This is a genomic window from Bradyrhizobium sp. SZCCHNR1002, assembly GCF_032381435.1.
GTDB lineage: Bacteria > Pseudomonadota > Alphaproteobacteria > Rhizobiales > Xanthobacteraceae > Bradyrhizobium > Bradyrhizobium aeschynomenes.
On record NZ_JAUHIS010000008.1, the window covers coordinates 57385 to 113835 of the forward strand.

The window sequence follows — 56451 nt, forward strand, 5'->3', positions numbered from 1 at the left end:
AGGCAAAGCTCCCCGCAAACCCAGCATGTCGCGACACCCCACTCTCGTCTTGCCAGATCGGCCGGGAAGCTGGACGGGTCCCGGGCCGACTGCGCGCCATGCCGTCAAACCATTGATTAAAATTGTAGCCTTTGGCCCCGAGCGCCGCAACCCGCGGTCCGGCGGTGTCGCGAGCCCCTGGCCCGTTTGGTCAACAAGTCCTAAACAACAGACCCCCTTGGCGGGGCCGAAATACGGCCAAACGGCTGGAAAGACTCACAAAACCGCGAGCGGCCAAGGCCGTGCGCAGGCCCGTTCAGCCCAGCTTGCGGCCGATCTCGATGAACTTCTGCCGCCGCTGCTTGCGGATGGCGTCGGCATCGAGCCCCTTCAGCTCGTCGAAGGCCTGGGCGATGGCCTCGCCGGTCGCCGCGATCATCGCGGCGGGATCGCGGTGAGCGCCGCCGACGGGCTCCTTGAGGATGGTGTCGACCACGCCGAAGCGGAGCATGTCCTGCGCCGTGATCTTCATGCTGTTGGCGGCTTCCTGGGCCTTGGTGCCGTCGCGCCAGAGGATCGAGGAGGCGGCTTCCGGCGAGATCACGCTGTAGATCGCGTGCTCCAGCATCAGGACCTTGTTGGCGGTGGTCAGCGCGATGGCGCCGCCCGACATGCCCTCGCCGGTGATGATGGCGACGTTCGGCACGCCCAGCGCCAGGCAGGCATCGGTGGAGCGCGCGATGGCCTCGGCCTGACCGCGCTCCTCGGCGCCGATGCCGGGATAGGCGCCGGCGGAATCGACCAGCGACAGCACGGGGATGCCGAAGCGCTCGGCCATCTCCATCAGCCGGACCGCCTTGCGGTAGCCTTCGGGGCGGGCCATGCCGAAATTGTGCTTGAGGCGGGACTCGGTGGTGGCGCCCTTTTCCTGGCCCATCACGCAGATCGGCTCGCCGCGGAAGCGGCCGAAGCCGCCGAGCAGCGCGGCGTCCTCGCCGAACTTGCGGTCGCCGGCGAGCGGCGTGAATTCGGTGATCAGCCCGCCCACGAAATCGGTGAAGTGCGGCCGCTGCGGATGACGCGCGACCATTGTCTTCTGCCACGGCGTCAGATTGGCATACAGCTCGGCCAGCGCCTGGCCGGCCTTCTCCTCGATCCGGCCGACCTCCTCGCCGATGTCGGTGCCGGAGGCGGCCATCGCCCGGAGTTCGTCGACCTTGGAATCGAGCTCGGCAACGGGCTTTTCGAAATCGAGGTAGCTGCGCATGGGATCCGGCATGGAAGAGCTGAAGGAAGAGCGCTGGGAAACGAAATCGGTTCGGCCTTCGGACCTGAAGATGAAGGACTTCAGGAGCTTAAGGGTCGATCGGTGCGCCGCTTCCAGGCGTCGTGCCGGGAGAACGGGCAGGATGGCGCTCTTTCGGGGCAGACGGGCCCGAAGTCAAGCGGGCGGCGCGTCACGCCCAAGGATTTGGTATCGGATTTGGTTTCGCGAAAGTGTGAGGCGGAGTCAGGTCTCGGCGAGGGGGTGCAGGTCGCGCACCAGGCTCTTGAGCCGCTCCTCGACCACATGGGTGTAGATCTGGGTGGTCGAGATGTCGGTGTGGCCGAGCAGGGTCTGGACGATGCGCAGGTCGGCGCCGTTGTGCAGCAGGTGGCTGGCGAAGGCGTGGCGCAGCACGTGCGGCGACACCAGCCGGGCGGTCAGGCCGCTCGCCACCGCGAGCTCCTTGAGGTCGCGGGCGAAGTGCTGGCGGGTCAGATGACCGCTCTCGCCGAACGACGGAAACAGCCATTTGCCGAACGCGGCGCTGGCCTTCTTCTCCGGCTTCTGCTTGTCCAGCATCGCCAGATAATCGGCCATCGCCTGGCGCGAGGCCTGGTTCAGCGGCACCAGCCGCTCCTTGTTGCCCTTGCCGCGGACCACGATCATGCGGGCGTCGTTGCGCGCCGCCGTGCGCGGCAGTGCCACCAGCTCGGAGACGCGCAGGCCGGTGGCGTAGAGCACCTCGAGCAGGCAATACAGCCGCAGAGCCCGCAGCCGCTGCGACGGCGAGGCGTCGGCGACCTCGGACAGCTCCTTGGCGCGGGTCAGCATGCGGTCAACGTCGCCGATCGACAGCACCTTGGGCAAGGAGCGGCCCCGCTTCGGGCCGGACAGGATGGCGGCGGGATCGTCGCTGCGGATGCGCTCGCTCAGCAGGAAGCGAAACAAATGCCGCATCGCCGACAGCCGCCGCGCCACGCTGGAGGATTTGAAGCCCCTGGTGTCGAGATCGGCGAGATAGTCGCGCAGCGCCTGGGTGTCGGCCGCAGCGAAGCTGTTGGCCTTGCGGGTGAGAAACTCGGAGAGATCGGTGAGGTCGCGGCGATAGGCGTCCAGCGTGTTCTGGCCAGCGCCCTGTTCCGCGGCCATCATGTCGAGGAACAGGCTCATCAGCCTGGCATCCGAGGCCTTGACCTTCATGTCGTGAAATCCGCTGCGTCCGGGGCGATCGAATCACTACGAGTTAGTCGCGCCGGCACGTCGAGCGGTGACTGCAAATCTGGCCGATATCGCGGCGCCGGGCCGCCTCAGAGAAGCGTAAAAATCTTAATCAATGCCCTGTGGCTTTTCGGTTGGCCGCAGCCTCCTCGCTCACTTCTTCTGGAACTTGTCCGGCGGGATCGACACCGTCATCTCGCGTGGCTTCGGAGTGACGAAGTTCGCCAGCGCGTAGATCGCGCCATAGACCACGGCGACGATCACGGCGATCACGGTCAGGAAGCGGAACAGGCTGGGCATCAGGCTCGCGCGGGCCACCGGAATGGAACGGTTTCATCCAACATGTTCGCACCCGGCTGGCAAGCCCGGCGGGGCGGGCCGGTCGTCCGATCGCCAGTTGTTTTGCTCCGTCATTCCGGGGCGGCGCGCGCAGCGCGGCGAGCCCGGAATCCATACCCACAGGACGATGTCGTGGACCGAGATGCCCAGTCCCAGCCTGCCTCACACAGCTCCTGTGGGTATGGGTTCCGGGCTCGCGCTTCGCGCGCCCCGGAACGACGTCCGGGGGTGGGCTCGAGCGGAACAGGATGCCTTTGAAAGCAGCAGGGGCTGGGTTAGAAGCGGAGAGATGACCGACACGACCCAACCAGCACCTGGCCAAGCCGCTCCGGAGGCCGCGATTCTCGCGGGCCTCGGCAAGCGGCTGATCGTGCTGGTCGGCATGATGGGGGTCGGCAAGTCGACCGTGGGGCGGCGGCTCGCCGCGCGATTGCGATTGCCCTTCGTCGATGCGGACACCGAAATCGAGACCGCCGCCGGCATGACCATACCGGAAATCTTCGAATCGCGCGGCGAGGACTATTTCCGCAATGGCGAGGCGCGGGTGATCGCCCGCCTGCTCGAAAACGGGCCCGGTGTGCTGGCGACCGGCGGTGGCGCCTTCATGCGCGAGGAGACGCGGCGCCGCATTCAGGAGAAGGCCGTCTCGGTGTGGCTGAAGGCCGATGCCGACGTGATCATGCGGCGCGTCCGCCGGCGGGCGGACCGGCCGCTGCTGCAGACAGCCGATCCCGAAGGCACGGTCGCGCGCCTGCTCGTCGAGCGCGAGCCGGTCTATCAGCTTGCTGACCTGACGATCTGCTCGCGCGATGTGCCGCATGATCGCGTCGTCGAGGACTGCATGGAGGCGCTACAGGCGTTCTTCTCGCCACCGGAGACCGAGGCGGGGCCAGCCAGACCCCAATCCGACCCAGTTCAACCCGATCCTCCGCAGGCGATGGGCGCGCTCCGATGACGGCACCTCTCAAACACTCCGATCCGATCATCGTCGACGTCGCACTCGGCGAGCGCGCCTATGACATCGTCATCGGCCGCGGCGTGCTGGCCTCGCTCGGCCAGCGCATCGCTTCGTTGCGGCCGGGCGTGCGCACGGCCATCGTCACGGATCGCACCGTTGCCGCGCACTGGCTGAAGCCGACCGAGGCGATCCTGGCGGAGGCGGGCATCCCGTCGTCACCCATCGTGGTCGAGGAGGGCGAGGGCTCCAAGACCTATGCCGGCCTTGAAAAGGTCAGCGAGGCGCTGATCGCCGCCAAGATCGAGCGCAATGACCTCGTCATCGCGCTCGGCGGCGGCGTGGTCGGCGACCTCGCCGGCTTCGCGGCCGCCATCCTGCGGCGCGGCGTCGATTTCGTGCAGGTGCCGACCTCGCTGCTGGCGCAGGTGGATTCCTCCGTCGGCGGCAAGACGGGGATCAACTCGCCGCAGGGCAAGAACCTGCTCGGCGCCTTCCACCAGCCGGTGCTGGTGATTGCGGATACCGCCGTGCTCGACACGCTGTCGCCGCGCCAGTTCCGGGCCGGCTATGCCGAGGTCGCCAAATATGGCCTGCTCGGCGACGCCAGCTTCTTCGCCTGGCTGGAGGCCAACCATGCCGACATCGTGAAGGGCGGCGCGGCGCGCGAGCATGCGGTCGCAACCTCCTGCCGCGCCAAGGCGGCGGTCGTCGCCCGCGACGAGCGCGAGACCGGCGACCGCGCGCTGCTCAATCTCGGCCATACCTTCGGCCATGCGCTGGAGGCGATCACCGGCTTCTCCGACCGCTTGTTCCACGGCGAGGGCGTGTCGGTCGGCATGGTCTTGGCGGCGCAGTTCTCGGCGGAGCTCGGCATGCTGCCGCCCGACGACGTCACGAGGATCGAGCGTCACCTTGCCGCGGTCGGCCTGCCGACCCATCTGCAGGATATCGCCGGCTTCGCCCAGGAGGGCGTCGGCGACGCCGACCGGCTTTTGGCCTTGATGGCGCAGGACAAGAAGGTCAAGCGCGGCAAGCTCACCTTCATTCTGATGGAGGCGATCGGCAGCGCGGTCATCGCCAAGGACGTCGATCCCGTGCGGGTGCGCGACTTTCTGCAGGCCAAATTGCAGAGCCGCAGTTGATCCCAGGCTTTACGCCGCGTTGAGCAGCGCAGGCGCATCATCGGCGGCCTCCCTCGAGAGCGACATCGGCGTCATGGACTGGTTCACCCTCACCATCGTCATCCTCCTCCTGGCTGCCTCAGCCTTCTTTGCGCTCAGCGAGACCGCGCTGACTGGCGCCTCCCGCGCCTCGATGCTGCGGCTGTCGAAGCAGGGCAATCGCGATGCCGACGTGGTGTCGAGCCTGTTCGACATGCGCGAGCGCCTGATCGGCGCGCTCCTGCTCGGCAACAACATCGCCAATATCGGCGCTTCGGCCCTGGCGACCGGGATCTTCACCGCCTGGTTCGGCGAGGTCGGCGTGCTCTACGCGACCGGCGTGATGACCGCGCTGGTCGTGATCTTCGCCGAGGTGCTGCCGAAGACGATTGCCATCAACGCGCCGGATCGCGTGTCGCTGGCGGTGGCGCGGCCGATGCGCGGCACGGTCATCGTGCTCGGTCCGGTGCTTGCCGTCATCGAGGCGATCGTGCGTGTCCTGATGCGGCTGATCGGCTTCAAGGTCGGCGCCAATCAGCCGATCCTGTCGCCGACCGAGCGCCTGCGCGGCGCCGTCGATCTCTTGCATCACGAAGGCAAGGTCGAGAAGCAGGACCGCGACATGCTCGGCGGCCTGCTCGACCTGCGCGAATTGCAGGTGTCCGACGTGATGGTTCACCGCACCGAGATGGTGATGGTGAACGCGGATCTGCCGCAGGAGGAGCTGGTGCGCGAGGTGCTCGCCACCGAGTACACACGCATTCCGCTGTGGCGCGGCACGCCGGAGAACATCATCGGCGTGCTGCATGCGAAGGATCTGCTGCGTGCGATCCGCTCGGCCGAAGGCGATGTGTCGCACATCGATGTCGCCTCGCTGGCGCTGCCGCCGTGGTTCGTTCCGGAGATGCGCTCGGTGTCGGAACAGCTCAAGGCGTTCCGCCGCCGCAAGACGCACTTTGCACTGGTGGTCGACGAGTATGGCGAGGTCGAAGGCATCGTCACGCTGGAGGATATTCTCGAGGAGATCGTCGGCGACATCTCCGATGAGCAGGACGTGCAGGTCGCCGGCGTGCGCGTGCAGCCGGACGGATCGGTCGTCGTCGATGGCTCGGTGCCGATCCGCGATCTCAATCGCGCGATGGACTGGACGTTGCCCGATGAGGAGGCAACGACCGTCGCCGGCCTCGTGATCCACGAGGCCCGTTCGATCCCGGAGCGTGGCCAGAGCTTTACGTTCCACGGCTTCCGCTTTCGCGTGCTGCGCCGGGAGCGCAATCGCATCACCGCGCTGCGCATCGTGCCGGTGCCGCGCGGCGAAACCGAGGAGACACGGCCGCGCCGTGCGGGCACGGCGTTCTAATCCGGGATCAGATCAGGCTTCGCCCGGCGCCTTCGCATGCAGCGCCAGCGCGTGCACTGATCCTGCAAGTTCCGCCGCCAATGCGGCGTTGATCAGGCGGTGGCGATCGACGCGGCTCTTGCCGGCGAAGGCCTGCGACACAATATACACGCGGAAATGGGTCTCGCCGCTGGGGCGGTGTCCCATGTGGCCAGCATGCAGATGTGATTCGTCCTGCACGTCGAGGCTTTCGGGCGAGAAAGCTTCGCGCAACTTTTCAATGATAGCATCCTGGGTCCGCATGGTCTTTGCAAATACGCATCAAATTATTTTTCGTCAATCGGCCGGCCCCGCCTGAGGTATTCGTAATGTCAAGACTTGAAGCTTTTCGCGGAGCGTAGTCAAAGTCCGCCATGCCGATCGATTCAAACAAATTCTTCGACTCCATCCGCATCAAGCCCAAAAAGGCGGCTTCGCGGCAGCCGGTGCGCGAGGAGGCTCAGCCGTGCCAGTGGCCGGACTGCACGAACCGCGGCTCGCACCGCGCGCCCAAGGGGCGCGAGAACCAGCGCGAGTATTGGCACTTCTGTCTCGACCATGTGCGCGAGTACAACCAGTCCTATAATTTCTTTTCCGGCATGAATGCCGATGCGGTCGCGCGTTATCAGAAGGATGCGCTGACCGGACATCGCCCGACCTGGAAGATGGGCGCCAATACCGCGGGCAAGCGTGGCACGGGCAATGCCGAGAGCGATCTCGGCGATGCGTCGGATCCGTTCAGCGTGTTCGCGGAGATCAACGGCCGCGCCGGCTGGCGCCCCGGCCCGCAGTCCGCACCGAAGGCGGAGACGCGCAAGGTCTTCAATGCCGAGCGCAAGGCGCTTCAAGTAATGGGTCTCGGTGCGGACGCCACGCTGGACGACGTCAAGGCCAAGTACAAGGCGCTGGTGAAGCAGCATCACCCCGACGCCAATGGCGGCGACCGCTCCACCGAGGATCGCCTGATCGAGATCATCAAGGCCTATAACTATCTGAAGACGGTCGTGAAGGGCTGACGCGCGGCAGCCAGGCTGCCGCGCGCGTGGCCCGGGGTCAGGGCTTCGGCCCGATATAGGCCGAGCTCGGCCGGATCAGTCGTCCCGTCCGCTGCTGCTCGCGGGCATGCGCGGTCCAGCCGGCGGCCCGCGCCACCGCGAAGATCGGCGTGAACGCCTGGCGTGGAATCTTCAGCGCATCGAGCAGGATGGCGGTGAAGAACTCGACATTGGTGTCGAGCACGCGCTCCGGATTCTTCCGCCGCAGCGCTTGGCGGATGTAGGCCTCCACCTCGCTCGCGAACGGCAGATCCGCCCCGCTGCCCGCCAGCCGCTCGATCGCGCCCTTCAGGACGTCGGCCCTGGGATCGCGCACCCGATAGATGCGGTGGCCGAACCCCATCAGCCGCTCGCCGCGCAATAGCGCCGCATCGACCCAGAGCTTGATGTTCTCCCGCGTGCCGATCGCATTCAGCATCTCCAGCACCGGCTCCGGCGCACCGCCGTGCAGCGGGCCGGTCAGCGCGCAATAGCCGGCGGTGATGGACGCGAACAGATCGGCCTGGGTCGAGGCGACGACCCGTGCGGCGAAGGTCGAGGCGTTCATGCCGTGGTCGCTGACCGTGACCAGATAGGTGTCGAGCGCGGCCACCTCGCCATCGGCTGGCGTGTCGCCGCGGACCATGCGGAGGGTGTCGGCGGCATGGCCGAGATCCGGGCTGGGCGGGATCGGCCGCGCCCCCCGGGCGCGCTGCACCAGGGCGCCGGCGATGACCGGACAGGCGCCGACGAGGGTGGCCTCGTCGGCGAGACCAGCCTCGGGACGCAGCGCGGCGACGGCGGCGCGAAAGCCATCGATGATCGACAGGCCGGCGGTGGCGGCGAGCAGCTCGGGCAGGCGGGCGAAGGCGCGCTGGCGGGCCAGGCCGAGGCTGGCGCGGACGTCGGCTTCGCTGACGCTGCGCTTCGTCCCGGCGCTCCAAAGCCGGGCCGTGACGCCCTCGAAGCCGCCGGCGGCGGCGAGGTCGGCCACCCGGTGGCCTGCGATGATCAGCTCGCCCTGCTGGCCGTCGACATGGCTGAGCACGGTCTCGGCGGCGGCGACGCCATCGAGACCGACGGGGGATTTCGAGAGCTGGATGGTCATGGCGCGATCTCCTGCGTGATTGGTCACGCCTATAGGATTCGCCCCGTCGACAGATTGATCAATCTTGATTAAGCTGATCAATATGAAAAAAGACAGCAGCCTTTACCTATCGGCCCGCGAGGCCTCTGCCGAGCTGGCGATCTCGCCGGCGACGCTCTACGCCTATGTCAGCCGTGGCCTGGTGCGTTCGGAGCCGTCGCCGAACTCCCGCAGCAACCGCTATCGCGCCGAGGACATCCGAGCGCTGAAGGAGCGGCGGGCGCCGGCGCCCGAGCCGCGCGCGTTCCGCAGCTTCGATGCCGATCTGCCGGTGTTCGATTCGGCGGTGTCGACGATCACCGAGGCTGGTCCGATTTATCGGGGCGTCAATTGCGTCGAGCTCGCCGAGCGCGATTCGCTGGAGCACGCTGCGACTCTGCTGTGGGACGTCACCGCGATCGATCCCTTCGCTGCCGACAATCTTCCGGCGGTGTCGGAGGAGATGAAGATCATCGCCGAGGCCGCCCGCCGCGCGGCCCCGATCGACCGTTCCATCTCCGTCCTCGCACTGGCAACCAATGCCGATCCCTCGGCCTTCAACCGCTCGCCGGATGGTCGCGCCCTGATCGGCGCCCGCATCGTTCGCCTCGTCGTCGCGACCATGCTGAACGCGCCGCCCTCGGCAGAGCCTCTCCACATCCAGGTCGCCAAGGCCTGGGCGCCCGAGCACAAGCATGCTGCGGATCTCATCCGCCGCACCCTGGTGCTGCTGGCCGACCACGAGCTGAACGCGTCGACCTTCACCGTGCGCTGTGCGGCGTCGACCGGCCTCAGTCTCTACGACGCGGTCATCGCAGGCCTCGCTGCCCTGAAAGGCCCGCAACACGGCGGCGCCGGCGTGCTGGCGTCGCAACTGGTGAAGACCCTGATCGACCGCGATGTCGCGCCGCTGATCCGCGAGCGCGTCGCGCTCGGCGAGCGCTTCGCCGGCTTCGGGCACGGTGTCTACAAGCGCGGTGACCCGCGCGCGATCTCGCTGCTGGAGGCGCTGACGCGGGCCGGCGCGCCGCGCAAATTCACCCGCGAGGTGCCCGAGCGGATCGCGGAAGCGACCGGCGAGTTCGTCAACATCGATTATGCGCTGGCCGTGCTGGTGCACAGCCTGCGGCTGCCTCCGGGCAGCGAGCTGGCGCTGTTCGCGATGGCCCGCTGTGTCGGCTGGATCGCGCATGCCTGCGAGCAGCTGCAGTTCGGCCGCCTGATCCGGCCAAGGGCGCGCTATACCGGACCGATCCCTGGCCGTGGCGCCACCCTGACCACGCTTTAGCGGACGCAGCCGGGGCCTATTCGGCCGTGCCCGCTGCGAGCCGGGTTTCGCGTCGCTTCCGCAGCATTCGCAGCCCAAGCCAGACCACGAGCGTGCCCGCCACCGCCGCAAGGATCCACGTCGACTTGGCGACGTGACTGTGATGGGGGATACCGCCGTAGCGGTGCAGCAGCTGCACGGCGAAGACGCCCGGCAGAACATGGGCGCAGGCCCACAGCACGATGGCTGGAATGTTCACGGCGTAAAAGCGGGCTGGCGGAATATCCAGGGCGCCGGCCGTGATGGGGACGACGGCGCGGATCGGCGCCACGAACCGGGCAAAGAAGATCGCGAGCGTGCCGAAGCGATGGAAGAACGCCTCGCTCTGCGCCACCAGGCGGGGATAGTTCGAGAACGGCCACGTCGTCAGGATCTCGCGCTGCCGGCGATGACCGACCCAGAAGGCCCCGCCGTCGCCGATCACGGCACCAAGGATCGCCGCAGCCAGCACCCATTGCAGCGTCAGCTCGCCGCCTGGAATGAGCGCGCTCAGTGCCAGGATGATGGTCGTTCCCGGCACCACCGAGCCGATGATCGGGACCGCCTCGAGCAGTGCGGCCAGGAACAAGGTCAGATAGGCCAGTCCCGCATGGGCGGAGACGAAGGCAATCAGGGGGTCGAGCAGATGGGCCACGCGGTTCCTGCTGGTAGGGGCGACGACACGTCGATAAGTAGGACGTCCGCCCGGGAGTGCCACGTCGCAAGCCCGAGCGCCGGCTCGCGGCCAAAAGGTGGCGCTTTCCGCAGGGCAGCCTTCCAAAAACGTCGTCCCATGCCTATCTCGATGATATAACGACGGAACTTTGATCAAGGCTTAGGCTTCTGCCCGCGCGTGCTCTCTGCTAGGCTGGCGTCTGAAGCCCTTCAACCGCAGCCAAACATGAAATCTGGTTTCGGGAATGCCCGGGACCTCGGAGGATGAATGACGACCGCCGCTACGACCAATGCGCAGGAGATGACCGGTGTGCCCGACATGAAGGTGTCGGTGCGGCAGGTGTTCGGGATCGACAGCGACCTTGAGGTGCCGGCCTTTTCCGCAACCGACCCGCACGTCCCCGAGGTCGATGCCGACTACCGTTTCGACCGCGCGACCACGCTTGCGATCCTGGCCGGCTTCGCCAAGAACCGTCGTGTGATGGTCACGGGTTACCATGGAACGGGCAAGTCGACCCATATCGAGCAGGTCGCCGCGCGACTCAACTGGCCGTGCGTGCGCGTCAATCTCGACAGCCACATCAGCCGTATCGACCTCGTCGGCAAGGATGCGATCGTGGTCAAGGACGGCAAGCAGGTCACCGAGTTCCGCGACGGCATCCTGCCCTGGGCGCTGCAGCACAACGTGGCCTTGGTGTTCGACGAATACGACGCGGGTCGCCCGGACGTGATGTTCGTGATCCAGCGCGTGCTCGAAGTGTCGGGCCGTCTGACCTTGCTCGACCAGAACAAGGTGATCAAGCCGCACCCGGCCTTCCGCCTGTTCGCGACCGCCAACACGATCGGCCTCGGCGACACGTCGGGCCTCTACCACGGCACGCAGCAGATCAACCAGGGCCAGATGGACCGCTGGTCGATCGTCACGACGCTGAACTATCTGGCGCATGACGAGGAGGTCGAGATCGTGCTGGCCAAGGCCAAGCACTATCAGAATGCGCAGGGCCGCGACACCGTCAACAAGATGGTGCGCCTCGCCGACCTCACGCGCAACGCCTTCGCGAACGGCGACCTGTCCACCGTGATGAGCCCGCGCACCGTGATCACCTGGGCCGAGAACTCCGAGATCTTCGGCGACATCGGCTTCGCCTTCCGCGTGACCTTCCTCAACAAGTGCGACGAGCTGGAGCGTCCGCTGGTCGCGGAGTTCTATCAGCGCTGCTTCAATGCGGAGCTGCCGGAATCGGCGATCAACGTGGCGCTGAGCTGATTGAAGGCGTCGTCCCGGCCTTGAGCCGGGACCCACGCCGTGACGTTTCGGCGATGCGCCGGAGTTGGCGTCGACGCGATGAGATGACCGCCGGTGGCTATGGGTCCCGGCGTTCGCCGGGACGACAGGCCGCAGGGACAAGATGACCACATCCAACAGCAAACTCCGTCCCGGAACCAAGGAAGCCCCGACCGAGCCGTTCAAGCGCTCGGTCACCGGCTGTCTGCGCGCGATCGCACGGGCGCCCGAGCTCGACGTCTCCTTCGCCGCCGAACGTCCGGGCCTCTCGCCAGGCAAGGCGCGGCTGCCGGAGCCGGCGCGCAAGATGACCAAGCGCGATGCCGCCATCGTGCGCGGTCATGCCGACTCGATTGCGTTGAAGCTCGCCTGCCACGATCCGAAAATTCACCGCAAGCTGATCCCCGGCAATCCGCAGGCGCGCGGCGTGTTCGAGGCGGTCGAGCAGGCGCGGGTCGAGGCCATCGGTGCGCGGCGCATGGCGGGCGTGGCCAAGAACCTGACGGCGATGCTCGATGATCATTTCCATCGCGGCAAATATGACGAGATCACCGACCGCGCCGATGCGCCGCTATCGGACGCGCTGGCGATGATGGTGCGCGAGCGGCTGACCGGGATGGCGCCGCCGAATGCGGCCCGCAAGGTCGTCGACCTCTGGCGGCCGTTCCTGGAGGACAAGATCGGCTCGCGCCTCGATGAGCTCAGCCGCTTCACCGAAAACCAGGCCAAGTTCGGCGACCTCGTCCACGATCTCTTGTCGGCACTCGACCTCGGCGACGAGCGCAATGCCGATTCCGAGGAGGACGAGGACAACGACGACAATCGCGATGGCGACAATGATCAGTCCGGCGCCGAAGGCTCGCCCGATTCCGACGCCGCGCAGGAGATGAGTGCCGACCAGGCGCAGACGACGTCGGACGAGATGTCGGAAAGCGCGATGGAGGCGGCGCAGGCGTCGGCCTCGGATACGCTCGACGATGGCGAGCTCGGCGACGACGAGACGCCGGGCGAGGCGACGCGGCCGAACCGTGGCGGTGCCAACGAGCCGCGCGGACCGGAATATCACGCCTTCGCACCGAAGTTCGACGAGATCATCGCCGCCGAGGACCTGTGCGATCATGACGAGCTGGAGCGGCTGCGCTCCTATCTCGACAAGCAGCTCGCGCATCTGCAAGGCATCGTCGCGCGGCTGGCTAACCGGCTGCAGCGCCGGCTGATGGCGCAGCAGAACCGCGCCTGGGAGTTCGATCTGGAGGAAGGCATCCTCGATCCGGCGCGGTTGTCGCGCGTCGTCATCGACCCCTATCAGCCGCTGTCGTTCATGCGCGAGAAGGAAGCGACCTTCCGCGACACGGTGGTGACGCTGCTGCTCGACAATTCCGGCTCGATGCGCGGTCGCCCGATTACCGTGGCCGCGACGTGCGCCGACATTCTCGCCCGCACGCTCGAGCGTTGCGGCGTGAAGGTCGAGATCCTCGGCTTCACGACACGCGCCTGGAAGGGCGGGCAGTCGCGCGAGGCGTGGCTCGCGGCCGGCAAGCCGGCCAATCCCGGCCGGCTCAACGATCTCCGCCATATCATCTACAAGTCGGCCGATGCGCCGTGGCGGCGCGCGCGAAAGAATCTCGGCCTGATGATGCGCGAGGGGCTGCTGAAGGAGAACATCGATGGCGAGGCGCTCGACTGGGCGCACAAGCGCCTGCTCGGCCGTCCCGAGCAGCGCAAGATCCTGATGATGATCTCGGACGGCGCGCCGGTCGACGACTCCACCCTGTCGGTCAATCCCGGCAACTATCTGGAGCGCCACCTGCGCCACATCATCGAGGAGATCGAGACGCGCTCGCCGGTCGAACTGATCGCGATCGGCATCGGCCACGATGTGACGCGCTATTATCGCCGCGCGGTCACGATCGTCGATGCCGAGGAGCTCGGCGGCGCCATCACCGAGAAGCTCGCCGAGCTGTTCACCGAAACCCACGCGGCGCCGCAGCCTGCGCGGGGGCCAAAGCGCAAGCTGCATTCGTAGACAAGAAGCGGATGCGTGCCTCCTCCGCATCGGAGGAGGTCGTGGGGAGGGGGCCCCGCTGACGATGTCGCTGCATGCGATCGCCGACCGCAGGCGCTTCCTTGCGCTGACCCTCGGCGGAGCGGCGGCTCTGGCATGGTCCCGCAACGTCTCGGCGCAATCGGCATCGCCGCCGGTCCGCAGGCGCGCCGCGGTCGATGAGCATTCCGTCACGTCGGCAGTCAGGATCGAGGTCAAGGCACGGCCCTTGCCGTCCTTCGACCTGCGCGATCGGACGCATCTGCGATTCGGGATGCTGCAATACCGCAGCGGCGCGGCGCTGACCTCGCCGTTTCCGGGCTTCGGCGGCCTGTCCGGCATCCGCCTCGACGCCAAAGGCGAGCGCTTCCTTGCGATCAGCGACAAGGGCGGCTGGTTCACCGGCCGCATCGTCTACTCCGGCCGCGAGATCGCAGGGCTGGCGGATGTCGAGGCGGCGCCGCTGCTCGCGCCGGACGGACGGCCCATCACCGAACGCGGCTGGTATGATTCCGAGTCGCTCGCGCGTGATGGCGACGTCGTCTATGTCGGCCTCGAACGCGTCAATCAACTGCTGCGCTATGACTTCGCCAAGGGTGGGACCGGCGCGCGCAGTGAGATCCTGCCGCTGCCGGCCGCGGCCAGGCGGTTGCCCAACAACAAGGGGCTGGAAGCCCTTGTGGCGGTACCCAAGGGCCTGCCGCTCGCCGGAACGCTGATTGCGCTGTCCGAACGCGGCCTGGATGCGAACGGCAATCTGCTGGCCTTCCTGATCGGCGGTCCAGCTGCGGGGCAGTTCAGCATCATCAGAAGCAATGATTTCGACGTCAGCGATGCCGTGCTGCTGCCATCCGGTGACCTGCTGGTGCTGGAACGGAAGTTTTCGCTGTTCAATGGCGTCGGCGTCCGGATTCGCCGGCTGGCGCTGTCGCAGATCGCGCCGGGCGCGCTGGTCGACGGTCCGGCGATCTTCTCGGCCGATCTCGGCCAGGAGATCGACAATCTCGAGGGCATCGATGCGCATGTGACGCCCGAGGGCGAGACCGTGCTGACCCTGGTCTCCGACGATAATTTCTCGATGATCCAGCGCACCCTCTTGCTGCAGTTCACCTTGGTGGAATGAGCCGCAACCGCGCCGCGACGGTCGCGTTGACCGCGGGCCGTCCTTCGCCGACACTCCCAGGCCTCAGATCACCGTGAAATCCGTCCAGCCTGGAAATCAGCATGAGCGCCCTGTTCACTCCGATCAAGCTGCGCAGCCTCGAGCTCGCCAATCGCATCATGGTGTCGCCGATGTGCCAGTACTCGGCCGAGAATGGCGTGGCCAATGACTGGCACTTCACCCACATCAACACGCTGGCGCTGTCGGGTGCGGCGATGTTCTGCATCGAGGCGACGCATGTCGAGCCGATCGGACGCATCACGCCCGGCTGCCTCGGGCTGTGGGATGATGCGACGGAAGCCGCGCTTGCGCCAATCCTGGCTTCAGTGCGCAAGCATTCCAAGACAGCGATCGCGATGCAGCTCGCCCATGCCGGCCGCAAGGCGTCCAGCCACAAGCCGTGGGATGGCGGCCAGCAGATTCCAATCGCTGATGGCGGATGGCAGACCGTCGCGCCCTCGGCGCTGCCGCACAAGGACGGCGAGCTGGCGCCGGAGGCGCTCGACGCGGCAGGCCTCGCACGCATTCGCGATGCGTTCGTTTCTGCGGCGCAACGCGCCGCCCGCCTCGGCATCGACGCGATCGAGCTGCACGGCGCGCACGGCTATCTGCTGCATCAGTTCCTGTCGCCGATCGCCAACCAGCGCAGCGACGCCTACGGCGGCTCGCTCGAAAATCGCATGCGCTTCCCGTTGGAGGTCTTCGATGCCGTGCGCGCCGTCTTCCCCGCGGACAGGCCGGTCGGTGTGCGCGTCTCGGCCACCGACTGGGCCGAGGGCGGCTGGGATCTCGACCAGACCATCGCCTTTGCCAACGAGCTGAAGCGCCGCGACGTCGATTGGATCGACGTGTCCTCGGGCGGCGTCTCGCCGCTGCAAAAGATCACGCTCGGGCCCGGCTATCAGGTGCCATTTGCCGAGGCCGTGAAGAAGGCGACGGGACTACCAACCATGGCGGTCGGCCTCATCACGCAGGCGGAGCAAGCCGAGGAGATCGTGGCCTCCGGCAAGGCCGACATGGTCGCACTCGCCCGCGGCATGCTCTACGACCCGCGCTGGGGCTGGCATGCGGCCGCCGAGCTGGGCGGACAGGTCGCCGCCCCTCCGCAATATTGGCGCTCGCAGCCGTCAACGCACAAGGAGCTGTTCGGCCGGACGACGTTCGGCGCACGTTGACGTGCAATTGATAGTGATGACCGCGCGGATCAGCATTGCAGAAATCCGCGGGTCATCATTCCGCCAGCGACACAGCGGACGATTGCCGCTGTCGAACGAAGTGCTACACTTCGCAGACCACGTGCGGCGTTGCCGACTCCGTTGGTCGTGTTTCGTCTCGCGTGACGATGAGCGCATCACAAAGGTGCGCCGCAGTATAAACGCGAGAGGAAAGCGCCATGGAAATCGGATACTTCACGATGCCCTCGCATCCGCCGGAGTGCGGATTGAAGGAGGGACAGGAGTGGGACCTGCAGGTCCTGCGTTGGCTCGATGAGCTCGGCTATCAGGAAGCCTGGATCGGCGAGCATCACACCGCGCCCTGGGAGCCGCATCCGGCGCCCGACCTGATCCTGGCGCAGGCCTTTCGCGAGACCAAGAACATCCGCCTCGGCCCCGGCGGCTTCCTGCTGCCCTATCACCACCCGGCCGAGCTCGCCAACCGCGTCGCGATGCTGGATCATCTCTCCGATGGCCGGCTCAATTTCGGCATCGCCGCATCGGGCCTGCCGAGCGACTGGGCCATGTTCAACGTCGACGGCATGAGCGGCCAGAACCGCGAGATGACCCGCGAGGCGCTCGAGATCATCCTGCGTCTCTGGACCGAGCCGGCGCCGTTCACGCACAAGGGCAAATACTGGACGGTGACCAAGCCCGATGTGATGTTCGACTTCCTCAAGCCGCACATCAAGCCGGTGCAGGCGCCGCATCCGCCGATCGGCGTCGCCGGCCTGTCGAAGAACTCGGACACTCTGAAGCTCGCCGGCGAGCGCGGCTTCATTCCGATGAGCCTCAACCTCAACCCGGCCTATGTGTCGTCGCACTGGGATTCGGTCGAGGCGGGCGCCGCCAAATCCGGACGGACTCCCAGTCGCAACGACTGGCGGCTGGTGCGCGAGGTGTTCGTCGCCGAAACCGACGAGGAGGCGTGGCGGCTCTCGACCGGCGACATGATGGGACGGATGATGAGCGAGTACTTCCTGCCTCTCCTCAGCCATTTCGGCTTCAAGGACTACCTGAAGCATTCGCCCGAGGTGGCCGACACCGACGTGACAGTGGACTATTGCGCCAGGCGCAACTGGATCATCGGCTCGCCGGCCACGGTGACCGAGAAGATCGAGAAGATCTGGCACGAGGTCGGCGGCTTCGGGACGCTGTGCGTGTTCGGCTTCGACTACAAGCACAAGCCCGAAGCCTGGCACAACTCGTTGCGCCTGTTGAAGCAGGAGGTGATGCCGAGGTTGCGCCATCTCAATGCCGACATGACCAAGGCGGCGTAACATTGATGATCGGACCGGCGCCGGCGCGCCGGTCCGATCAGAGAGGCCTCCCATGCGCATTCGTGTCCGCCAATCCGCCCATGTGCTCGAACGGTCGGGTCTTGCCCTGGCGGGAGCGGCCTGCGGCGTGTTCGTCGGCGCCCATGTCGGCTCCAGCGTGCCGTGGCTCACCACGCAGGGCTTCCTGGTGGTGATGATGCTGTCGGGCGCGTTCGGCTTCTATCTCGGCATCGATACGCCCCAGATACCGTTTCACCCGCATGAGGAGGGCACGCCGGCCGAGCGGAAGATCGACGCCGCCGAGTTCCTCAGCGCCGTCGGCACCTTCCTCGCCACCCTCACCGCCTTCTTCGCCGTCGGCATCATCATCCTGCGCGAGGATCCGCACATCGTCTGGACTTCGCTGATCATGGCGGGCTGGGTGATCGGCGTGGTGATGCAGATTGTCGCAGGTGCGATTGCGCGGATGCGGCGCTGATGGCGCCGAGATCGCGTCCTGAGCGGACGGCAAGGCAGGATGCCGCGATCTAACAACCTGTCCAATTTTTGAGCTAACGCTGTCGCGAGTTTCAGCTTGCGATGCTGTTTGCAGCCGTGTGAGCCTCCACGTCGGGGCTTGACCTGTGAGGACCGTCGACCGCTGCGCAACGCACGGCCGATGCAGGTCCTGGCGATGTTTCCAAAGCATCGTCAGTGTGAGGATCGAAGCCCGTTCCATAGCGCTGCGCATGGGCGATCCACCAGTCCATGCACGCAGAGCAGGCGTCACATCAGAAGCCGCATGGCAGGATCGAGCGCATTGGCGCGCTTGATGCATCGTGGCCGGTCGAAACATTTGGGAAGTTCATCATGCTGAAACGGGTATTGCTGGGTGTCGTCGTCGGCTGCGGGCTGTCCGCGGCGCATGCGCAGGAGCCGAAGACCGGTGGTGTGGTCAATGCGGTGATCCAGCCCGAGCCGCCCGGCCTGATGCTGGCGATGGTGCAGAACGGACCGACCCAGATGGTCTCCGGCAACATCTTCGAAGGCCTGCTGCGCTACAGCCCCACGCTCGAGCCGCTCCCCGGCCTCGCCGAGAGCTGGACCGTCAGCCCCGATGCCAAGGTCTATACCTTCAAGCTGAAGAAGGGCGTCACCTGGCACGACGGCAAGCCGTTCACCTCGGCCGACGTGCTGTTCTCGATCGAGATGCTGAAGCAGACGCATGCGCGCGCCCGCAACAATCTGGTGATGGTCGAGAAGGTCGAGGCGCCCGACGATCTCACCGTGGTGTTCACCTTGAAGGAGCCGTTTGGACCGTTCATCGGCATCTTCGAGGTCGGCTCGATGCCGATGGTGCCGAAGCATCTCTATGAAGGCACCGATTACAAGACCAATCCGAACAACAACGCGCCGGTCGGCACCGGCCCCTTCATGTTCAAGGAATGGCAGAAGGGCTCCTTCATCCGCATGGTGAAAAACCCCAACTACCATGAGAAGGGCAAGCCCTATCTCGACGAGGTCTACTGGCAGATCATTCCCGACGCCGCTGCGCGCGCCGTGGCGTTCGAGACCGGCAAAGTCGACGTGCTGCCGGGCGGCTCAATCGAGAATTTCGACGTGCCGCGCGTCTCCAAGCTGCCGGGCGCCTGCGTCACCGGCGCCGGCTGGGAGTTCTTCTCGCCGCTGTCCTGGATGTGGCTGAACAACCGCAACCCGATCCTCGCCAACAAGAAGGTGCGGCAGGCGATCATGTACGCCATCGACCGCGACTTCGCGAAGGATGTGATCTGGAACGGGCTCGGCAAGGTGGCCACCGGCCCGTCCGCGTCGACCATCAAGTTCTACAGCGACGACGTGCCGAAATATCCGTACGATCCCGCGAAGGCCAAGGCGCTGTTGAAGGAGGCGGGCTACAAGGGCGAGAAGATCCGCATGCTGCCGCTGGCCTATGGCGAGACCTGGCAGCGCTGGGGCGAGGCGGTGAAGCAGAACCTGCAGGACGTCGGCATGACGATCGAGACGATCGCGACCGATGTCCCCGGCGGCAACCAGAAGATCATGGAGTGGGACTACGACATCGCCTTCACCTATCTCTACCAGTACGGAGACCCCGCACTCGGCGTCTCACGCAACTACATCACCTCGGCGATCGCCAAGGGCCAGCTGTTCAACAATGTCGAGGGCTACTCCAATCCGGAGGTCGACAAGCTGTTCGCCGAGGGCGCGACGGCGCCGACCGATGCCAAGCGCAAGGAGGCCTACGACAAGGTGCAGAAGATCCTTGCCGAGGACGTGCCGGTGGCCTGGCTGCTCGAGCTGCAGTTCCCGACCATCACCAAGTGCAAGGTGAAGAGCCTCATCACCACCGGCATCGGCGTCAACGACGGCTTCCGCGACGCCTGGCTCGATAAATGATTGAGGGGCTGTCGCGACGTGTGATCCTGCAGTTCGTTACTCCGTCATGCCCGGGCTTGTCCCGGGCATCCACGTGGTTCTCAGCATGCCGGCCGACGTGGATGGCCGGGCCAAGCCCGGCCATGACGATGTCGAGACAGATGAGCGCAAAGCTCTGATCACGAACGATAGCCCTGTGGGCGCAGCGGTGTGCGCTGTGCCCCCGGTGCTCCACCTGCTTCTTGAGCCGACCACCACGGGCCATTCATGCTCTCCTTCATTGCCCAGCGCGTCGTGAAGGGCGTCATCGTCCTTCTCGCCATCATCGTGCTGAACTTCTTCCTGATCCGGCTGGCGCCGGGCGACCCTGCCGTGGTCATGGCCGGCGAGGCCGGCGCCTCAGACCAGATCTTCGTGGCGCAGCTCCGCGAGAAGTTCGGTCTGGACCGGCCCTTGCCGGAGCAGTTGCTCATCTACGTCAAGGGCATCGCCAGCCTCGACCTCGGCTTCTCGTTCCGCCAGCAGGCCCCGGTCGCCAAGCTGATCGCCGAGCGGCTGCCGGCGACCCTGCTGCTGACGCTGACGGCGTTCGCGATCTCGCTTGGTCTCGGTATCCTGTTCGGTGTGCTGGCCGCGCGCTTCGCCGGCACCTTTCTCGACACCGCGATCACGGTGCTCGCCTTGATCTTCTACGCCACGCCGCTGTTCTGGATCGCGCTGATCGCGATCCTGCTGTTCTCGGTCTGGGCCGACTGGCTACCGAGCTTCGGCTATGAGACCGTCGGTGCCGGCTACACCGGTTTGCGCCACGCGCTCGACGTCGGTGCGCATCTGATGATGCCGGCCGCCACGCTCGGCCTGTTCTTCATGGCCACCTACACCCGCATGACCCGCGCCTCGATGCTGGAAGTCAAGCGGCTCGATTTCGTCAAGACCGCGCGCGCCAAGGGCCTGCGCGACGGGATCATCCTGCGTCGTCACGTCCTGCGCAATGCGTTGCTGCCGGTGGTGACCCTGGCCGGCGTTCATGCCGGCACGCTGGTCGGCGGCGCGGTGCTGACCGAGACCGTGTTCGCCTGGCCCGGCATCGGCCGGCTGATGTACGATGCGTTGATCCAGCGCGACTACAATCTCCTGCTCGGCGTGTTCGTGGTCTCCTCGGCGATGGTGCTGATCTTCAATCTCGTCACCGACCTTGTCTATCGCCTGGTCGATCCGCGCATCGAGTACGCTTCATGAGGCAGTTCTGGCGCACCATGCTGCGCAGCCCGAGCGGGATCATCGGGCTGATCATTCTCGTGCTGGCGATCGTGATCGCGGTGGCCGGGCCGTTCTACTTTCCCAATTCGCCGTGGCGGATGGTGCAGCGGCCGTTCGTCCCGCCATTCACGCTGGCGAAGGTGCCGCTCGGCACCGACGCGCTGGGGCGCGACGTGCTCGCGGGGCTGATCTTCGGGGCCCGCGTATCGCTGCTGGTCGGCCTGGTATCGACCCTGGTGGCCCTGGTGGTGGGCGTTCCGCTCGGCGCCATCGCCGGCTATTTCGGCGGCCGCGTCGACGACGCCTTGATGCGCTTCACCGAGTTCTTCCAGACCATCCCGAGCTTCGCGCTCGCCATCGTGCTGGTTGCGATCCTGCAGCCTTCGATCTATTCGATCGTTGCCGCCATCGGTCTCGTCAGCTGGCCGCCCGTCGCGCGTCTCGTGCGCGGCGAGGTGCTGAGCCTGCGCACCCGCGAATACGTCCAGGCGGCCGTCGTCACCGGCCAGAGCAATGCCTGGATCATCTGGCGCGAGATCCTCCCCAACGCATTGTCGCCGGTGATCGTGCTGGCCTCGCTGATGGTCGCCACCGCGATCCTTCTGGAATCCTCGTTGTCGTTTCTCGGCCTCGGCGATCCCAACCTGATCTCCTGGGGCTACATGGTCGGCGCCGGTCGCACCGTCATTCGTCAGGCGTGGTGGATCACGGTGTTCCCCGGCGTTGCCATCCTGCTGTCGGTGCTCGGCCTCAACCTGATCGGCGAGGGCCTGAACGACGCACTCAACCCGCGCCTGTCGCGGGAAGGCAGGTGAGGCATGGGTGATCCCGTCGTTTCGATCAAGAATCTCCGCATCGCGCTGCCCAAGGGTGCCGAGCGCACCCACGCCGTGGACGGCGTCTCGTTCGACCTCACCGCGGGCAAGATCGTCTGCGTCGTCGGCGAGTCCGGCTCCGGCAAGTCGATGTGCGCGCATGCGCTGCTCGGCCTGCTGCCGGACACAGTGAAGGTCGAGAGCGGCGAGATCGCCTTCGAGGGACGCGATCTGCTCTCGGTGGATCAGGACGGCTGGCGCGACCTGCGCGGCCGCCGCATCGCCATGGTGTTCCAGGAGCCGATGACGGCGCTCAATCCGTTGATGCGGATCGGCGAGCAGCTGATGGAGGTGTTCGAGGCGCACGATCTGTTGAGCCCGAAGGAGCGCCGCGCCAAGGCGCTGGCGCTGGTGCGCGAGGTCGGGCTGCCCGATCCCGAGCGCATCATCCGCGCCTATCCGCATCAGCTCTCCGGCGGCCAGCGGCAGCGCGCGATGATCGCGATGGCGCTCGCGCTCGAGCCGGCCGTGCTCGTCGCCGACGAGCCGACGACGGCGCTCGACGTCACGACGCAGGCGCAAATCCTCAAGCTGATCCGCAACCTGCAGGCCAGCCACAACATGGCGGTCATGTTCATCACCCATGATTTCGGCGTCGTCGCCGATATCGCCGACCAGGTCGTGGTACTGCGCCACGGCAAGGTGGTGGAGGAGGGCACGGCGGAGGCCGTGCTTGGCCGGCCGCAGCACGACTACACCAAGGCGTTGCTCGCCGCCGTCCCGTCGTTCGATCCGCCGCCGCGTCGGTCACGTGAGGATGCGCCGCGGGCGCTGGAGGTGGTCGGCCTCGACAAGACCTACGTGACCCCGACCGGCTGGTTCCGGCCGAAGCGCGAGACGCGCGCCGCGCATGCGGTGAATTTCGCGATCCATCAGGGCGAGACGCTCGGCCTCGTCGGCGAATCCGGCTCGGGTAAGTCATCTGTCGCGCGTCTCGTGATGCGGCTGATCGAGGCCGATCGCGGCACCGTGCGCATCGGCGACGTCGATCTCACGGCGCTGGACGGCCGTGCGCTGCGGACGCAGCGCCATCGCATCCAGATGATCTTCCAGGATCCATTCGCCTCGCTCAACCCGCGCCGCAAGGTCGGCCGCATCATCGCCGACGGCATGGTCGCGCGGGGCACGCCGCTCGAGGCCGCGCTGAAGCGCGCCCAGGAATTGTTAGGTCTGGTCGGACTCGATGCCGGCGCCATCGGCCGCTACCCGCATGAGTTCTCCGGCGGCCAGCGTCAGCGCATCGGCATTGCGCGGGCGCTTGCGCTGGATCCGGAGATCATCGTCGCCGACGAGGCGGTGTCGGCGCTCGACGTCTCGGTGCAGGCGCAGGTGCTGCGCCTTCTCGAGGATCTGAAGGCGCGCCTCGGCCTGTCGATGCTGTTCATCACGCATGACCTGCGCGTCGCTGCGCAGATCTGCGACCGGATCGCGGTCATGCAGAAAGGCGAGATCGTCGAGCTGAAGCCGACGGCCGCCCTGTTCGCCGATCCCGAACATGCCTATACACGCGAGCTGCTCGCCGCGGTGCCCGGCCGCAAGCAGGAGGTGGCGTGAGTGTGCGCCGGCGCCGGCGGGAGGGAGCGACGAAGAAGCACGCCGAGCTCGGTCTGAATGACTTGCAACATAATCGGCGTATTTGGGTTATAAGCACGGGAGACCATGAGCACGCGGCCGGGCAATCGCAGAGCGGCCGCGTCGACCCCGGGGATCGGGTCCAAGGCAGTCTGGTCCAAGAAAGCCTGGTCCAAGAAAGCCTGGTCCAAGAAAGCCTGGTCCAAGAAAGTTTGGTCCAAGAAAGTTTGGTCCCAGAATTGGCTCAAGAACTCGGCTGGCGACAACGGATGTGCTCCGTCGATCGAGGCCGTCATGGAACCGTGGCTCTCCTGTGCCAGTGTCGCCAGGATGTCGCTGCCGTATCGATCATCTAACGAGGAAGCTCATCATGTCAGAGCGCAAGCCAACGGCTGCCGTGCTCGAGGCTCACAAGGCCTTCAAGCCGGCTGCGGTGCAAAGGAATGACTATGAGAAGGCGCAGAGCGCTTTCGATCAGAACCGGGAGCGGCTGAAGGCCGAGCGTCTGGCGCGTGAAGCGGCTGTTCGCGAGAGCAAACAGCCGAAAAAGCTGGCGTGACTGCGAGCTTGATTCACGGCCGCATCGGCGAGCCGCCGCCGCTAGTTCAGCTGCGCGGAGCTGCAAAGGCCGGCTGACCCTGGGGTCTGTCGCGGTCGGGTCGCGTCGGCGTCGTTGAGGGCAACGCGCCCGGCCGGGCCACGGGGACCTTCTTCACCGGCGCCGGCAGCAGCCCTTCGCGGATCGCCTGCTTGCGCGCAACCTTGCGCTGACGCCGGATCGCATCGGATTTCTCGCGCGTCTTGCGCTCGGATGGCTTCTCGTAGGATCGGCGGCGCTTCATCTCGCGGAAGACGCCCTCGCGCTGCATCTTTCGCTTCAGGATGCGCAACGCCTTCTCGACGTCATTGTCACGAACAAGAACCTGCAAAAGCGTCCTCCTTGTCTTCATCGAGATCGATGAGATCTTGCCGAAGCGTCGTCGACCGTCGCAACGCCGCGGACGGCAGCGCGCACGACAACGCTTCAATGTGATGAGTTGCTCAGATTGTCATGAGACATGGTGATCCCCTCCATGGGAAGGCGGGAGCACGAGACGTCTCTCAGCCAGCGGTGGCCAAGCCGTTACCGATGGTCCTTCGAAGATAAGGGTGATCGGCTGACATTGCCAGCGCGCTGACGCGCTGCGTCGGCTACCGCAAACTATATTTCCCTCGCGGCCTTGTAATTCCACGGAAAGTCTCTACCTTCAGGAGGTTCGATTAGCCGCTGTGCCTTTCTGAATGTGCCTGTGGGCTATTTCCAAAGTCATCGCTCAGTTGAATGAGATCGCGTGATGGTCGCGCGATGAATGATTGGAGATAGACATGCAGGGTACCGTTAAGTGGTTCAACGGCCAGAAGGGCTTTGGTTTCATTCAGCCGCAGGACGGCGGGAACGACGTGTTCGTTCACATCAGCGCCGTTGAGCGCGCTGGTCTCGCCGGTCTGGCCGAGGGCCAGAAAGTTACTTTCGACGTCAAGACCGACAAGATGCGCGGCAAAACCAGCGCGGAAAATCTCGCGCTGGTCTGATCGTCCTGATCTGACGTCTTGTTGAATGCCTAGGGCCATTTCACGGATGTACTGAAATGGCTGGTTTGCCCGCTCGATCCTGTATTGAGCGGGCTTTCTGCGTCTCGACGATAACCTGCAGCTTCGAAAGGATCAGTCGCGATGGCCACCAAGAAGACGTCGGAGCGCTCTCCCGAAAGCTTGGCACGTGCAGAGCGCCAACGCGTTGCCGCCGAAGATGGAGCAAAGGCGCGCGCCGAATGGGATCAGCGCGCCGTTGCCGTCCGCAAGAATATGGAGCGGCTGCGCGTGCTGCGGCTCGCGAAGGAAGCGGAGGCAGCGCAAGCCCCTCCTGATGCCGCACCGAAGCGGCGAAAGAAGGTCGCGCGCTGACAGGGCTGATTGGTTCCGATCGGCTGCGTCGTTGTGGTCGGAACTTTCAATCCGCTGCGCGATTTCGAACAGTGTTCCGCGTACAGATCCGACCTTCCGACCGAGGAGGCTGACGTGGCCAAGTCGACCGCAACAGACGTTCGCATTGCCAAGGACAACACCCCAGACGGAGGCCATACGATCGCATTTGCGCTTGCGATCGGGGCAACGCGGCAGGTCTGTCACCTGGAGACCTGCTTCTGCACGCGCAATCAGGCATTCGCCTATCTGCAGAGAAACCGCACGACGTTCGAGCAGATGGCGCGCGAGCAGTTCGCCCGCGGCGAGGTCAAGGACGGCGTCATTCATCTGCGCATGATCTGACGCGATCCGCGTCGGTGGCGTGCGCCGGCGGCTGTGCGGCGCTGACGCGTCTGCGCTGTTAGTCCGCCTTCTGCTTGGCCGGCAGCGCCACACGCTCATAGGACGACGGCAGATTGACCGGACGATAGTCCTTCGACTCGGCGATCCGCATCAGCACGCTCTCGTGGACGAAGGCACCATCGGGAATGAAGCGCGGCTCGCAATTCGGAATGTAGAAGCCGAAATGCACCTTGCGCTCCGGCCATTCCTTGTATTTCGCGCTCTTCGGAACATATTCGAGCAGGCGCCAGGCGGGCGTCATCGAGTTGTGCAGCGGGCCCTGGACGCTCGGCGCCACATAGGAGAACGGGCTTCTCTTGCGTTGCACGCCCCAGGCCAGCTGGTTCACGGTGCGCGGATTGACCGCGAGCCCGGCCTCGACGGCCTCGTCGAGCATCCACAGCAGCGGATATTTCGAGGCGGCCGACTGCGCCTCCGGGTAGCCGCCGCCAACGTCGGAATGCACACCCGCGAACCACACCTGCTTCGCGTCCTGCGGTCCCGCCTGCGCCTTGTTGAAGCGGTTGGGTGTGAAGGTCTGCGGCATGTCCCAGGGTTTCAGCCGGAACATGCAGCGCCGTTCGTCCATCGCCGCCGCCTGGCGGAAGATTCTGACGCTGGGATTCTGAATCGTGAAGGCGAGCTCCTCGAGGCTCGGCAGTGCGAACAGCCGGTCGGTGCGCGGCACGATCACGCTCGCCACCGTGTCCCACACGCCGACGAAATGAATGGTCGGCCAGCGCGTCGAGGTGATGCGCGCGAACTGCGCGGCCTGATCGTCGCGGCTCTCGGGGATCGGGCCTTCCTCCTCGGTGCTCTCGACCTCGGTGGTGATGCCGCGCCCGGCCTTCGGATTGTCGGAGGAGTATTTCTTGTAGGCGATGACGCCGGATCCCGCGAGGTTGATCTGATCGGGCGAAATCAGCCCGACCTTGTGGATCAGTCCTGCCAACACGCGCACGGTGTAGGCGCCGCGCGAGAAGCCGAACAGGAAGATGCGGTCGCCGTCCTGATAGTGCGTGGTCAGGAAGCAATAGGCGTTGATGACGTTGTCATCGAGCCCGTATCCGGTCGCGAGCCCCAGCACGAGATTGAAGTTCGCCTTGAAGCGGTGCCAGCTGTCCGGCTGCGTCAGGGTGCCGACGCCGGGATCATAGAACACGGCCTGATGCGGCGTCGTCTTATCGGTCTTGCGCAGGCAGCGATACAGCTTGAGGACGTTCGAGATGTTCTCGCTGATCTCGTTGCCTGTGCCGTCGCAGCAGATGACAATATTCTTCATGGCAAAGGAATGTCCGCAATAATGCTACCGCAGCGAGTGTAGAGTATCCGGCTGGCGTTGGGGAGGCCGGTCGGCATGACACTTCGTCTCTATTGTCGACGCCGATAAAGCATTCCCTGTCGGCGCGCATCGTTGACCGATGTGCGAACGCTTGATCACGAAGCGCATCGGGAATTCCGCCGAGTACGCGACATCTCCGACGCAATGCAATCGCGTCAGCCGCAAATGAGCGCGTCAGCCGCAAACGAGAAAGGCCGGATCTTGCGATCCGGCCGTTTCGTCGTCTCAATTCGCTAAGCCTGACGCAGGATGCGCCGAGCTTTGGCGATGAAGCTATCGCCCTTCAGCTCGCCTTGGCAACCGGCGCTGCGTCGGCGGCCTTCTTCTCGATGGCGCGCTTCAGCTCGAGGGCACGCGGCGACAGGGCCGCGGCGTTGGCCTTCAGCAGATAGGCGTCGAGGCCGCCATTGTGGTCGACGCTCTTGAGCGCGTTGGTCGAGACGCGCAGGCGCACGTTGCGGCCGAGTGCATCCGAGATGAAGGTCACGTTGCACAGGTTCGGCAGGAAGCGCCGCTTGGTCTTGATGTTCGAATGGCTGACCTTGTGGCCAACCTGGGGGCCCTTGGCCGTCAGTTCACAGCGCCGCGACATGGCAATAAATCCTCTCTCATCCCCGCACCCTTCGTCCGCTCGTGTCGGCGGGCCGCGGGGGTCCAAAACTCGTCCAGCTCGTCTCTGGGAGATGCGGTCCTATAGGGGGGATGCGGCTTTTCGTCAAGGTTTTGAAGGTCGCGGCAAATACCGACGTTCTGACCCGTCGAACCCGGGGGGGCCTGGGCCCTGCAGTCGCCCGATCGGGTCCGGGATCGCGGATCAGCACAAAAGCAGGCGTATAATCAACGGTGTAGCCGGCAGTTTAGACCATATAAAGGGCGCATTCGGACGGGATGGATGATGTCCCGCGGCAGCCCCGAACGCCAGAACGGCGGCATGCTGGCGCGGTCCGGCGGTCGGCGCGTGATTCCGGCAGATTTCGGAGGACAGCTTCGGAGGCAGTTCTGGCGCAAAGCGCTGGACAAACCGCCATTGTCGGACGGTTCGCGTTGTTCGAAGGCGTTTTTGGCTTAAGTAGCAAGGACGGCGCGCCGGAGGCATCCGGCGCTCAGGCAGGCGGATCGGCAGGATCAATCCTCACGTGACCATCATCTCGGCTTCCTCATTCCTCCCCCGTCGTCTGGTCGCGGCCGGCGCCGCGCTCGTCGTTGTGCTGGTGGCGCAAGACGCACAGGCGCAATCCCGGCTGGATGCGCAATACACGGCCTCGCTGGCCGGTATTCCCGTCGGCAAGGGCACGTGGGCCATCGAGATCGGCGACGAGCAGTACGGCGCCTCGGCACAGGGCGGCACCGCCGGGCTGCTCAAGAGCTTCTCGCAAGGCTCGGGCTCGGGCTCGGTCCAGGGGCGCGTCGTCAACGGCGCGCTGGTCGGCCAGAGTTACCAGGCATCGACCACTGCCGGGAAGAAGTCCGAGCAGATCCGTATCAATCTGCAGAACGGCAATGTGAAGGATTTCGCCATCGAGCCGGCACCGCCGGTCGATCCCGATCGCATTCCTGTGACCGATGCGCACAAGCGCGGCGTACTCGATCCGATGACGGCGTCGCTGGTGCGCGTGCCCGGCAATGGGGAACTGCTGTCCCCGGACTCGTGCCGCGGCGCTGCGCCGGTGTTCGACGGACGCATGCGCTACGAGCTCAAGCTCGATTACAAGCGCATGGAGAACGTCAAGGCCGACAAGGGCTATCGTGGTCCGGCGCTGGTCTGCGCCGTCTACTTCACGCCGGTCGCGGGCTACATTCCGGACCGGCCCGTCGTGAAATACCTGGCGCAGGCTCGCAACATGGAGATCTTCTTCGTGCCGCTGGCGGGCACGCGCATCCTGGTGCCGTTCCGGGTGGTGATCCCGACCTCGTTCGGCACGGCGATGCTCGAGGCGACCTCCTTCATCACCCAGGCCGCGCCGCACGTCGCCAAGACGCAATAGTCGCGCAGCGCCGGCTGCGATCCTTCTTCACGTGACGGGCCAGCGCGGCGCATGCCGGCACGGCCGTGACAGGTCGGCGTTCACGGCTTGCGCCCGTGAATCCGTTTGACTCTTCGCCGATTCTGATTCGACTCGGGACTCACGACAATCGGCCCCAGTTCCCTCGCGAAAGCGTTGCTTGTCGAGCCCGCGAAAACTTGATCTAGTGCCGACTTGATCGCAGAGCGCGAGATGTTGCGGTGAACGAAGCCGGAAAGACGATGGAGTCAGCGATTCCTTCGTGATTCGTTCTCAAGGCGTTCCGAAGCTTAAGCTGCGGCACTATATGCGTCACAATGTGAGACAGGGGTCAGCATCGCAGCCTCTCCAGACACCGCCAAAATTTGCCTTCATCGCGCGTGAACCGCGCGCTTCCAACGCCGGCTTCGAGACCCACATTTAACGAATGGCTTTTTCGTCTTCTTCGGCTGCCTCGCCCTTCGAGCGCATGTCCGACCGTGCCCCTGGAAGCGGCGTCACTGCCGTGCTCGGTCCCACCAACACCGGCAAGACCCATCTCGCGATCGAGCGCATGCTGGCGCATTCGTCCGGCATCATCGGCCTGCCGCTGCGGCTGCTCGCGCGCGAGGTCTACAACAAGATCGCCGATCGCGTCGGCAGCGAGGCCGTCGCGCTGATCACCGGCGAGGAAAAGATCAAGCCGAAAAATCCGCGCTACTGGGTCTCGACCGTCGAGGCGATGCCGCGGGACCTCGACGTGTCCTTCCTTGCCGTCGACGAAATCCAGATCGCATCCGATCTCGAGCGCGGCCACGTCTTCACCGACCGCATCCTGAACCGCCGTGGCCGCGACGAGACGCTGCTGCTGGGAGCGGCGACGATGCGCCCGATCATCGAGCGGCTGTTGCCGGGAGCCTCGATGGTAACGCGACCCCGGCTGTCGCAACTCGAATTCGCCGGCGATCGGAAGATCACCCGACAACCGCGCCGGACCGCGATCGTCGCCTTCTCGGCCGACGAGGTCTATGCGATTGCTGAGTTGATCCGCAGGCAGCATGGCGGCGCGGCGGTCGTGCTCGGATCGCTGTCGCCACGCACGCGCAATGCGCAGGTCGCGATGTTCCAGAACGGTGACGTCGACTATCTCGTCGCCACCGACGCGATCGGCATGGGCCTCAATCTCGACGTCGATCACGTCGCTTTCGCTTCCGATCGCAAGTATGACGGCTATCAGTTCCGCCGCCTGACGCCGTCCGAGTTTGCCCAGATTGCAGGCCGGGCCGGGCGCGCAACGCGCAACGGCACCTTCGGCACTACCGGGCGTTGTGGCCCATTCGAGCCCGAGCTGGTCAATGCGCTGCAGAACCACGCCTTCGATACCGTGAAGATGCTGCAATGGCGCAACTCGAAGCTGGATTTCGCGTCCCTCAGCGCGTTGCAGGTGTCGCTGGCGGTCGCGCCCGGGCATGAGGCGCTGACGCGCGCGCCGATCGCCGAGGATCTGCGCGTCCTCGATCACGCCGCGCGCGACGCCGAGGTGCGCGACATGGCGCATGGCGCCGCGGCGGTCGAGCGTCTATGGGAAACCTGCCAGATCCCGGACTATCGCAGGCTGTCGCCGGCCGCGCATTCGGAGCTGGTGACCACCGTGTTCGGCTTCCTGATGCAGAAGGGGCGTATTCCGGACGCCTGGTACGCGGCCCAGGTCGATCAGGCCGACCGCGTCGACGGCGATATCGACACGCTGTCGGGGCGGATTGCACAAATTCGCACCTGGACCTTCGTGGCCAACCGGCCGGATTGGCTGCGTGACCCGGATTATTGGCAGGGGATTACCCGCGAACTCGAAAATAAATTGTCAGACGCCCTTCATGAACGGCTCACGGAGCGTTTCGTTGATCGTCGTACCAGTGTATTGATGCGGCGCCTGCGGGAGAACAGTGTTTTGAATACGGAAATCGGCAAGACCGGCGAAGTGATCGTTGAAGGGCACGCGATCGGCCGCCTCGATGGATTCACCTTCGCGCCCGACGCCGCCGAGGCCGGCTCCGAGGCCAAGGCCTTGCAGGCTGCTGCCCAGAAGGCGCTGGCCGGCGAGATCGAGGCCCGTGCCGAGAAGCTGTCCAATGCGCCGGACGAGCACATCGTGCTGACTGCCGACGGCACCATCCGCTGGACCGGCGACGCCGTCGCCAAGCTCGTCGCGGCCGACGACGCCCTGCATCCGCGCCTGCGCATCATTGCCGACGAGCGGCTCACCGGGGCTGCCCGCGACAAGGTGCAGGCCCGGCTCGATCTGTGGCTCAAGACCCATATCGAAAAGCTGCTCGGGCCGCTGTTCGAACTGTCGAAGGCCGAGGACATCACCGGCATCGCCCGCGGCATCGCGTTCCAACTGGTCGAGGCGCTCGGCGTCATCGAGCGCACCAAGATCGCGGCCGAGATGAAGGATCTCGACCAGCCCTCGCGTGCGGTCCTTCGCAAATATGGCGTGCGTTTCGGCGCCTATCACATCTACGTTCCGGCGCTGCTCAAGCCGGCCGCGCGCGCACTGGCCGCGCTGCTGTGGGCGGAGAAGCAGGGCAATGTCGACATGTCGGCGCTGACCGGAGCGCAGCATCTGGCGAGCTCGGGACGCACATCGTTCCCGGTCGACAAGGCGCTGCCGCGCGATGCCTATCGCGTGCTCGGCTACAAGCAGGCCGGTGAGCGCGCGGTGCGCGTCGACATCCTGGAGCGGCTTGCCGACCTGATTCGTCCTGCTCTGGCCTGGCGCGAGAATGCGCAGGGCGAGAAGCCGGCCGGCGCGTTCGACGGCCGCGGTTTCGTGGTGACCCAGGCGATGACCTCGCTCACCGGCTCGGCCGGCGAGGATTTCGCTTCGATCCTGCGCGCGCTCGGCTACCGCATGGACAAGCGCCCGCCGCTGCCGCCCAAGCCGGTCGATGAGAAGCCCGTCGGCGAGAAGCCCGTGGCTGAGGCGCCCGTCGAGGCTGCTGTTCAGGTGACTGCGGCTGGGCCGGCGGAACACGAGAACGCGCCCAGCGATGAGGTCGCAGCGATTGCCAGCGAGCCGGCCGACGAGCAGGCTCCCACCGTCGCAGAGGCCGCCGTTGCTCCGGTGATCGAGCAGGTCGTCGCTGTGCCGGACGCTGCCGGTGAGGAGCAGGTCGAGACCGCGCCGGCGTCGGCTCTGGCCTCGCTGCCGACCGTGGATTTCGTCACGCCGGACGCGGCCGGGGAAGCCGCTGCGGCAGAGACGGTCCCCGCGAGCGTCGACGCTGCGGCCGAAGCCGTGGTGGCGGACGCGCGGCAGCCGGAGACCGTTGAAGCTGCTCCGAGCGAGCCTGCGAGCGCGGGCGATGCTCTCGCGACCGCGCCGGTTGCCGAGTCTCCCGCTGCCGAAGCGGCGCCCGCGGCCGAGCCGGTCCTGATCGAAGTCTGGCGGCCCGGCGGACGCTCGGAGGAGCGCAGGCCGCGTCACGATCATCATCAGCGGGGCCGGCACAATCGTCCGCAGCACGAGCGCGGGCAGGCTGCTGGCACGCCAGCGCCTGCAGGGGCAGCTTCGGCCGAAGGCGGCGAGGCACGCGAGCGTCAGCATCGCGGCCATGGCCGCCGCGACCGGATGAAGGAGTTCGGCAAGGACTTCCGCAAGGGCCCGCCGGAGAGCGGTGCGGCTCCCGCCGAGGGCGCAGCAGCGCCGGCACGTGAGGACCGCGGCCCGCGCCGCGATCACGATGCCAAGGGGCGCGACCAGAATCGCGACCGCAACAAGGGTGGCAAGTTCGGCGGTGATCGCGAGGGACGCGGCGGCCGCGACTTCGGCAAGGGCGGTCGCGACAAGCGCGACAGCGGCCCGGCGCTGCGACCCTATGCGTCGAGCGGCGGGGGCGGTCGTGATCGCGACCGGCCGGTCGATCCGAACTCGCCGTTCGCCAAGCTCGCCGCGCTCAAGGAGCAGCTTGCGGCGAACAACCGCAAGGACTGACCGGCAGTCCGGTTGGCCGTATCGGTCGGAAGGACAACGCCCACGTCTGACACTCCGTCAGAGCGCCAGCGTCTCGACAAGTGGCTGTGGCACGCGCGGCTGGTCAAGGCTCGCACCAGCGCCGCGGCGCTGGTGTCGTCCGGCCACGTCCGTGTCAACGGCGTGCGCGAGACCTCGCCTGGACACGGGGTCAAGACCGGCGACGTGCTGACCATCGCGCTCGATCGCAGCGTACGCGTGCTCAAGGTGACGGGGTTCGCCGCGCGCCGGGGTGACGCAGCATCGGTGCGTGGACTGTATGATGATCTCGACGGCGCTGAACGAAGCTGACGGGGTTGCGCCTGCGCAACTCCGGTTCAGTTCTTCGTCCTGCTTCCCTTGCGGCACACCACATCCTGCGCTAGTGCAAGCCTGCCGATTTATTGATCCGTTCCGGAGCCCTGGATGACTTACGTCGTCACCGAAAACTGCATCAAATGCAAATACACCGATTGCGTTGAGGTCTGCCCGGTAGACTGCTTCTACGAGGGCGAGAACATGCTCGTCATTCATCCGGACGAATGCATCGATTGCGGCGTGTGCGAACCCGAATGCCCGGCGGACGCGATCAAGCCCGATACCGAGCCGGGGCTGGAGAAGTGGCTGGGCGTCAATGCCGAATACGCCAAGTCCTGGCCCAACATCACCCAGAAGAAGGATCCGCCGGGCGATGCCAAGGAGCACGACGGCGAAGGCGGAAAGTTCGAGAAATATTTTTCGTCGAAGGCCGGCGCCGGAGACTAGCAGGTCGCGTGGCAACCGGCGCTCGCCGAGCGCCGAGCAGGCTGGCCGCGGGACGTCAGCCGGATCGGAATGCCACGCGGAAACAATGGCCTAGGAGGCATCCTGCGGCGCGGGAACAGCCCGTGCAGGAGTGTTCGATTCTGGCACGCTTCACTTAACCCTAACTTCGCGGATCCGTCACAATACCGCCCCTGGAGCCTCTAAATCATTGATTTTTGCGGGAAATGTGCTATATATGGCACATTCTCAGAGCCGAACCCGGCCATGCGTATACTTTTTTGGCCGCCCTTTTAGGTTCCCGCAACATCAAACAGGGGCGTGGCAGTTCCGCGCGCAGGCTGTGTCACAGAAAACGCGTAAAAAGAGTGCTTCCAAGAGTACAAAAAAAGCCGCCGCGGCGAGCCGCAGCGTTTCCAAGGGCCGTGCCCGCGCTCCTGTAAAGGAGATTCGGGCTGCCGCAAAGGCCTCGGCTGCCAAGTCCACCAAGAACAAAAGAAGCGCAATGCCTGAAAAGACTGCCAAGACTGCCGCGAAAGCATCCGCCGCGAAGACCACTCTTGCAAAGGACTCGGCTGCGAAGGACTCTGTGACGAAGACCGTGACTGCCAAGGCGGCGGCTGCGCCGAAGGCCACCAAGACCGCGGTACCGGCTGCTCCTGCCCCCGCCGCCAAGCCGGCGGCTCCCGCTGCGGCCGCGCCGCGCGTCGAGGAGAAGAAGCTGCCGACCCAGCGCCAGGGCTTCAAGACCAACGAATTCGTCGTCTATCCCGCTCACGGCGTCGGCCAGATCCTGGCCATCGAGGAGCAGGAGATCGCGGGCGCCAAGCTCGAGCTGTTCGTCATCAACTTCATCAAGGACAAGATGACGCTGCGCGTGCCGACCGCCAAGGTCGCCAATGTCGGCATGCGCAAGCTGTCCGACCCGGCGCTGGTGAAGAAGGCGCTGGAGACCCTGAAGGGCCGTGCCCGCGTCAAGCGCACGATGTGGTCGCGCCGCGCCCAGGAGTACGAAGCGAAGATCAATTCGGGCGACATCGTCGCGATCGCCGAGGTCGTGCGCGACCTCTATCGCTCGGAGTCGCAGCCGGAGCAGTCCTACAGCGAACGCCAGCTGTATGAAGCCGCGCTCGACCGTCTGTCGCGCGAGATCGCGGTGGTTCAGCACTCGACCGAGACCGAGGCCGTGAAGGAGATCGAGACGCAGCTCGCCAAGAGCCCGCGCCGCGGCGCCAAGACCGAGGCCGACGCGGTCGCCGAGGGCGATGCCGACGCCGAGGGTGACGACATCGACGGCGACGACACCGCCGTGGCGGATGAGGCGGCCTGATCGACCGTTCCAGCGTTTTCCAATTAGTTGCTTACGAAAGCCCGGCCGCGAGGTCGGGCTTTTTGTTTGGGGCGCTGGTCGAAGCGCGCAAGCGTGCCCCCTGGTTGCTCCGTCCATTTGTTGTCACCGCGCGTGGGTTGGAGTTTTGACACTGCGTGTCTCCGCGAAATCGGTGTCGTCCCCGCGAAAGCGGGGACCCATAGCCACCGGCTCCTGCGAGAGAGCGCGCTGGAGCTCCAGCCATCGCACCTCTTGCACTTGTTGTGGTTATGGATCCCGGGTCAGCGCCCGGCAACGCTGGCGCGTTGCCAGCCTTGCCCGGGATGACGGTCAATGCTGAGAGGGCGCTCGCAGCAAAGCACTGGCGCTGGCGAGTCTAGGTGGCGGCCTGTGGCTTCAGTCGGATGATCCTGATCGGCCGCAGCAGCAGCGCGTTCAGCTCCGGCATGCGTGCGGCGGGCATGCGGCACGGCGCGGCTTGTTCGGTCCACAGGTCCAGGGACTGCCAGCTGACGCTGAAGATTGCGAGGGCTGCGGCGTCGGTCCGCTCAAGCCTGGCGAGCTGCTCTGGCAACGGTCTCGCGGGATCGTAGTCATCCAGGATGAGCTGAGGTTGAACGGCGGGCGGCAGCGCCCGGTAGCCGGCCTGTTCGATCCAGGCGAGGCCCTGGCTGTCGACGGCGCAGCAAAACGGCATGCCGCCGAAGCCGCCACCGCGCAGCCCGGTCTCGATCCACCAATCGTTCTGCCAGTTCTCATAGCCAAACAGCATGCCCTCTAGCCGCTCGAAATACTCGTTCCAGCCGCCGTTGGCTCTCGACGCAGCCTCCCACACGAGTTTCATCGCGGGAATGCGCCACTCCTCACTCTTGGCGGTGAAGTAGACGCGCCTCGTCCCCTGATGGCTGCCCGCCTTGGTCGGCTCATCGCCGAACGGCTCAAGCTCGACCTCCTTGTGCAGCAGGCCGGCCGCGACCCAGTGGTCGAAGCGATGCTCGCCGGGAAAGCTCATCGGTGGGTAAGGCTCGGCGAAACGCGCCAGCTTCTTCCGGCCGTCGAGCAGCAGCGGCAGCTCGTAGCCGGTATGGATCAGATAGGGCGCGGTCTGAATCGGCCGGACGCGATCGACGATGAATTCGCGATCGGGAAAGTCGAGCGCATCCCAGTCGAGGCTGATCCCGAAGGCCTCGCAGAGGTTCAGTGCCTCGGCGTCATCGAGCTGGAAGCCCATCCGCTCGAGTTCCGCTTCGCTGCCAGCACCGACCAGGCGGCAGAGCCGCGCCAGATCGGTGACCTCGAAGCGGGCCTGCAGCACCGGGCACCATTGCTCGCGGTCGAACAGGGACAGCAGAAACAGGTCAGGTGCGGAGGGCGCGGTCATGACGTCAAAGCGTCGCAGGGCGGTTGCGCCAGCGCCAAGGAGTTTGTGGCGCTCGGTGGGGTGGCGGGAAGCCGGCTACGTCCGCTTCGTCGACCGCTTGCGGCGCGCCGCCAGCCGTGCGTGCCGCAGGGAACGAGGGAGGCGATCCGCGCCGTCACTCCACCACGATCTTCACCCGGTCGCGAACCTTGACCTGCGCGCGGGCATCGAGCCCGTTCAGCACGCGGAAGCGTTCGATTGGGCGGTCGACGCCGGTCATGCGGTGAGCGAGGGACTCCACCGTGTCGCCGGGCTGCACGGTGATGACCTTGATGCGCAGCGGCCGGGCGGACTGGATCTCTTCCAGGCTGAGGCGGCGGAACGAATTGACGGTCTCGCGCGCGTTGCGCTCGCTCTCGGTGGTCTTCTGGCGCGAGGCGAAGATGAAGCGGTAGACGTCGCTGCCAACGCGCAGCGCGTAGACCTTGAACTGCCAGGGATCGCCGCTCGCCGTCGTCGCAGCCGCCGGGAAGCCATTGATGGTGAGCTCCTCGGTCGCCGACTTGTCGACGTTCTCCATCCAGCCCGAATTGAGATAGTCGCCGAGCGTCTGGCGGGCGGGCACGCGCACCACGTCGAAGCGCATCGCCTGGGCGCCACCCTCGCGCACGCCGATGACGGCCTGCGCGGTGTTGTCGAGCGTGAAATTCTCCGGCGCCTGGAACGTGAAGCCGAGCTTCGGGTGCAGGAAGCGCCGGCCGCGCACGAAACCCTCGCTCGGGTCCTCGCCGTAGACGATGTTGTCGACGGCCGCGAGATAGGTCTCGCGATCATGCTCCCGCGCTTCCGGCGAGACGTACTGCTTGGCGATCGCCGCGGCGTTCTGCACCCGCTCCGGCGTCGCCGGATGCGACGACAGGAAGTCCTGCGCCCGCGGGTCGAGCGCGACCTTGCCGGCCTTCAGCTCGGCGTTGCGCTCCATCGAGGACAGGAAACGCGCGGCGCCGTACGGGTCGAACTTGGCCTTGGCCGAGATGCCGACGCCGATGCCGTCGGCCTCGAACTCCTGGGTGCGCGAAAAGCTGGCCATCGTCATCTTGGTCTTGGCCAGTGCCAGCGCGGTCAGGTCGGGATCGTTGCCCATGTCGGAGACGACGCGCGTCACCACGGCGGCCTGGCGTGCCTGGTCCTCGCGGATCGCGGCGTGCCGCGCCAGCACATGCGCCATCTCGTGGCTCAGCACCGACGACAATTCCGAGGTGTCGTTCGCCAGCGCGATCAGGCCGCGCGTGACGTAGAGCTGACCCGTCGGCAGCGCAAAGGCGTTGACCGCGCCGGAGTTCAGGATCGTGACCTTGTAGCCCTGGTCCGGACGATCGGACGCCGCGACCAGCCGGTCGACGATCTTTCCGATCAGTCCTTCGAGCTGGGGGTCCTCATAGGCGCCGCCATAGGTTGCAAGGATGCGCTCGTGCTCGCGGTCGCTGGCCGGGGTGGTCTGCACCATCGCCGGCTTCGGTCGCGGCGTCGGCATCGGCGCCGTCGCCTGCTGCAACTTGCCCATGTCGCTGCAACCAGCCAGAGCCAGCCCCAGGCACAGCAAGGCCGGTGCGATCCGCGAACCGCAGTTCATCGCCGTCATGCGCCTTCGAACAGACAGGTTCACGTCGCTACTCACGTACCACCGCGGTCAATTTCCGCTCAAAATCTCGATCTGCGCGATCTGCGTCAGTTCCAGTCTCGGACCCGCATGCGCCTCGATCCAACCGCGCACGCGAATCTGTCGATTCGCAAGTGATTTGACGTCGATGCCGGCACCTTCCAATACCGCGATCATACGCTTTGGAATAATCACAGCGAAGCCCCGTGTCCAGCTACGAGCGAAGTTCAGATAAGTTGTTGTCCCTGTCTGTCGTACGGACAACACCTTCCCTTCGACAACCGTAAATAGCCCAACGCCAGCCAAAATATCGTCTGGACTTTCCGCGTTTTTTATGACGGTCCCCGTCTTCCAGACGCCACGCCGCGACGTGCGCGCGTCGGCCTCCGCCGCGCCCAGGTTGAGGGCACAATCGCGGTCCGGCAGGTCGATGCCGCGAAGGACGAGGCCCTGCCGGAGCAGCTCGCTCTGCACCGGCTGGTCACCCCCGGGCACGAAGGCAAAGGCCCGCTGCCGGCCGTAGCGGTCGGGGGCATCGTCCTCACCGCGGAGCACGACGTCGCGGCCGCGCAGCAGCGTGCCGAGCGCCTCCATCGCCGCTGCGCTCTGCTCCGGCGGCGCCTCGATGCCGGCGAGCCTGACCTCGCGGCCGTCGCTGAGGCGGACGCTGCGCGCGTCGACGATCTCGCCGACATGCCCTTCGCCGAGCTCGGCGAGCACGCAGGATGCGGCATGGCTCGTCGGCGCAGTCGCGCAGGTCGCGAGCAGCATCAGGCAGAGCCGATGGAGCGAGTGTCTGCAGTCGATCTTGCGTGCACGCGTCATGCTGCATCATCGCACGAAATGTCCATTCCACTCAGCGGAAAACAGCAGCGTGCAACGCCTGTTGCAGGCGCTTGCCGCTGACGTGCGCGTGCGCCATGATGCGAACTATCAACGAGGCCGTCGCCATGTAGCGGCGTTGCCCGGCAGGGAGGTAATCGATGAGCAGGTCCATCTGTGGCGCAGCGGCGTCGCTGTTCATGCTGGCTTCAGCGCTCACGCTGTCCGCGACCGCAGCCCATGCGCAGAGCAAGCCGCCACTGAAGATCGGCGGCATCCTCGACATGTCCAGCCTCTACGCCGACATCACCGGGCCCGGCAGCGAGGCCGCCGCGAAGATGGCGGTGGAGGATTTCGGCGGCGAGGTGCTGGGGCGCAAGATCGAGGTGATCGCGGCCGACCATCTCAACAAGGCCGATCTCGCCGCCAACATCGCCCGCGACATGCTCGACAACCAGGGCGTCGAGATGATCTGGGACGTCGCGGCCTCCGCCACCGCGCTCGCGGCCGGCGAGATCGCGAAGGCGCGCAACAAGATCGTCATCTTCAACGGTCCGGGCTCTGTTCGGCTGACCAACGAGGCGTGCGGGCCCTACACGGTGCACTACGTGTTCGATACGTTCGCACAGGCCAACGTCACGGGCCTTGCCGCGGTGAAATCCGGGCTCGATAGCTGGTTCTTCCTCACCGCCGATTACGCGTTCGGCCAGGATCTGGAGAAGGACACCACCAATGTCGTCGTGAAGTCGGGCGGCAAGGTGCTCGGCAGCGTGCGCCATCCGCTCAACACTTCGGACTTCTCGTCCTTCCTGCTGCAGGCGCAGGCGTCCAAGGCCAAGGTGGTCGGTCTCGCCAATGCCGGCGGCGACACCATCAATGCGATCAAGCAGGCCGCCGAGTTCGGTCTCACCAAGAGCGGACAGAAGCTCTCGCCGCTGCTCGCCTTCGTCTCCGATATCGACAGCGTCGGACTGGAGACTGCGCAGGGGCTGCTCGTCGCGGAAGCGTTCTACTGGGATCTCAACGACGACACGCGCGCCTTCACCAAGCGCTTCATGGAGCGCACCAAGCGCGTGCCGACCTCGGCGCAGGCCGGCGTCTACTCCTCCGTGACGCACTATCTCAAGGCCGTGAAGGCCGCCGGCACGACCGATGCGGACGCCGTCATGAAGCTGATGCGGTCGACCCCGATCAACGACATGTTCGCCAAGGGCGGCCGCATCCGCGAGGACGGCCGCATGGTGCACGACATGTATCTGTTCGAGGTCAAGAAACCGTCGGAGTCGAAGGGCAAGTCCGACGACTACAAGCTGCTGGCGACGGTGACCGGCAATGACGCGTTCCAGTCCCTGGAGGCCTCGCGCTGTCCGCTGGTGAAGAAGTGACGGTTGAAAGGCCGCAGCGCGGACGCGCCCTCGGCCTCCGTCGTTCCGGGGCAACGCGCAGCGTTGAACCCGGAACCTCGATGTGAGTCCATCATCGCCAGATTCCGGGTTCGACGCTGGGGCGTCGCCCCGGAATGACATCAAGCATCGACGAACAAGGAGTCCCGGCCATGACCACCAACACGACGGTTCTGCAGCATCTCGACTCCGGCCTGCTCACGATCACGATGAACCGCCCGGAGCGGCGCAATGCGCTGAACAGCGATATGACCAAAGGCCTCGTCGAGGCTGCGCAGCGGGCCGCCAATGATCCGGACGTACGTGCGGTGCTGCTGAAGGGCGCCGGCGGCACGTTCTGCGTCGGCGGCGACGTCAAGGCGATGGCGGAAGCCAAGACGGCGCCGTCGTTCGAGACCAAGGTTACGACACTGCGCGAGCGCATGGAGGTGTCGCGGCTGCTGCACCAGATGCAGAAGCCGGTGGTGGCGCAGATCGACGGCGCCGCGGCCGGCGCGGGCCTGTCGATCGCGCTTTCCTGCGACCTGCGCGTTGCCGGCGAGTCGGCCAAGATCACCACCGCCTTTGCCAAGGTCGGACTGTCAGGCGATTTTGGCGGCACCTATTTCCTCACCCAGCTGCTCGGAAGCGCCAAGGCGCGCGAGCTCTATCTGACGTCCCCGATCCTGAGCGCGCGCGAGGCACTCGCCCTGGGCATGCTGACGAAGGTCGTGCCCGATGCCGAGGTCGAGGCCTCCACGCGCGAGCTGGCGATGTCGCTGGCGCAGGGGCCGAGCGTCACGCTCGGCTACATCAAGCGCAACATCAACAACGCCGAGACCATGACGCTCGAAGCCTGCTTCGACGCCGAGGCGATGCACCACTCGCGGTGCAGCGACACCGAGGATCACAAGGAGGCGGCGAGGGCCTTCGTCGAGAAGCGCGCGCCGGTGTTTCAGGGACGTTAGCTCCGTACTCCCCGTCATTGCGAGCGAAGCGAAGCAATCCAGGGTTATTGCCTGAGCTCTGGATTGCTTCGCTTCGCTCGCAATGACGACGGTGAGGCCGACGGCTTGCGTCAACAGGTGATACTTCAAAGAGGCCTGCCATGCCATATCTCCACCTGCGCCAGATCTGCCTGGTGGCCCCAGCGCTCGAGCCCGTCGTCTCGGACATCGCGGCGATCATGGGCCTGGAGGTCTGCTATCGCGATCCGCATGTCGGCAAATACGGGCTGGAGAATGCGCTGCTCCCGGTCGGCCCGATCCTGCTCGAGGTGATCGCGCCGACGGTCGAGGGCACCGCGGCGGGACGCTTCCTCGACAAGTCGGGCGGCCGCGGTGGCTACATGGCGATCTTGTCCTGTGATGATCCCGACGGCCGCGCGGCGAGGGCCAATGCGCTCGGCGTGCGCACCGCCAACGTCATCGACCATCCGCCCTATCACGGCGTGCAACTGCATCCCCGCGACTGCCGCGCGGCCTTCATCGAGCTCAACCACACCGAGGGCAGCGACGACGTGCTGGGGCCGTATCCGCCGGCAGGGCCGGACTGGACGCGGGCGATCCGCAGTGATGTCACGACGGCGCTAACGGAGGTCGTGCTGCAAAGTCCCGATCCAACATCGCTCGCCGCGCATTGGGGAAGCATCCTCGATCTGACGCCGACAGCCGAGGATGACGGCGGTTGGCGATTGAGGCTGCCGAATGTCGCAATCCGTGTGACGCCCGGCGAGCGCGAGCTGATGAGCGGCTTGACCTTCCGCGTCACGGATGCAGCGGGCATCATCGACGCCGCGCGTGCGCGCGGCTACGCAGTGTCGGATGTTGGGTTCGAGATGGCGGGCGTGATGTTCACACCGACCACGTAGACTTATGAGTCGAGTCTCAGCTCTCGCGCAGTCGACGCTGCGCTCCCTCTCCCCGTTCTTACGGGGAGAGGGTTGGGGTGAGGGGCAGCCGCACGGGAGGTGCTGATGGTGAAACCTGTATCCCCTCACCTGGATGGCATCCGTCGATGCCATCCGACCTCTCCCCGCGAGAGCGGCAGGGCTATCGCATAGGAAAATACGGCTGTCGCGACAAACAATCCCGACTGTTAGTTACTCCGTCATGCCCGGGACAAGCCCGGGCATGACGATGTGGAGATATACGAACGCGCCACTCCCATCGCAAAATGCGATAGCCCTGGCGGGGCGAGGTGCACTGCGCGCGCCGCAACAGACTACGCGATAGCGTAACCGCTCACCGTCCCTTGAAATTCGCGAAGCGGCGCTCCTCGGTGGCCTTCACGCCTTCCTTGAAGTCCTCCGTCGCGCGCAGTCTTGTCTGCTCCGCGAGCTCGTGCTCGGTCGCGGCCATCACGCGGTCGGCGAGGCCGGCGCGCATCGTGGCGCGGGTCGAAAGCAGGCCGAGCGGCGAGCATTCGGCGATTTCTGAGGCGAGCTTCATTGCAGCGGTGCGCACCTGGTCCTGCGGCACGCATTCATTGGCGAGGCCGATCTTGTAGGCCTCCTCGCCGGTGACGCGGCGGCTGGTGTAGAACATCAGCTCGGCGTTGTTCTTGCCGATCAGCTCCGGCAAGGTCACCGTCAGGCCGAAGCCCGGATGGAAGCCGAGCTTGGTGAAGTTGGCGGAAAAGCGCGCCTCCGGGCAGGTGACGCGGAAATCGGCCGACACCGCGAGCCCGAGTCCGCCGCCGATCGCGGCGCCATGGACGGCGGCAACGACCGGCTTCTTGCAGCGGAAGATCCGCACCGCCTGCATGTAGAGATGGTTGATCGGCCCGAGGCTGTCGGCCGGATCGCCTTTGGCGCTTGCGGCTTCCTGGGCCTGCCGCGCCGGGTCGCCGAAATTGGCGCCGGCGCAGAACGCCTTGCCCTGCGCGGCGAGCACAGAGGCGCGGATCTCGATGTCGCGATCGAAGCCTTCGAGCGCATCCGCGATCTGGTTGATCAGTGAAATGTCGAAGAAATTGAGCGGCGGCCGACGGATCTCGATCAGGCCGACATGGCCATGGATCTCGACGCCGATGTCAGGGAAGTGGGTCATGTGGGTCTCCGATGAGCGTCTCAATGATTTCGCGCTGCGTTTGTGACCAGGCTGCCGCGCAGTCGCCGGTCTGCTCCCTCTCCCCGTTCTTCACGGGGAGAGGATGGGGTGAGGGGCAGACGCACGGGAAGTGTCCGTGGTGAGACCTGTACCCCCTCACCCGGATTGCATCTGACGATGCAATCCGACCTCTCCCAGCAAGCGGGGAGAGGTAAGAAGCACCATCACCTCAGTCCCAGCCCGCGCGCGATGATGCCGCGCAGCACCTCCGTGGTGCCGCCTTGGATGGTCAACTTCGGCGCGGTGCGGATGGCGAAGGTCAGCTGGTTCTCCAGGGTCTCGCGATTGCCGGCGTCCTCCTCGACGAAGGCGGCGAGATCGCGGACACGATGCGGCAGCTGCTGCTCCCACACTGTGCCGACGTCCTTGACGATCGAGGCCTCGACCACCGGCTCCTTGCCGGCGTGCAACATGCCGGCGACCGACACCGACATGCGCCGCATCGCATGCAGCTGCGCCACCAGGCGCCCGATGCCCTCGGCGCTGCGCGTGTCGGGATCGGGACCGACCGCGCGCACCAGCTCGGTCAGCACGTAATAGGTCTCCAGGAAGCGCTCCGGTCCGGAGCGTTCATAGGCGAGCTCGGACGTCGCCTGCTTCCAGGCGCCGTCGATCTCGCCGAGCTGATGATCGTCCGGCACGAAGGCGTCGGTGAAGACGACCTCGTTGAATTCCTTCTGCCCGGTGATCTGCGGAATCGGATTCACCTTGATGCCCGGCGATTTCATGTTCACCAGGAACTGTGTCAGGCCGTGCCGCCGGTTCTCCTTGGTGGCCGGCGACGTGCGAAAGATCGCAATCATATAGTCGGCCATGTGCGCCGACGTCGTCCAGATCTTGGAGCCGTTGATCAGCCAGCCGCCCTCGGTCTTGGTCGCCCGCGTCTTGGCCGCGAACAGGTCGGAGCCGGAATTCGGCTCGCTCATGCCGATCGCGAAGCACAGCTCGCCACGGCAGATGCGCGGCAGGATGTCCATCTTGATGTGCTCGGGCGCGTAGCGCAGCAGGATCGGGCCGCTCTGGCGGTCGGCGACGAAGAAGCGGCGCACGGGCGCGTTGGCAACGCGCATCTCCTCGGTCACGACATAGCGCTCCAGGAAGGTGCGCTCGTGGCCGCCATATTTCTTCGGCCAGGTCATGCCGATCCAGCCACGCTCGCCGACCCGCCGCGAGAACTCACGGGCATCGGCGTCCTCGCGCAACGGCTGGAACGGATTGAAGGTGCCGGCGGCGATCTCCTCGGCGAGGAACGCGCGCACCTCCTTGCGCAGCTCCTCGCATTCCCCAGGCAGGCGGATCGGATCGAAACGGAGCGCGGTCATGGGCTATCCTTCTCGTGCAGCTCTCAGCGTGAGGCGACCAGCGGCCACAATTCGTCGGCGCCGCGGGCGGCGACGCGTTGGCCGAGGGCCACGGCCCAATGGCTCTCGGAGCCGAAATCGTCGCGCCAGGCGAGCGCCCGCAAGGAGAAGCGGTGCAGGATGTGCTCGGTGGTGAAGCCGATCGCGCCATGCACCTGATGGGCGATCGCCGCGCCCCTCTCGGCGGCTTCGGCGCAGCGGATCTTGGCTGATGCAGCTTCGAGGAATATCGCGTCGTCAAACGCCTCTCCGCGCGCGATCGCATCCGCGGCGGAGGTCGCGGCAGCGCTCGCCGCAGCGCTCTCGCCGGCGAGGCGCGCGAGATTGTGCTGCACCGCCTGGAATTTGCCGATCGGCTTTTCGAAGGCGACGCGCTCGCCGGCATAGCGGACGCTGATCTCCAGCAACGCATCCAGCGCGCCCGCGATCTGCAGGCCCCGCACGACGCCGCCCATCAGCATCAGGCGGTCCTGATCGAAGCCGGCCGGCGCGCGCTTCATCGCCACGGGTGCGACCTTGTCGAAGGTGACGGTGTCGCTGGGATCGTTGGCGAGCGACAGGCCGGCATCGATGCGCAGCCCGGCCGCTTCGACCAGGGCAATCGAGACGTCGTCTCCGTCATGCGCGACCACGGCCACATGCCTTGCATTCTTCGCGAACGGCACGCCGCGGGCGCGGCCGGACAGCGTGCCGTCGGCGTTGCGCGTGATCCGGTCGTTCGGGCGCGCCGGCGCGATCGTCATGACGCCGTCAGGCGAAGCGATCCCGCTTTGCTGCAGCAGCCAGCCGGCCAGCAGCGTCTCGGCGAGCGGCACCGCCACTGCGAAGCGACCGGCGGAATTGATCACGGCGAAGCCGTCGGCGAGATCGACGCCGGCGCCGCCGAGCTCCTCGGCGACCCAGGCCAGCGGCAGACCGGCCTCGCTCAGGGCCCGCCACAGCGGCGCCGCCCAGCGTCCGTCCTTGTCATGATTGATCGTCTGCGGGTCGGCGAGATCGGCGAAGATCTTCTCCGCGGTCGCAACCACGATGTTGTCAGCGTCCGCCACGGCGTTCCTCGTGCTGATTGTTCTGCCGCACGGCGTCGCAATTGCGCGCCGCGCCGGATGTTTGCGTCGCATGATGAGCGCAGTCACGGGTCCTGACAAGCGCTGCGCATCGCAGGGCGCCGTCCGTTCGCCGCATGGACCCGGCGATTTCCGCAGCGCGGAGATTGCTTGGATCTTTCAGTCGCGATGGTCTGATCCCTTTGTTTGAACGTGATCTTTTCGGAAAACCGGTTTCCACTTTTCCGGATCATGCTCTAAGAAGCAACGATCTGAGAATGAGACGCGGGAAAGCAGGGAGAAGCGGAATGGCGGTGGAAGGTCTGTGCGCGATCGTGACGGGTTCGGCCTCCGGCCTGGGTGCCGCGACTGCACTGCTGCTGGCCAAGGCCGGCATGCGCATCGTCGTGAACTATTCCAACAGCAAGACGGAGGCCGAGCAGACGGCCGATCTCTGCCGCAAGGAAGGCGCGGACATCGTGGTCGTGCAGGGCGACGTGTCGCGCGACGAGGATTGCAAGAGGATCGTCGCGGCCGCGGCGCCATGGGGGCGTCTCGACGTGCTCGTCAACAATGCCGGCACCACCAAGCACGTCCCGCATGCGGAGCTCGATGCCCTGTCGGCCGAGGATTTTCAGCGCATCTTCGCCGTCAACACCATCGGACCGTTCCAGATGGTGCGTGCGGCGCGGCCGTTGCTCGAAGCCGCTGCCAAGCAGACCGAACGCGCATCCGCCGTCGTCAACGTGTCGTCGGTGGCCGGCATCAGCGGCGTCGGCTCGTCGATCGCCTACGCCGCGAGCAAGGGGGCGCTGAACACCATGACCCTGTCGCTGTCGCGCGCGCTGGCGCCTGCGATCCGCGTCAACACGGTATGCCCCGGCTATATCGATACGCCCTGGTTTACCAAGGGTCGCGGCGAGGCCGGCGCCAAGCAGGTCCGCGACGCCGTGGTGGCGCGGGTGCCGCTGCGTACGGCGTCATCGGCCGAGGACATCGCGCAACTGGTCGTCTTCCTGGCCAGCCCCGCATCCGGGCAGATGACCGGCGAGGTCGTGCGCATGGATGCGGGGATGCATCTGCTGGGATGAGATCGCCGTTATTGTGAGACCTGCAAACGACGACGCAATCCAGACCTCATCTGTAGGCCATGGATTGCGTCGCGGCGCTCGCAATGGGGTGAAGGCTGCTACCGGTTGAAGTCGCGGATCGTGCCGCTGGCGACGAGCCGGTTCCAGATGAACAGCACCGCCACCGCGCCGATCGTGGCGGTGATGAAGCCGGCGCCCTGGTTCGGACCGTAGTGTCCGATGGCCTGTCCGATCGCGGTGGCGAGGAAGGCGCCGACGATGCCGAGCACGGTGGTCAGGATGAAGCCTGAGGGATTGTTCGGCCCGGGTGACAGCAGCCGCGCCAGCAGGCCGGCGACGAAGCCAACGATCAAAATGTAAATCATGAGATCATCCTTGCCTGAAGGTCGCGCTCAGATCCGGCCCGAGAGCTCGTGCTCGGTCGGCAGCCGCCCGTCCGGCGTCAGCTGGTCGATCACCTTCGGCAGATACTGGCTCAGCCCGCTGAGCAGCTCATCGCGCGACAGGCCGCTCTGCGCGGTGAGCTGATCGATCTGGTCGGCGCCGAGCGCGTTGGCGAGATCACCCGGCGAGATCGGCTTGTTCTCGCCGGGACTCACCCACGAGTTCGCCGTGTCGCCATGGCCCTTCTCCTGGAACTGGCGCAGGAGATCGCCGAGTCCGCCGGACAGCACGCTGCCGGCTGCGCCGCCTGCGAGCAGGCCGCCGAGACCGCCGGCGATGATGTTGCCCAGGCCGCCACCGAGCGCGCCGCCGAGCGGCCCGCCTTGTTGGCCGGTCGGCTGGGGCGGCGGAACTGGCGCTGGAGCTGCATTCGGCTGCCGGCTGCCTTGCGAGAAGTGCTTCACGGCTTTCCAGGCCAGCAGCGCGAGGATCGCCATCGTCATCGGCGACATGCCGTCGTTCTTCTGTGTCGTCGGATGACTGGGCCCGTTCGGGCCGTTCTGCATGCCGTTGAGAATGTCGAGTAGACCCATGACCTGCCTCCTGCGCCCCACGCGCGTAAAGCTATGGCGTTGCTCGGATCGTTACAAGCGGAGGCCAGACGCCGCAGACGGGGGGAATGCATGCATACGCCATCGCGGCCGCCGCTGTCGGAACTCCGCGTGCGCATCATGTTGTGGCGTGGCGCAGATGACGGCGCGATGAACGGGAGCGGGCAGGCGCACGCCGCCGTCGCAGGCGGCCGGTGTCCGTTCTTCGTGTCAGTTCTTGGCGTCAGTTCTTGGCGTCGGCGCGTTTCGGCGACTTCGCGGCTGGTCCCGCCGCCGTCTGGCTTGGGCCGGTGAACATCCGCTTCAGCTCATCGAGCTTTTCGGACAGGACTGGAAAATTGCACGAGAACGAATCGCGCCTGCCGCCATCCTTGGCGCAGTGGGCCGCCTTGATCCGGGCGCGCGCCTCGGCGGTGGCGCCGGGCGGCACCTGGCCGGGCTGCGCTGCCGCAGCAGGCGGCTTGCTCGGCCGGGGCAGCGGTGGCGGCGCCGGCATCGCCGGCTTGGGCGGCTCGATCGCGGCGCGCGCCGTCATGTCCCTGAGCGAGGTCGACTGCAGGCCCTGCGGCTGCGGCCGCGGCATCATGGCCGAGCTCATATTGGCGTGGCGCTGCCGCTCGAGATATTGCGTGTATTGCTGATCGATGAACTTCTGCTCTTCCGGCGTCGGATTGGGACCGGCGATGTCGAAGCTGCGGTCCTGCATGAAGTCGTAATAGACATAGCCGCCGCCCGGCTTCCGTCTCCCGGCAAATTTGGCGTTGCATTGCGCCATCGCCGCAGTCTTCTCTTCCTTCGTGGCGGATTTCTCCGCCGCGTCGGCGCATTCCTCGAAATCAGTCGGGGAGCGGCTCCACCACTCCGCATGCGCGCGTTGTAGTTGAATGGCCGACACGCAGCTGATGGCAGCAAAGACCAATACTGGCAGTTGGGGTCGGTACACGAACGGCAATCCTCAGCGTCTCCTCGCCTCAGATGACCGCAGATTGTCGCCAATTTGCGGCGGTGTGTGACTCCTATGCTGCGCAATTTTCGACTTTGTTCGTTCAACGCCCGGGTTCCGTGATCCCATTGCCACAGTCGGGCCGGCTTTGGCGGCTTGGCGGTGCGCGAATCGCGCCTTGCTGTGGCGTCCGGACGATAGGCTGTGGCCTTCGCGTGATGACGGGCATCATTCTACCATTTTCGTCCCGTCGAGGTTGACGAATCTAATCTTGACGTTGGCAAGATCATCGTTGACGCAGGCGGGGCGATGCCGTTATGCTTTATCTTGACATTGGAAAGATGGCGGCGCGCTTGGCGCGGAGGAGGCAGGTATGAAGGTGTTCCTGACGGTCAAGCTGGCGCTGCTGCCCTTCGTGGTGTTCTGGGCCTTGCTCGGCTGGCATCAGCCGAGCTGGGCGGTGTGGTCCGCGCTCGCGCTGTCTCTCGCCGGCAATCTGTGGCGCGCGACACGGTCGGAGCTCGCGTTGCTCGAGCTCGGCAGCCTCGCGCTGTTCGTCCTGCTGGCCATCGCCAACGATGTCGCGCCGGGCTGGACCGCGATCAACTCGCTGTGGCTGTCTTTCGCGGCGCTCGGTGTGATCAGCTTCGGCTCGCTCGCCGTCGGCCGGCCCTGGACGGCCGACTATTCCCGCGGGAGCTATGCAGACAGCGCGTCGACACCGCAATTCCAGCTGATCAACATGTTGATGACGGGGCTGTGGGGCGTCTTGTTCCTGGTGCTCGGCCTCTGCCGCTGGGCCGGCGTGTCATCCTGGGTCACGACTGCGATCGTCGTCGGCGGAGCGCTCGTCTCGATCTTTGGCCCGCGCTTCGCCATCCGGCAGGCCTTGCAGCGGATCCGGGCGTCCCGCGAGGATCATCATTGGCCGGCGCCGGACTTCTCCGGTGCCGCGAGCGCCGATTGCGACGTCGCGGTGATCGGTGCCGGCATCGGCGGTCTTACCGCCGCGGCGCTGCTTGCCGAATCCGGACTGAAGGTGAAGGTGTTCGACCACCACGTCGTGCCCGGCGGCTTCTGCCACAGCTATCTGCGCAAGGCGCATCACGACAACAAGCCGGTGCTGTACCGCTTCGATGCCGGACCGCATGATTTCTCCGGCGTCTGGCCCGGCGGCCCGGTCGACAGCGTGCTGCGCCGGCTCGGTGTCGCCGATCGCATCCAATGGAAGCGCGTCACCCATTCCTACCGGCTTTCCGGCCGCCGCATCGACGTGCCCGAGGATTGGCGCGCCTATGTCCGGCTGCTCTGCGAGGCGTTTCCTGCCAGCGCCGACGGGCTCGTCAAGCTGTTCGATACGATTCATGCGATCTTCCAGAGCATGTATGCGACCGGACAGGGCCGCAGCGGCATTCCCGGGATGCCGGAATCGATCGAGGAGATGCTGGCCTTCCCGCGCAAGCATCCGCAGGCGTTCCGCTGGATGAACCGCCCGTTCGACGAGCTGGTCGCCGCGCATGTCTCCGATCCCGAGCTGATCGCGTATCTCAATGCGCTGTCGGGCTATCTCGGGGACGGCAGCGAGCGGCTGAGCTGTGCGCAGATGGTCCCGATCTTCGGCTACTACTTCAAGGGCGGCTTCTATCCGGTCGGCGGCTCCGGTCACCTCGCCGACATCATGGCCGAGGCGATCACCGCGCGCGGCGGTGAGGTGCATTTGAAGTCCAAGGTCGCGCGGATCCTGGTCGAGCAGGGCCGTGCCGCCGGCGTGGTGCTCGGCAATGGCCGCACGATCCGCGCGCGCGCGGTGGTCTCGAACGCCGATCTCGGCCGGACCTTCACCGAGCTCCTCGGCCCCGACGATCTGCCCTCAGCCTTCCGTGAGCGCACCCGCAGCCTCACGCCGGCGACGTCGTGCTTCTCGGTGCATCTCGGTCTCGACGTCGTGCCGGACATCGCTCCCGCCACGCATCTCGATGCGCCAATGGGCATCGGTCTCGCCGTGATGTCCAAGCTCGATCCGTCGGCGGCGCCCGAAGGCCACGCGACGATGACGATCATCACGCTCGTTCCTCACGACGAGGCCAAGGGCTGGTTTCAGGCCGAGGGCGGCGACGACTGGAAGGCCTGGCGCCGCTCGAAGGATTACGAGGCGCGGAAGCAGCAGCTCGGCGATGCCATGGTCGCCGCTGCCGAGACCGTCATTCCAGGCCTGTCACAGCACATCGTCTATCGCACCGACGCCAGCCCCGTGACCTATGCGCGCTACGACCTCGCCAGCGCCGGCTCGATCTATGGCGTGGCGCGTGCGGGGCGGCTCAAGGGTGCCAAGGCGCCGCTGCGCAACCTCGTCATCGCCGGCGGCGGCAATGCCGGCGCGGGCGTGGAGGCCGTGGTGATCTCGGGTGCGGAGGCGGCCGAGGCGCTGGTGCCCGGGCTGCTGTCGCGCAAGCCGATGGCTGCGGTCAAGCCGCAGCCCGAGCTCGCGGTGGCCTGAAGGAGGGCAGCGCGGAGGGCGGTTTCGGCGAGACGATCGCCTCGTCGCGAGAGCATGACACCGGCCGGCCTGCTCGCCTGCGCAGACGGTGGGGGGCTGGTAGAGCCATTGCGACGGGCCCGGGCGTGCGTCCGTCCGGTCCCCGCCGTCGGAGCGTGCGGATCGAAATACCTCGGGATCGTGCTATGCGTCAGTGCTCGCAGCGCCGAAGTGAGCCCATCCGGCTACGGTGGCTGCGTTGCCCGTCTCGAAGATGGGCAAGACCGGTCGGTGTCGGCATGTTAAGAGGGGACATTCTTGCAGTGACCCTCGGAAATGGGCATGGCCATGGGGTTTATTTTGTCGATGGGCGCGATCCTGCGCCTCTTCGTGATTCTGACGTTGATTTCAGTCTGGTCGGCATCGGCGAGCGCCGAGAAGCGCATCGCGCTGGTGGTGGGCAACTCGAACTATCAGAACGTCACGCCGCTCGGCAATCCACGCAACGATGCCCGGCTGATGGCTGAGACATTGCGCTCGCTCGGCTTCTCGCTCGTCGCTGGCGGCCCGCAGATCGATCTCGACAAGGCGGCCTTCGACGCCGCGCTGCAGAAGTTCGGCAACGCGATCATGGGGGCCGACGTCGCGCTGTTCTACTATGCCGGTCACGGCGTGCAGGTCGCGGGCCGCAATTTCCTGGTGCCCGTGGCGGCGAACCCGACCAAGGAGGCCGACGTCTACCTGCAGATGGTCGACACCAACGTCGTTCTCAGCCAGATGGATGGCGCCGGCACCAAGCTCAACATCGTCGTGCTCGATGCCTGCCGCAACAATCCGTTCGGCGGCCGCGGCTTCCGCGCGACCGGCGGCGGGCTTGCCCAGATGCAGGCCCCCGAAGGCACGCTGATCTCCTATGCCACCCAGCCCGGCAACGTGGCGCTGGATGGCGAAGGCGGCAACAGCCCCTATTCCAGCGCTCTCGCCGCGACCATCCGCAAGCCCGGGCTTGGCCTGTTCGAGGCATTCAACGAAGTCGGACTCGCCGTGAAGAAGTCGACCGGCGGCGCGCAGCAGCCCTGGGTGTCGTCCTCGCCGATCGCTGGCCGATTCTATTTCACTGGCCGATCCGAAGCCGAATCCCCGGCCGCGCCGTCGCAGCCGCCGGTCTCCGCCGCCGATCGCATGCGGGAGGATTTCGAGCTGGCGCAGAAGCTCGGAAAGCGGGAGGTCTGGGAGGCCTTCCTGAAAACCTATCCGGACGGCTTCTATGCGAGCATTGCGCGGTCACGCCTGGACGAGATCAAGTCGAAGGTCGCATTGGCCGCGCCGTCCGAGTCCCTGCCGCCGCCCCCGACACCGCAGCTGCGGTCGATGGCCGGCGTTTGGACGGGCAGCTATTCCTATGCGAATGGCAGCCAAGTCCCCTTCACCTTCAACTTCGGCACGGCTGGTTGTGCCGGACGGGCCGAAGAGGTGAACACGTTTGGCAACCGCAGCGCGCCGAAGCTGTTCGCCAATCTCGCCTGCTCGTCCGCGTCCCTGGTGCCGGGCCAGACCGTCACCATCACCAAGACCTATGACGGCACCGGCGGCGTCTCGCACGCGGTGAGCTATGTCGGCAGGATCTCTGCCGACCTGCGCAGCATCAGCGGACGCTGGTCCCTCAGCGGGGCGAGCGGCACGTTCACGATGTCGCGGTGAGCTACGGCCGCTGGCCGCTCCGAATCCGCGCTTGCAGGACGATTTGTTTGAAGCGATCATCCTCGCGGTATTTGTCGATGTCGACCTCCTGGTCGATCCAGGTCAGTGTGGCCTGGCGGTTGATCTGCAGCGATCGTTCCAACGCTGCATAGAAATCGTCGTCCCGGCCAGCGACCGCATAGAACCAGGCGATGTTCGTAATGAAACTGTCCCGTGGCTGCAGGCTCGGTTCAAGCGCCGCAAAAAGCCGCAGCCCCTCATCGCGCTGCCCATTGTGAATGAGGTAGCCCGCCGTAACGAGTTCGATCTGCCTCGACGTGTCCGGATCGTCGTCACTGAGTTCTGCGGCACGTTTCAGGCTTTCCAGCGCCCGTTGAACCTGCCGGTCGTTCTTTTGCATGATTGCAAGCCGGAAAAGGCTCTCTGCGGTGGGGGCGAGATCCACGGCCTGCTGCATCACCGCCCGGGCGCTGGAGAAGTCGTGAAGCGCCCGGTAGGCTCCCGCGAGACGCGCGAGGAAGTAGGGCTTGACCGTCTTGGGTATCCGCTCCATCGCGCCAAAGAGCAGATCGCGCTCGCGCTCGTAGTCTCGCGCGCGCTCGGCGGCAGCCGCATCGTCATAGATGCTTTGAAAGTCGAAATAGTTCTCCTTGAACGTACCGTATCGCGACCTGTCCAGCGCTTCCTGCGTCGTATAGAGCTCGGCGTCGATACGCTGCAACTTTTCGACCAGCGGGCCGACAGTCGAATCCGACGGTTTCAAGATCACCGCATTGAGTTCGGTGGCGGCATCCTTCTTTTGATTCTTCAGGCGTTCGATCTTCTCTTGATGCTCGGCCTGCCGTTTGCTCAAGGCGGCGTAGTACTTCTCCCAGATCTCCTGAAGGGTCTTCGATAGCGCGACCGATTTCATGTAGTCGGCGAAATCCACGCGGACGGTGATGTCCTTGTCCATCGCCATGGTCTGGAACTTGTGAAGGTATTCCACTTCGACCTGCTTGTCCTGCAGGCCGAGCGCATGGTCGCTCTTGGCGCGCTCCAACTCGAGCTGTGCGGTTCGGTATTGCTGATTGAGCACAAGGGTGATCAGGCCAAGCGCGAACGTGCCGAACAGGAATTTGGCCAGTCCGATGTAGATGTTGAGGCGCTCGAGAGACGGATCCTTCTTGGCGCCGGAAGCCTTGGGCCGAGCGCCGACCTTTTCCAATTTCTCAACCAAAGTCATCAGCGTCTCCACCAGTAACAGTGGCTCAGACACAATAAATCCTGCAATGATTGTATTGTAGCTTCGGTGGCACCGCCGCGCAACCGCGGAACGACGTTGCAACTAAGAAGAAGCCCGGCGCGCTCTCCGCGGCCGACCTGAAATTCGGGACCCGGGTTGCGGCTTGGCGTTCGGGCAAAGAGGACTAAGGCGTGAGCAGATACATCAGCAGCGTCCGGCCGACCGCCTGAAGGCTGTCGGCCGAGCATTTGTCGAGCGTGTCCTGCGTCGTGTTGAAATGGGGTTCGTAGTCGAAATCGATGACGAGGAAGCTCGGAATACCGACCTGCGCGAGCGCCGTGTGGTCGTCGCTGATCGGGTACGCGGTCGGCTTGGTGAGAAAAGCCTGGGGAGCGATGCTCTGGCCGATGCTCCAGAACTTCTTGACCTCGGCGGGCGCCGATCGCAGCGACATCGGCTCGGGCATCAGTGCGAGATCCTTGTCGCAGACCATGTCGAACACGACCGCCTTTTCGGGTTTGCGGTCGGGATAGTACTCCTTCAGATTCGCCGCGAAGTGCGGTGAGCCGAGCGCTCGCCACATGGGATCACCTGCGCCCAGCGCGCGGGGCCCTTCCTCGCCGTCGAAGAAGATCATGTCGATGCCGACCTCGGCCTTCGGCAGCAGGGACAATACGCGTGCGGTTTCCAGCAGCACGGCGACGCCCGATGCGGAATTGTTGGCTCCCGGCATCGGCTCTTTCGGGTTGTTGGCGTCGCGATAGGCGTGGATGATGCTGTCGTAGTGGGTGGCAACGATCACGCGGCGCGGATTCTGCGGCTGAAAGCGGGCGATAATGTTGGTCAGCCGCAGGACCCGCCCGTCGTCGCTCTTGAAGGCGAAATTCTGGGTCTTCACCACCTCGGCCGCCGTCTTCGCCATGGCGGCCTTGATGTAGTCGATGGTCTGCTGATGCCCCGGCGTCTCGATCGCGCGGGGTGTGAAGCGCAGCTGGTCGGCGATGTGCTCCATCGCCCGGCGTCCGTCCCACTGCTCGATCCGGGCATCGGAGGCCGTGGCGGCGCTGACGCCGAGCACGGCCGCGGCAATCGCCGCGAGGGCGCAGCTCAGGACAGAGCATACGCTGGTATGGGCTGCCTTGCTCCCGGTCACGGCCGCGAGCTCTTCCGTTCGAACGGAATGAACAGGATGCCGGCACAGCCCGCCAGCGCCACCGCGAAGTAATAGGTGATGGCACGCGAGCCGATCGTCGGGATCAGCATGAAAGTCGTGACCAGCGTGCCGACGACGTTGCCGATGGTCGAGACGCCATAGACGAGACCGGCAACGCGGCCCGCCTCGGCGGCCGAGCGGGTCAGCAGGCTGACGGCGATCGGCGAGAATGTCCCCAGCAAGGTCAGCGGCACCAGCAGCAGCGCGGTCGAGGCGAGCAGCGTCGCGGCAGGACCGTCGCCGATGGTGTCGAGGATGTCGGCCATGACCGTGTCGGCGGTCGCCGGCACCACCGCCATATAGGCGGCGGCGATCAGGATCATGACGCCGATCGTGCGCGTCGTCGGTTGGCGGTCGACGATGGCGCTGCCGGCGAAATAGCCGATCGCGAGCGCGCACAGCACGGTCGAGATCAGGCTCGCCCAGGCGCCGATGCCGCTGCCGAAATAGGGATTGAGATAGCGGCTGCCGAGCATCTCGAAGCCCATCAGCACGCAGCCGACCAGGAACGAGCAGACGTAGATCGCCAGCAGGCCGGCGCGGGAGACCGGCGCGCTCACGGCAGCTTCCTGTTGTGGCGTTCGATCGTCTTCAACGCCTCGACCGGCGCGAAGTCGTCGGTCAGCACCTTGGCCTTGGCGTCGATGACCTGGCCATTGTCGATGTCGATGCGCTTGCGCTGCGCCAGCATGTCGGCGAGCTTGTAGCGGAAGCCGAACTCCTTGTCGCGCTCCTGCGCGACGGCGGCGAGATCCTCCGCCTTCCGCTCGTCGCCGGGATAGCC

The 56451-nt window shown here is 65.8% G+C and carries 54 protein-coding genes (2 of these 54 cut by a window edge); 30 read left to right on the forward strand and 24 right to left on the reverse strand.

What is annotated here, in order from left to right:
* The 4 genes from QX108_RS29550 to QX108_RS29565 all read right to left on the reverse strand — a co-directional run.
* Window position 1, reverse strand: a 1-nt sliver of a protein-coding gene (locus tag QX108_RS29550) for a L,D-transpeptidase family protein (RefSeq protein WP_315786809.1). The gene continues 1469 nt to the left of window position 1, outside the view; just 1 of its 1470 coding nucleotides falls inside the window; its start codon straddles the left edge of the window (only 1 of its three bases is visible, at window position 1); its stop codon lies beyond the left edge, outside the window.
* Between the two features lie 294 nt (window positions 2-295).
* Complete coding sequence (locus tag QX108_RS29555; RefSeq protein ID WP_315786806.1) at window positions 296-1258, reverse strand: acetyl-CoA carboxylase carboxyltransferase subunit alpha; 963 nt, start codon at window positions 1256-1258, stop codon at window positions 296-298.
* A gap of 231 nt (window positions 1259-1489) precedes the next feature.
* Window positions 1490-2446, reverse strand: coding sequence for a site-specific tyrosine recombinase XerD (xerD, locus tag QX108_RS29560; RefSeq protein ID WP_315786802.1), 957 nt, complete (start codon window positions 2444-2446; stop codon window positions 1490-1492).
* Between the two features lie 171 nt (window positions 2447-2617).
* Window positions 2618-2764, reverse strand: coding sequence for a histidine kinase (locus tag QX108_RS29565; protein WP_172114488.1), 147 nt, complete (start codon window positions 2762-2764; stop codon window positions 2618-2620).
* A gap of 328 nt (window positions 2765-3092) precedes the next feature.
* Here QX108_RS29565 and QX108_RS29570 point away from each other — a divergent pair, with 328 nt between their 5' ends.
* The 3 genes from QX108_RS29570 (at window position 3093) to QX108_RS29580 (ending at window position 6281) form a co-directional block, all read left to right on the forward strand.
* Window positions 3093-3758 (forward strand): shikimate kinase, encoded by a 666-nt coding sequence (locus QX108_RS29570; protein WP_315723956.1) that lies wholly within the window; start codon window positions 3093-3095, stop codon window positions 3756-3758.
* Window positions 3755-4903 (forward strand): 3-dehydroquinate synthase, encoded by a 1149-nt coding sequence (aroB, locus tag QX108_RS29575; protein WP_315786798.1) that lies wholly within the window; start codon window positions 3755-3757, stop codon window positions 4901-4903. Before QX108_RS29570 ends, aroB begins: the two co-directional genes overlap by 4 nt.
* Before the next feature lie 73 nt (window positions 4904-4976).
* Window positions 4977-6281 carry an HlyC/CorC family transporter gene (locus QX108_RS29580; RefSeq protein ID WP_315786795.1) on the forward strand — a complete coding sequence of 435 codons (1305 nt, stop codon included), beginning with the start codon at window positions 4977-4979 and terminating at the stop codon, window positions 6279-6281.
* A 12-nt stretch (window positions 6282-6293) separates the two neighbouring features.
* On the opposite strand, the gene QX108_RS29585 is transcribed toward QX108_RS29580, so the two are convergent.
* Window positions 6294-6563, reverse strand: a complete 270-nt coding sequence (locus tag QX108_RS29585; protein ID WP_041751115.1) for a BolA family protein — start codon at window positions 6561-6563, stop codon at window positions 6294-6296.
* A 110-nt stretch (window positions 6564-6673) separates the two neighbouring features.
* Here QX108_RS29585 and QX108_RS29590 point away from each other — a divergent pair, with 110 nt between their 5' ends.
* The gene (locus QX108_RS29590; protein ID WP_315723963.1) at window positions 6674-7315 is read left to right on the forward strand and encodes a J domain-containing protein; all 642 of its coding nucleotides are present in this window, start codon (window positions 6674-6676) and stop codon (window positions 7313-7315) included.
* 37 nt (window positions 7316-7352) lie between these two features.
* Here QX108_RS29590 and QX108_RS29595 read toward each other — a convergent pair whose 3' ends face one another.
* Window positions 7353-8441, reverse strand: coding sequence for a citrate synthase/methylcitrate synthase (locus tag QX108_RS29595; RefSeq protein ID WP_315786791.1), 1089 nt, complete (start codon window positions 8439-8441; stop codon window positions 7353-7355).
* Window positions 8442-8523: 82 nt separating this feature from the next.
* On the opposite strand from QX108_RS29595, the gene QX108_RS29600 reads away from it, so the two are divergent.
* Window positions 8524-9747 (forward strand): citrate synthase family protein, encoded by a 1224-nt coding sequence (locus QX108_RS29600; protein ID WP_315786789.1) that lies wholly within the window; start codon window positions 8524-8526, stop codon window positions 9745-9747.
* A gap of 16 nt (window positions 9748-9763) precedes the next feature.
* Here the strand turns inward: QX108_RS29600 and QX108_RS29605 are convergent, their stop codons facing one another.
* Window positions 9764-10420, reverse strand: coding sequence for a DedA family protein (locus tag QX108_RS29605; RefSeq protein ID WP_315726576.1), 657 nt, complete (start codon window positions 10418-10420; stop codon window positions 9764-9766).
* Window positions 10421-10708: 288 nt separating this feature from the next.
* Here QX108_RS29605 and cobS point away from each other — a divergent pair, with 288 nt between their 5' ends.
* The 11 genes from cobS to QX108_RS29660 all read left to right on the forward strand — a co-directional run bounded on the left by cobS (window position 10709) and on the right by QX108_RS29660 (window position 24067).
* A complete protein-coding gene (gene cobS, locus QX108_RS29610; RefSeq protein WP_172114496.1) occupies window positions 10709-11707 on the forward strand; it encodes a cobaltochelatase subunit CobS in 999 nt (332 codons plus the stop codon).
* 142 nt (window positions 11708-11849) lie between these two features.
* Window positions 11850-13751: a cobaltochelatase subunit CobT gene (gene cobT / locus QX108_RS29615; protein WP_315723969.1), complete on the forward strand. Its 1902-nt coding sequence runs from the start codon at window positions 11850-11852 to the stop codon at window positions 13749-13751.
* Window positions 13752-13815: 64 nt separating this feature from the next.
* Window positions 13816-14892, forward strand: coding sequence for an esterase-like activity of phytase family protein (locus QX108_RS29620; RefSeq protein WP_315786787.1), 1077 nt, complete (start codon window positions 13816-13818; stop codon window positions 14890-14892).
* Window positions 14893-14993: 101 nt separating this feature from the next.
* Window positions 14994-16106 carry an NADH:flavin oxidoreductase/NADH oxidase gene (locus tag QX108_RS29625; RefSeq protein WP_315786784.1) on the forward strand — a complete coding sequence of 371 codons (1113 nt, stop codon included), beginning with the start codon at window positions 14994-14996 and terminating at the stop codon, window positions 16104-16106.
* Between the two features lie 218 nt (window positions 16107-16324).
* On the forward strand, window positions 16325-17425 hold the full coding sequence (locus tag QX108_RS29630) for an LLM class flavin-dependent oxidoreductase (protein ID WP_315786781.1): 1101 nt from the start codon (window positions 16325-16327) through the stop codon (window positions 17423-17425).
* A 52-nt stretch (window positions 17426-17477) separates the two neighbouring features.
* Window positions 17478-17903 (forward strand): hypothetical protein, encoded by a 426-nt coding sequence (locus tag QX108_RS29635; protein WP_315723977.1) that lies wholly within the window; start codon window positions 17478-17480, stop codon window positions 17901-17903.
* Between the two features lie 371 nt (window positions 17904-18274).
* The gene (locus QX108_RS29640) at window positions 18275-19822 is read left to right on the forward strand and encodes an ABC transporter substrate-binding protein (RefSeq protein WP_315786778.1); all 1548 of its coding nucleotides are present in this window, start codon (window positions 18275-18277) and stop codon (window positions 19820-19822) included.
* A gap of 246 nt (window positions 19823-20068) precedes the next feature.
* A complete protein-coding gene (locus QX108_RS29645; protein ID WP_315786775.1) occupies window positions 20069-21040 on the forward strand; it encodes an ABC transporter permease in 972 nt (323 codons plus the stop codon).
* Window positions 21037-21876, forward strand: a complete 840-nt coding sequence (locus tag QX108_RS29650) for an ABC transporter permease (RefSeq protein WP_172114503.1) — start codon at window positions 21037-21039, stop codon at window positions 21874-21876. Before QX108_RS29645 ends, QX108_RS29650 begins: the two co-directional genes overlap by 4 nt.
* Window positions 21877-21879: 3 nt before the next feature.
* Window positions 21880-23490: an ABC transporter ATP-binding protein gene (locus QX108_RS29655; RefSeq protein WP_315786771.1), complete on the forward strand. Its 1611-nt coding sequence runs from the start codon at window positions 21880-21882 to the stop codon at window positions 23488-23490.
* A 388-nt stretch (window positions 23491-23878) separates the two neighbouring features.
* Complete coding sequence (locus QX108_RS29660; RefSeq protein WP_315786769.1) at window positions 23879-24067, forward strand: hypothetical protein; 189 nt, start codon at window positions 23879-23881, stop codon at window positions 24065-24067.
* Between the two features lie 46 nt (window positions 24068-24113).
* Here QX108_RS29660 and rpsU read toward each other — a convergent pair whose 3' ends face one another.
* Window positions 24114-24437, reverse strand: a complete 324-nt coding sequence (gene rpsU / locus QX108_RS29665) for a 30S ribosomal protein S21 (RefSeq protein WP_315723986.1) — start codon at window positions 24435-24437, stop codon at window positions 24114-24116.
* Window positions 24438-24873: 436 nt separating this feature from the next.
* On the opposite strand from rpsU, the gene QX108_RS29670 reads away from it, so the two are divergent.
* From QX108_RS29670 to QX108_RS29680, 3 genes are all read left to right on the forward strand, one after another.
* Window positions 24874-25080, forward strand: coding sequence for a cold-shock protein (locus tag QX108_RS29670; RefSeq protein WP_172114507.1), 207 nt, complete (start codon window positions 24874-24876; stop codon window positions 25078-25080).
* Window positions 25081-25221: 141 nt separating this feature from the next.
* Entirely contained in the window at window positions 25222-25452 is a 231-nt protein-coding gene (locus tag QX108_RS29675) for a transcriptional regulator (RefSeq protein WP_315723989.1), read from the forward strand.
* Between the two features lie 114 nt (window positions 25453-25566).
* The gene (locus tag QX108_RS29680) at window positions 25567-25815 is read left to right on the forward strand and encodes a hypothetical protein (RefSeq protein ID WP_315786764.1); all 249 of its coding nucleotides are present in this window, start codon (window positions 25567-25569) and stop codon (window positions 25813-25815) included.
* Between the two features lie 58 nt (window positions 25816-25873).
* Here the strand turns inward: QX108_RS29680 and QX108_RS29685 are convergent, their stop codons facing one another.
* Complete coding sequence (locus QX108_RS29685) at window positions 25874-27136, reverse strand: DUF2235 domain-containing protein (RefSeq protein WP_315723993.1); 1263 nt, start codon at window positions 27134-27136, stop codon at window positions 25874-25876.
* A 343-nt stretch (window positions 27137-27479) separates the two neighbouring features.
* Window positions 27480-27788 carry a 50S ribosomal protein L28 gene (gene rpmB / locus QX108_RS29690; protein WP_315723995.1) on the reverse strand — a complete coding sequence of 103 codons (309 nt, stop codon included), beginning with the start codon at window positions 27786-27788 and terminating at the stop codon, window positions 27480-27482.
* Between the two features lie 544 nt (window positions 27789-28332).
* On the opposite strand from rpmB, the gene QX108_RS29695 reads away from it, so the two are divergent.
* The 5 genes from QX108_RS29695 (at window position 28333) to QX108_RS29715 (ending at window position 35282) form a co-directional block, all read left to right on the forward strand.
* On the forward strand, window positions 28333-29181 hold the full coding sequence (locus tag QX108_RS29695; RefSeq protein ID WP_409998565.1) for a DUF3108 domain-containing protein: 849 nt from the start codon (window positions 28333-28335) through the stop codon (window positions 29179-29181).
* A 445-nt stretch (window positions 29182-29626) separates the two neighbouring features.
* On the forward strand, window positions 29627-33172 hold the full coding sequence (locus QX108_RS29700) for a helicase-related protein (RefSeq protein ID WP_315786761.1): 3546 nt from the start codon (window positions 29627-29629) through the stop codon (window positions 33170-33172).
* Window positions 33173-33184: 12 nt separating this feature from the next.
* Window positions 33185-33502 (forward strand): RNA-binding S4 domain-containing protein, encoded by a 318-nt coding sequence (locus tag QX108_RS29705; RefSeq protein ID WP_315786758.1) that lies wholly within the window; start codon window positions 33185-33187, stop codon window positions 33500-33502.
* 114 nt (window positions 33503-33616) lie between these two features.
* A complete protein-coding gene (gene fdxA / locus QX108_RS29710) occupies window positions 33617-33955 on the forward strand; it encodes a ferredoxin FdxA (protein WP_172114514.1) in 339 nt (112 codons plus the stop codon).
* 502 nt (window positions 33956-34457) lie between these two features.
* Window positions 34458-35282 (forward strand): CarD family transcriptional regulator, encoded by an 825-nt coding sequence (locus QX108_RS29715; protein WP_315724000.1) that lies wholly within the window; start codon window positions 34458-34460, stop codon window positions 35280-35282.
* Between the two features lie 376 nt (window positions 35283-35658).
* Here QX108_RS29715 and QX108_RS29720 read toward each other — a convergent pair whose 3' ends face one another.
* The 4 genes from QX108_RS29720 to QX108_RS29735 all read right to left on the reverse strand — a co-directional run bounded on the left by QX108_RS29720 (window position 35659) and on the right by QX108_RS29735 (window position 39299).
* Window positions 35659-36663 carry a hypothetical protein gene (locus QX108_RS29720; protein ID WP_315786755.1) on the reverse strand — a complete coding sequence of 335 codons (1005 nt, stop codon included), beginning with the start codon at window positions 36661-36663 and terminating at the stop codon, window positions 35659-35661.
* Window positions 36664-36817: 154 nt separating this feature from the next.
* Complete coding sequence (locus QX108_RS29725; RefSeq protein ID WP_315786752.1) at window positions 36818-38284, reverse strand: M48 family metalloprotease; 1467 nt, start codon at window positions 38282-38284, stop codon at window positions 36818-36820.
* 48 nt (window positions 38285-38332) lie between these two features.
* On the reverse strand, window positions 38333-39127 hold the full coding sequence (locus QX108_RS29730) for a thermonuclease family protein (protein WP_409998566.1): 795 nt from the start codon (window positions 39125-39127) through the stop codon (window positions 38333-38335).
* Between the two features lie 31 nt (window positions 39128-39158).
* Window positions 39159-39299, reverse strand: a complete 141-nt coding sequence (locus QX108_RS29735) for a hypothetical protein (protein ID WP_315724002.1) — start codon at window positions 39297-39299, stop codon at window positions 39159-39161.
* A gap of 25 nt (window positions 39300-39324) precedes the next feature.
* Between QX108_RS29735 and QX108_RS29740 the strand changes: the two genes are divergently transcribed.
* The 3 genes from QX108_RS29740 to QX108_RS29750 all read left to right on the forward strand — a co-directional run bounded on the left by QX108_RS29740 (window position 39325) and on the right by QX108_RS29750 (window position 42376).
* Complete coding sequence (locus QX108_RS29740) at window positions 39325-40509, forward strand: ABC transporter substrate-binding protein (protein ID WP_315786838.1); 1185 nt, start codon at window positions 39325-39327, stop codon at window positions 40507-40509.
* A 170-nt stretch (window positions 40510-40679) separates the two neighbouring features.
* Window positions 40680-41474 (forward strand): enoyl-CoA hydratase, encoded by a 795-nt coding sequence (locus QX108_RS29745; RefSeq protein ID WP_315786747.1) that lies wholly within the window; start codon window positions 40680-40682, stop codon window positions 41472-41474.
* Window positions 41475-41614: 140 nt separating this feature from the next.
* Window positions 41615-42376 carry a hypothetical protein gene (locus QX108_RS29750; RefSeq protein ID WP_315786744.1) on the forward strand — a complete coding sequence of 254 codons (762 nt, stop codon included), beginning with the start codon at window positions 41615-41617 and terminating at the stop codon, window positions 42374-42376.
* 373 nt (window positions 42377-42749) lie between these two features.
* Here the strand turns inward: QX108_RS29750 and QX108_RS29755 are convergent, their stop codons facing one another.
* From QX108_RS29755 to QX108_RS29765, 3 genes are all read right to left on the reverse strand, one after another.
* Window positions 42750-43556: an enoyl-CoA hydratase/isomerase family protein gene (locus QX108_RS29755; RefSeq protein WP_315724008.1), complete on the reverse strand. Its 807-nt coding sequence runs from the start codon at window positions 43554-43556 to the stop codon at window positions 42750-42752.
* Window positions 43557-43780: 224 nt separating this feature from the next.
* Window positions 43781-44938: an acyl-CoA dehydrogenase family protein gene (locus QX108_RS29760; RefSeq protein ID WP_172115471.1), complete on the reverse strand. Its 1158-nt coding sequence runs from the start codon at window positions 44936-44938 to the stop codon at window positions 43781-43783.
* Window positions 44939-44961: 23 nt separating this feature from the next.
* Window positions 44962-46026, reverse strand: coding sequence for an acyl-CoA dehydrogenase family protein (locus QX108_RS29765; RefSeq protein ID WP_315786740.1), 1065 nt, complete (start codon window positions 46024-46026; stop codon window positions 44962-44964).
* 305 nt (window positions 46027-46331) lie between these two features.
* Here QX108_RS29765 and QX108_RS29770 point away from each other — a divergent pair, with 305 nt between their 5' ends.
* Entirely contained in the window at window positions 46332-47114 is a 783-nt protein-coding gene (locus QX108_RS29770; protein WP_315786737.1) for an SDR family oxidoreductase, read from the forward strand.
* Window positions 47115-47212: 98 nt separating this feature from the next.
* Here the strand turns inward: QX108_RS29770 and QX108_RS29775 are convergent, their stop codons facing one another.
* The 3 genes from QX108_RS29775 to QX108_RS29785 form a co-directional block, all read right to left on the reverse strand.
* On the reverse strand, window positions 47213-47479 hold the full coding sequence (locus tag QX108_RS29775; protein WP_172115465.1) for a GlsB/YeaQ/YmgE family stress response membrane protein: 267 nt from the start codon (window positions 47477-47479) through the stop codon (window positions 47213-47215).
* Between the two features lie 27 nt (window positions 47480-47506).
* On the reverse strand, window positions 47507-48091 hold the full coding sequence (locus tag QX108_RS29780; RefSeq protein ID WP_315786734.1) for a YidB family protein: 585 nt from the start codon (window positions 48089-48091) through the stop codon (window positions 47507-47509).
* A gap of 241 nt (window positions 48092-48332) precedes the next feature.
* Entirely contained in the window at window positions 48333-49061 is a 729-nt protein-coding gene (locus QX108_RS29785; protein WP_315724018.1) for a hypothetical protein, read from the reverse strand.
* Between the two features lie 364 nt (window positions 49062-49425).
* Here QX108_RS29785 and QX108_RS29790 point away from each other — a divergent pair, with 364 nt between their 5' ends.
* A complete protein-coding gene (locus tag QX108_RS29790) occupies window positions 49426-51549 on the forward strand; it encodes an NAD(P)/FAD-dependent oxidoreductase (protein WP_315786730.1) in 2124 nt (707 codons plus the stop codon).
* A 321-nt stretch (window positions 51550-51870) separates the two neighbouring features.
* Window positions 51871-53229, forward strand: coding sequence for a caspase family protein (locus QX108_RS29795; RefSeq protein WP_409998567.1), 1359 nt, complete (start codon window positions 51871-51873; stop codon window positions 53227-53229).
* 1 nt (window position 53230) lies between these two features.
* Here the strand turns inward: QX108_RS29795 and QX108_RS29800 are convergent, their stop codons facing one another.
* From QX108_RS29800 to QX108_RS29815, 4 genes are all read right to left on the reverse strand, one after another.
* Window positions 53231-54454, reverse strand: coding sequence for a hypothetical protein (locus tag QX108_RS29800; protein ID WP_315786728.1), 1224 nt, complete (start codon window positions 54452-54454; stop codon window positions 53231-53233).
* 184 nt (window positions 54455-54638) lie between these two features.
* Complete coding sequence (locus QX108_RS29805) at window positions 54639-55607, reverse strand: M28 family peptidase (protein ID WP_315786725.1); 969 nt, start codon at window positions 55605-55607, stop codon at window positions 54639-54641.
* Window positions 55604-56227, reverse strand: coding sequence for a fused MFS/spermidine synthase (locus QX108_RS29810; RefSeq protein ID WP_315786722.1), 624 nt, complete (start codon window positions 56225-56227; stop codon window positions 55604-55606). The genes QX108_RS29805 and QX108_RS29810 overlap by 4 nt, the downstream gene beginning before the upstream one ends.
* On the reverse strand, window positions 56224-56451 hold the 3' portion of the coding sequence (locus QX108_RS29815) for a fused MFS/spermidine synthase (RefSeq protein WP_315724028.1). The gene runs 696 nt beyond the window's last position; the window shows 228 of its 924 coding nt (coding positions 697-924); its start codon lies beyond the right edge, outside the window; it ends in the stop codon at window positions 56224-56226. The genes QX108_RS29810 and QX108_RS29815 overlap by 4 nt, the downstream gene beginning before the upstream one ends.

Excerpts from the sequence above, each read along its gene's own strand:
- QX108_RS29555 (WP_315786806.1), bottom strand. The coding sequence starts at position 1,258 with ATGCCGGATCCCATGCGCAGCTACCTCGATTTCGAAAAGCCCGTTGCC.
- QX108_RS29775 (WP_172115465.1), bottom strand. The coding sequence starts at position 47,479 with ATGATTTACATTTTGATCGTTGGCTTCGTCGCCGGCCTGCTGGCGCGG.
- QX108_RS29600 (WP_315786789.1), top strand. The coding sequence starts at position 8,524 with ATGAAAAAAGACAGCAGCCTTTACCTATCGGCCCGCGAGGCCTCTGCC.
- QX108_RS29565 (WP_172114488.1), bottom strand. The coding sequence starts at position 2,764 with ATGCCCAGCCTGTTCCGCTTCCTGACCGTGATCGCCGTGATCGTCGCC.
- QX108_RS29645 (WP_315786775.1), top strand. The coding sequence starts at position 20,069 with ATGCTCTCCTTCATTGCCCAGCGCGTCGTGAAGGGCGTCATCGTCCTT.
- QX108_RS29725 (WP_315786752.1), bottom strand. The coding sequence starts at position 38,284 with ATGACGGCGATGAACTGCGGTTCGCGGATCGCACCGGCCTTGCTGTGC.
- QX108_RS29795 (WP_409998567.1), top strand. The coding sequence starts at position 51,871 with ATGGCCATGGGGTTTATTTTGTCGATGGGCGCGATCCTGCGCCTCTTC.
- QX108_RS29735 (WP_315724002.1), bottom strand. The coding sequence starts at position 39,299 with ATGGACCTGCTCATCGATTACCTCCCTGCCGGGCAACGCCGCTACATG.
- QX108_RS29635 (WP_315723977.1), top strand. The coding sequence starts at position 17,478 with ATGCGCATTCGTGTCCGCCAATCCGCCCATGTGCTCGAACGGTCGGGT.
- QX108_RS29655 (WP_315786771.1), top strand. The coding sequence starts at position 21,880 with ATGGGTGATCCCGTCGTTTCGATCAAGAATCTCCGCATCGCGCTGCCC.
- QX108_RS29595 (WP_315786791.1), bottom strand. The coding sequence starts at position 8,441 with ATGACCATCCAGCTCTCGAAATCCCCCGTCGGTCTCGATGGCGTCGCC.
- QX108_RS29650 (WP_172114503.1), top strand. The coding sequence starts at position 21,037 with ATGAGGCAGTTCTGGCGCACCATGCTGCGCAGCCCGAGCGGGATCATC.
- QX108_RS29580 (WP_315786795.1), top strand. The coding sequence starts at position 4,977 with ATGGACTGGTTCACCCTCACCATCGTCATCCTCCTCCTGGCTGCCTCA.
- QX108_RS29585 (WP_041751115.1), bottom strand. The coding sequence starts at position 6,563 with ATGCGGACCCAGGATGCTATCATTGAAAAGTTGCGCGAAGCTTTCTCG.
- QX108_RS29715 (WP_315724000.1), top strand. The coding sequence starts at position 34,458 with ATGCCTGAAAAGACTGCCAAGACTGCCGCGAAAGCATCCGCCGCGAAG.
- cobS (WP_172114496.1), top strand. The coding sequence starts at position 10,709 with ATGACGACCGCCGCTACGACCAATGCGCAGGAGATGACCGGTGTGCCC.
- QX108_RS29790 (WP_315786730.1), top strand. The coding sequence starts at position 49,426 with ATGAAGGTGTTCCTGACGGTCAAGCTGGCGCTGCTGCCCTTCGTGGTG.
- fdxA (WP_172114514.1), top strand. The coding sequence starts at position 33,617 with ATGACTTACGTCGTCACCGAAAACTGCATCAAATGCAAATACACCGAT.
- QX108_RS29685 (WP_315723993.1), bottom strand. The coding sequence starts at position 27,136 with ATGAAGAATATTGTCATCTGCTGCGACGGCACAGGCAACGAGATCAGC.
- QX108_RS29625 (WP_315786784.1), top strand. The coding sequence starts at position 14,994 with ATGAGCGCCCTGTTCACTCCGATCAAGCTGCGCAGCCTCGAGCTCGCC.
- QX108_RS29640 (WP_315786778.1), top strand. The coding sequence starts at position 18,275 with ATGCTGAAACGGGTATTGCTGGGTGTCGTCGTCGGCTGCGGGCTGTCC.
- QX108_RS29770 (WP_315786737.1), top strand. The coding sequence starts at position 46,332 with ATGGCGGTGGAAGGTCTGTGCGCGATCGTGACGGGTTCGGCCTCCGGC.
- QX108_RS29620 (WP_315786787.1), top strand. The coding sequence starts at position 13,816 with ATGTCGCTGCATGCGATCGCCGACCGCAGGCGCTTCCTTGCGCTGACC.
- QX108_RS29800 (WP_315786728.1), bottom strand. The coding sequence starts at position 54,454 with ATGACTTTGGTTGAGAAATTGGAAAAGGTCGGCGCTCGGCCCAAGGCT.
- xerD (WP_315786802.1), bottom strand. The coding sequence starts at position 2,446 with ATGAAGGTCAAGGCCTCGGATGCCAGGCTGATGAGCCTGTTCCTCGAC.
- rpmB (WP_315723995.1), bottom strand. The coding sequence starts at position 27,788 with ATGTCGCGGCGCTGTGAACTGACGGCCAAGGGCCCCCAGGTTGGCCAC.
- QX108_RS29745 (WP_315786747.1), top strand. The coding sequence starts at position 40,680 with ATGACCACCAACACGACGGTTCTGCAGCATCTCGACTCCGGCCTGCTC.
- QX108_RS29780 (WP_315786734.1), bottom strand. The coding sequence starts at position 48,091 with ATGGGTCTACTCGACATTCTCAACGGCATGCAGAACGGCCCGAACGGG.
- QX108_RS29670 (WP_172114507.1), top strand. The coding sequence starts at position 24,874 with ATGCAGGGTACCGTTAAGTGGTTCAACGGCCAGAAGGGCTTTGGTTTC.
- QX108_RS29720 (WP_315786755.1), bottom strand. The coding sequence starts at position 36,663 with ATGACCGCGCCCTCCGCACCTGACCTGTTTCTGCTGTCCCTGTTCGAC.
- QX108_RS29730 (WP_409998566.1), bottom strand. The coding sequence starts at position 39,127 with ATGACGCGTGCACGCAAGATCGACTGCAGACACTCGCTCCATCGGCTC.
- QX108_RS29760 (WP_172115471.1), bottom strand. The coding sequence starts at position 44,938 with ATGACCGCGCTCCGTTTCGATCCGATCCGCCTGCCTGGGGAATGCGAG.
- QX108_RS29570 (WP_315723956.1), top strand. The coding sequence starts at position 3,093 with ATGACCGACACGACCCAACCAGCACCTGGCCAAGCCGCTCCGGAGGCC.
- QX108_RS29660 (WP_315786769.1), top strand. The coding sequence starts at position 23,879 with ATGTCAGAGCGCAAGCCAACGGCTGCCGTGCTCGAGGCTCACAAGGCC.
- QX108_RS29700 (WP_315786761.1), top strand. The coding sequence starts at position 29,627 with ATGGCTTTTTCGTCTTCTTCGGCTGCCTCGCCCTTCGAGCGCATGTCC.
- QX108_RS29750 (WP_315786744.1), top strand. The coding sequence starts at position 41,615 with ATGCCATATCTCCACCTGCGCCAGATCTGCCTGGTGGCCCCAGCGCTC.
- QX108_RS29740 (WP_315786838.1), top strand. The coding sequence starts at position 39,325 with ATGCTGGCTTCAGCGCTCACGCTGTCCGCGACCGCAGCCCATGCGCAG.
- aroB (WP_315786798.1), top strand. The coding sequence starts at position 3,755 with ATGACGGCACCTCTCAAACACTCCGATCCGATCATCGTCGACGTCGCA.
- QX108_RS29755 (WP_315724008.1), bottom strand. The coding sequence starts at position 43,556 with ATGACCCACTTCCCTGACATCGGCGTCGAGATCCATGGCCATGTCGGC.
- cobT (WP_315723969.1), top strand. The coding sequence starts at position 11,850 with ATGACCACATCCAACAGCAAACTCCGTCCCGGAACCAAGGAAGCCCCG.
- QX108_RS29675 (WP_315723989.1), top strand. The coding sequence starts at position 25,222 with ATGGCCACCAAGAAGACGTCGGAGCGCTCTCCCGAAAGCTTGGCACGT.
- QX108_RS29630 (WP_315786781.1), top strand. The coding sequence starts at position 16,325 with ATGGAAATCGGATACTTCACGATGCCCTCGCATCCGCCGGAGTGCGGA.
- QX108_RS29590 (WP_315723963.1), top strand. The coding sequence starts at position 6,674 with ATGCCGATCGATTCAAACAAATTCTTCGACTCCATCCGCATCAAGCCC.